The sequence below is a fragment of the Quyinboa sediminis genome (genome assembly GCF_042219855.1).
Taxonomy (GTDB): domain Bacteria; phylum Bacteroidota; class Bacteroidia; order Bacteroidales; family UBA5342; genus JBHJHP01.
The window spans coordinates 57,672-115,342 of record NZ_JBHJHP010000005.1; the positions used below are offsets into that span (position 1 = coordinate 57,672).

Sequence of the window (57,671 nt, forward strand, 5' to 3'; positions counted from 1 at the left end):
TTGAAAATTCATTTTAAAAGCTAATTTATGGTTGCCACTTGTTGGATAAAACCATAAATTTACAATCCTATTCCACTCTTACTTATTTTATCCCACAAGTTACAGCCCTCAGTTCAGCCCTCATGCCATTTGAGAATTCATACAGTGCTATCAGGTAAATGTTTAGCATGACGATGTACAAATTCTCAATAGATTAAGATTAAAAACATAACACCATGAATACTTTAACGGACAAATGGACATCCTGGTCACCTTTTATACTGGGATTATTACGCATTATTGCTGCGATTATGTTTATGATGGCAGGAGCGATGAAACTTTTTGCTTTTCCGGCGGGTATGCCTCCAAATGGAGAAACTGTAGAATTATTATCGCAAATGGGAATAGGTGGAATTCTTGAATTCTTTGGTGGTTTACTTTTGCTGCTGGGGCTGTATACAAGACCTGTCGCCTTTATTCTTGCTGGGGAAATGGCTGTGGCCTATTTCCAGTTTCATGCACCTCAGGGCTTCTGGCCGGTTATGAACAATGGACAGACGGCCATTTTGTACTGTTTTATCTGGCTGTATATTTCTGCCGCCGGAGCTGGTTCTTTTAGCATTGATGCATTGAGAAAGAAAACAAGGAACACATAATCTACAACTTCAATATTGTTGATGTAGTCAGGGACCAGAGGTCATCGTATGACTTATTACTGATAATCAAAGAATAAATGATCATACAATATGAGAAAGGTAATTGCGGCAATTAATATGACGATTGACGGATTTTGCGACCATACGGCCGGACTGCCGGATGAAGAGATTCATCAACATTATACAGAATTATTGGATCAGGGAGACGTCATACTTTACGGCAGAACAACATATCAGCTTATGGAATTCTGGCGAACGTTTTTAGAAAATCCTTCAGAAGATGAATCGATGAACGAATTTGCCAGGGCTATTAACAAAATTCAAAAAATTGTTTTCTCCCATACGCTTAAAAATACAGACTGGGAAAGTGCAACCATAGCAAATCCTGGTTTAAAAGAAACGGTTTCAGAACTCAGGCAACAATCAGGAAAAAATATTTTAATTGGCAGTCGCAGTTTAATTATACAACTATTGAAATTTAACCTGATTGATGAATACCAACTTTGCATTCATCCTGTTGTTGAAGGAAAAGGTTTGCCGTTATTTGAGAATATACAGGACAGGAAAATTTTAAAACTGGTGAAAACCAAAACATTTAAAGGTGGTGCCGTAGCGCTTTACTATGAGCCAAAACAATAATAGGAACATGGAAGTGCCTGCAATGACCACTTCAAGACCAAACAGACATGCATAAACCAGATAACGTAAAACGTTACAAAAAATGAAAAGTAACCCCGGCATTGTGTCACCGCTAAGGCGACAGGCGGTAATGCCGGGTTACTGAAGACTGCGTGGAAAAGGGTTTCAACCCTTTATGTAGTCTTTTAACCGGACAACAGTGAAAATAGGTTGTTGTAAATGGTAACTGTGATTTGCATTGATATTCAGAACAATACAAAATATAAATATGGAATTTATGCAAAGTATTTCCAAATTTCAAATCAAGTCCGTTTACTTTTATAATTACCATAATTAACTAATATCATGTTTGTTACAAAACAAAATGAAAATTTTAATAGGACACTAATGGGTTGTTTTATTAAACAATATGAAAAGAAACTGACTGAGATCTAAATCTGCGGGTAAACGGGGTATAACTGACTTTAATGTTCAAATAAAATCCGCCTAAAATTAGGAAGATAAATAATATTTGTCAAGCCATTCCTTTCTAAACAAGCATCTTAACTGTTAATACATGTCTAAACAATGTTTATTTATGTTAAAACCCTGCGCAATTATTTGTTTAATTCTATAGCGCAATGTTTGCACAAAATACATTTTCATACTATTTTTACAAGAAGTGAACTAATTAACGCTTAATTCCACCGGGTATGAACCAAAATATATCGCTGATTTACGATCAGCAGGCTAAGGTATTCATCAATAAAATTGTTGGGAAAGTTGATTTAAACCGAATACTTGATACCTGGCAGAATGCCCTTGAATCACTGGACATACCTGATAATTTTAAAGGCTTTATTATTGACTGTGAATCCGGTCATTTTGATTTCTCTCTGAAACATTTCGAAAAACTGGTCCTGATTTACCGCATGCATGTTTCTAAATTAAGAAACAAAAAAGTGGCCATCATAGCCAATGATCCACACGATGTAGTATTTTCCACCCTCCTTGAATTTGCCAATAAATACAATACCAAAACATTTTCGACCCAGGAAGCAGCACTCTACTGGATGGATGTATAACAGGCCTTAATGTGGTGCTTTGATAAGAATCGCCGGAACTTTCAGGTTTGCTGTGAGTCGTCCTCCTTTGCTGACAAAGGAGGTGGCTTTGTCGAAGACGAAGCCGGAGGATTTTATGGTCAGGCTGTTTCTCCTTCCAGTTTTTCAACCATATTCTGTATATCCAAAGCCACATAATTAAGATTGTAGATTACTTCATTTTCTGAAAATCTTAAAACAGTATAACCTGAATCAGTCAACCACTTCTCTCGCTTATAATCTTCCGGGCCATTTGTTTTATGTGAACTGCCATCCAACTCAATTATCAGATTTAACTTCCGGCAAATAAAATCAACAACATAGTTGCCAACTCTGTACTGACGGTTAAACTGATAACCGTTTAATTGTTTTGCTTTTAATACATCCCGCCATAGAATAGCTTCACCCATGGTACCATGTTTTCGGTTTTCACGGGCATAATTTTTATTGTACTGATTGTAATTTAGTTTCATATGCTTAATAGGATTTATTCAAAGGTATAAATCCCCCACCAATTGTCAAGCCAATTGGTACCCCCTTTTGAAAAAGGGGGACGTCGTGACCGGCAAATGCCATGCGATCTGTGTTTCTTTGGAAAAAGGAGGACGTTGGGACATTCAGGTTCGCTGTGGGCCGTCCTCCTTTGGCCAAAGGAGGTGGGTTTGTCAACGACGAAGCCGGAGGATTTTATGGTCAGGCTGTTTCTCCTTCCAGTTTTTCAACCATATTCTGTATATCCAAAGCCACATAATTAAGATTGTAGATTACTTCATTTTCTGAAAATCTTAAAACAGTATAACCTGAATCAGTCAACCACTTCTCTCGCTTATAATCTTCCGGGCCATTTGTTTTATGTGAACTGCCATCCAACTCAATTATCAGATTTAACTTCCGGCAAATAAAATCAACAACATAGTTGCCAACTCTGTACTGACGGTTAAACTGATAACCGTTTAATTGTTTTGCTTTTAATACATCCCGCCATAGAATAGCTTCACCCATGGTACCATGTTTTCGGTTTTCACGGGCATAATTTTTATTGTACTGATTGTAATTTAGTTTCATATGCTTAATAGGATTTATTCAAAGGTATAAATCCCCCACCAATTGTCAAGCCAATTGGTACCCCCTTTTGAAAAAGGGGGACGTCGTGACCGGCAGATGCCATGCGATCTGTGTTTCTTTGGAAAAAGGAGGACGTTGGGAGGATCAGGTTCGTTTAACCTTTTACCAGGTATCCTGTTACAGGTAACCATACAAAACTTCTTTTGCATAGGCTGATGGTTTATGTCTTATTTCTTTCAGGAGCTTCTTTACAAAACCGCCCAAATCGTATTGATCAATATCTTTCAGATCCACCCATTCGTACTCTTCTGCTTCATCATTCAGCACAACATGCGTAGAATCTGTCCTGCAGGTGTAGTCAATAAAAATAAAGTGCTTTCGTTCATGAAACGACCGGTCATATACCGTTTCGGTAAGGCTTACCAACTCAATATCATATATTTCAAGTCCGGTCTCCTCCAGCACTTCGCGCTTCAGGGCTTCTTCCATGGTCTCTCCCAGCTCAATATGTCCGCCGGGAATGATATACTGATCATTCCACTTGTGTGATTTACACAGCAGTACTTTACCATCGGGATTAAATATGACTGCACCTACAGTCGGTTCCGGATATTCCATTATTCGGTTTTTTATTCGACATCTTAATACTGCAAATAAACAAATTTCCTGAGATTTACAGATGAATGGATATAATCCGGAGGTTCAGACTACCCGGCTCATTTTTCCGAAAAGCCAGAGCAGACAGACATAACAACCACGCCTTTATTCGTTTATCAGGGTTATGCCCGATAAGTCAGCTTTCCCGCTTTTAAGAAATTCAAAGGTCATGCGGTCTGCCCGGCAATCTTTAAACTGAATTCCCTTTAACTTTCTGCCTTTAAAAAAGCTATTAATAAGTACGGCATTCTGAAAACTCACCTTCTTAAAAGAGCAGTTATCAAAAACACAGTCTTCCAGCGTCCCTTCAAAGGTAATATCAGCCAGTTGGCTTGCAATAAACGATGTACGCTTCAACACCGTACTGATTAATGTGTTCTTTGCGAAATCACATCCACTTAGTGTTGCGCCTGTAAAATCAGCTCCGGAGAAGTCGCAACGGCCAATATGATCACCAGAGAACTCTGTTTGTTTCAGGGAGCTGTTTACGAATTTATTATCCACCATGTGAGATCCCTTTATCCGGCTACCGTGTATTTCGGAACCGGAGAAGTCGCAGAGTACCACGTGATTTCCCTTAAGTAAAATACCTGACAAATCAGATCCCACAAATAAACAGTTCTTCATGTTGGAAGAGCTGAACTTATCGTGCAGGTTCTTTAGACCGGAAAAGTCTGCATCCACCCAGTTGCCCCGTGACATATCCCAACTGATTTTATCTGTCTGATCCCTAAACACTTTATCTCCTGACAGTGTACCGGCAGGTATTTCCGTCGCAGCCTCAAGGCTTTCGGATCTGTCATTTTCCGAAAAATAATTGAGCTCCAGATTCAGGATCTCAGCCAAACGATTTATGGTTATAATATCCGGCATGGACTCTCCCCGCTCCCATTTTCCCACCGCCTGTGAACTGATGAACAGCTGCTGTGCCAGCTGAGCCTGTGACATATTCTTCTTCTTACGTGCTTTGGCAATTTTGTTGCCTATGTGTTTTGCATTTAACATCATGGTTGTATTTAATTATTCGACACAGCAAAGTTATGATGCGGGGTTTTCGGAATCAAATAAAATCCGTTACCATTAGTTGTATTTCTGCTACTTTCAGTTGTTTTCAGGCAACATCACGTTGCATTCACCCTATCACAAAAATATGCATTAAATCAAAACACTTTTCAATATCCGGAAAAGCAAGGTTGGTATCAATGTAAAAATGGTTTTAAGCGGATCCGTTTTTAACCTGCATATTGCATATTAATGCAACATAGGTTCCTTATGGTACATAACAGAACGTTAATGGTTCCGAATAAAATCACAGGGGTCAAATTCAGGTTTATTGCCGGTAGATATTCATAAGCAGAGGCTGTCCTTCAAAATCGAAAAACAGCCTCTGTACCATTATGGACCTTAATGTTCCAGTTGCTTATTAATTACCTTGCTCCACTTCTCGATGGATTGAATTTCACCATTAAGTTGTGGGTTCTTATCCGAGTTGTAAAACTCCAGCGTGATAAATGGCTCATTCCTGTCAAGTGGAATTAGCTGCAAATCCAAACGGCCGACAGCACTGGACTCTCCTTCCTTTTTCACTACTGACCTTCGCGTAGTTACAACCTTACAATTCTTTATTTCCTTAAGATTTATATGTTTAACTTCTGTGATGCCATTCGATTCACTTGTATAGTAAAAGAAATGACCGGCTATATCGATTCCCACTGAAAAATCACCATATAATTCATAATCTGTTATTGCGCTATGCTGTTCCTTCGCGAAATCCCGCATCGCCTGTAACATTTTATGTTCCTTTTTACGCCTGGTTCGGTTTAAAATTACAACTGGGATAACCCATATTCCAACCAGTACTACACTTATAATGATTACGCCTGTATTCATAATTATATGTCTAAAATTAAGTATTGGCCATCCGAAAAGATTGATCTGAAAGTGCATTTAAATTTATACAGATAGCTTTTGAGACAACCGGTAAAAACACAAGGCTGAAAGCCTTTTATAAAATGAATACGGATGTTACCAGAAATACTGGAAGGGAAATAACATATCAGCTTTCCTGAAGAGAACCAAAAAGTTTTCAGCGATCTTTGTATATTGAAAATAAGTTGTTCCAATTAAGAAGCCGTTAACTTTTATTATCCCGTCAGGAGAATTAAATGCATGCTTAAAATCGATAAGCTGACAACAGGCTGATTCTGAAACTGAAATTTCAGGTTCTGTAACTCCGATACAAGGTGGAGAAGCAACGAGACTGCAATACCGGATGTGGTTTTGATTGTTTGAGCTACTCTGAAACGGTAACAGATTTCCGGATCCGGGTAAAAGGCCAGAACCTGACAAATAAAATACAGCGAGGATTACCACACTGATCTGTCTTAATCTTTCCCGTCTAAACTCCATTCCCTGTCAGTGATTTACAGTGCAATATTAGTAAATATTACCATTCGTTATATCCATAGAATAGAATTCTTTTTAAGCGTATATTCAGTTCAGACGATGGCGTTATCTTTCAGAAGGAAACAGCACATTCGTGGAAGCAATTTCGTAATTTCAGAATCAGCAATCATTCCTGCATTCACTTTGTAAACGACTGTTTTCTATCTGAAATGTCGTATGTCCGATTCCAAATTCATGGGAAAGATCGTGTTGTAATTCGGAGATAAAATTATCTTCATATCCTTCAGGCATGATCAGGTGAACTGTCAGTGCAATTTGTGTGGTGCTCATGGCCCAAATGTGCAGATCGTGTACGTCACTTACACCGTCTTTATTCAATAAGAAGTCCCTTACCTTTTCCAGGTGAATATGTTTGGGTACCGCATCCAGTGCCAGATCGATGGAATCTGTAAAGAGTTTCCATGTTCCCCACAAAATAACCACGATAATAACACAACTGGTGACCGGGTCAATCCACAACTTACCTGTAAGGTTAATCAGCAGACCGGCAATCACGACTCCCATCGACACACCGGCATCTGCTGCCATGTGCAAAAATGCACCTTTGATGTTCAGATCGTCCTTCTGGCCTTTCATAAACAACAGAGCTGTTATGGTGTTAATTACGACGCCGACTCCAGCCACAATCATCACCTCCGTTCCACCCACCGGTTCCGGATTGCTGAATTTGCGGATGGCATCCCAGGCAATCAGGCCAACTGCAACAAACAACAACAGTGCATTTAATATGGATACGAGGATGGTTGTCTTGCGTAAGCCATAGGTATATTTTCCCTTGGGTTTCATGGTTGCCAGACGTGCAGCCGCCCAGGCAAAAATCAGGCTCAGCACATCGCTGGTATTATGCCCCGCATCTGCAAGTAGTGCCGATGAATTGGCGATTAAACCATAGATGACTTCGAGTACCACAAAGGCAATATTCAGGCCTATACCAATTGCAAATGCTTTGCCGTAACTCTTTTCTGATGCTTGTGTATGTGAATGTGTATGTTGATGTGCCATAAATTTATCCTTATCTGTCATGCCCGGCCAACCTTCTGCAACATAAACAACTTAAGGTTATCAACTGTTTTCATATTTCTTTTTAAATAAGGGAAACCTCACTTTTTCAGGATTAAAACCCAGTCTGACCGTTGATCTGGTGCCAGAAATTCCATTGGCGGTTCGTTTTCTTTTACCGTAACAGCTGCGAGGTTCAGTTTCTCCCCTGTTTCTGCATTCAGCCACAGGTTATCTGCATACACTCCCGGTTCAAGATGAAGTGCAAATATTACGCCTTCCGGATCAAAGACAAGATATTGATTTCCCGGTTCTGCCAAAGCATAAACCCTTAGGGCAGGATGTCGTGATAAGAGCTCATCGTGGGGCTCCATTCGGTAAAATATTACGTCCTCCGACATGGTCCGGGCAAGGATTGAGATCATTTGTTCTGAATGGTGATAGGAATTATCATCACTGAATGGCAGGCCTTCGGGCCCATGGGCTACCAGTTCATATTCCCCGGCATGTCCGTTCCATGTGAAGGATGCCCCGGCGGTTACACAGGCCCAGGCAGACCTTCTTAAATCATCCTGTGTGGCAGCGGTTCGTTCCTGCCAGAAACGTCGCCATAATGCATTCCCTTCTGTCATGTAGACCGGCTTTCCCTTATACCCAAGCAAACAAGCCATGTGGTGAGTCCAGGGTTCCTTCCACAGATTTCGTTCCATATCCTTCTCCGGTGCAGCAATCTCATGATTTTCCACCGCTGCAAAGGTATATTCGGGCAGGTCGTAGTGGTTCTCACGCGGAAACTCATCTTCATATGTTATCATATGATGAAAGACATCAAATTCCCTGATAAGGCGTGCAAATCCCAGCTCTTCCCCTTCCCTGTCACCTGGGACTTCCCACACATAGTTCCAGCCGGCAATATTGGCAAACGGAGCCAGACGCGCCACCATATATTTAGCTAAAAACCGTTTCTCATCGGGTGAAAGGTTTTTCCAGGCCGGTCCGTCATTTTTACTGCCGTCCACACCCAGAAACATATGCACACCTATATCGTTCCGGTTAAACCAATCCAGATGTTGCTCCATCAGGTGCCAGACCTTAAGGTTCATTGAGGTATAAAGTTCACCTTCGCGGTACAGTGTCAGATCATGGATCTCCGGTTCCGGTCCATCGTGATAGTACTGTCCAAAGCAACACAAGGACAACAACCAGTTCACCTGCACATGATTATATCCGTTATCCTTCAGCCGTTGATAGACGTTTTCTGTGATCCAGTCAAAATTCTGCCCTATCGATCCATGGCCGGTTTCATAATACGATTTGAGCCAGACCGGATCGGTTCCGTTATAGGCTAACCAATGGGGATTATCTTTATACGCCTGTAATATGCCCTTCCCGGCCTTATCTGCGATGCATTCAAACTGCCCCGTTCCACCTTTTGTACTGTCGGACCAGCTGTATTCATAGTTCCATATACCTGTTTCACCGGGCATGAACCGGATCTTCCAGACCATTCCGTTCTGAAAGGTTCCGTCTCCCTTACCATCTCCGTCATAGTATCCCCAAAATGCCGTTTTAATTCCGGAAGGTGAAGTAAAGACTACATCGAGTTCCACGTCGGTGAACTTATTATCATATTTTGTCCTGTTTTTTACCGTTGTTTCGAACATACGGTACTGGCTGACTTTTTCAGAAGCAAAAACTGAAAGCGTGAAAATAACTGACAGGAGTGCAGAAAGAATCCGTTTCATATATTTTATTGAATTTACCTGGGAAAGGCCCCGTTATTGATGTCAATACAGTGGCCGTTTACATATTCCGGACTTTCGGTTCCCAGCCAGAAAATAACCTTTGCCACTTCTTCAGGCTGAGCAAAACGGCCTGAATATACATTGCCCAGAAATGCCTTCTGACGGCTTTCAGGAATACAGTTTTTCATCTCTGTCTCAACAATGGCCGGTGCGACGGAATTAATCAGGATGCCATATTTCCCAAGCTCTTTTGCATAACTTTTTGTTGCATTAATAAGGCCGGCTTTGGAAATGCCGTACCATATATCAGGATGACCAATGTGCCCGGCAATGGAAGCTACATTAACAATACGTCCTCCACCATTGACTTTCATCCCCTCCGCCACACAGTTCATTAACTCAACCGGCGCCTCCAGGTTCACCTTTAACAGATCGTTTTTCAGATTATCGGGATAGGTATCATACCCTACCGTATTCATCATACCGGCATTGTTAACCAAAATGTTAACCGGGGCCATTCCGGATATGAGTGTCCTGATCTTACCGGTTTGCCGTAAATCAAACACGATATGTTCACAATTGTCCTGAACCTTTACTCCTGAAAAGTCTCTTGCGACTATCGAAACCCTGTATCCGGCATGGAGAAACATACGTGTGGTTTCGAGTCCTATTCCCTTATTTCCACCTGTAATTAATACGTGTTGTCCGTACATAAACTAATTTTAATAAATAATAAGCACTAACCATTTTCAACAAACCTAAAGGTCTGCTGAAGCTTAAATTTAATCAAAATACTTATAACTGACTAACCTGACCTGAAGCCTGACTTGAAATACGGTGTGAAATTAATTAGCGGTTTATCCAAAGAATTGCCGCTTCTTCAGTTGAAAAGGGTTTTGATTCATATCCGTCATCCATTGTTTTGATGAGGGTAGGAAAAACCAGGTCGCGGGGATTACTGGTAATAACAGCAATTTTTCTACCCAGAAAATAGTCTATATTATCCTTGTAGAATTCCGGTATCTGGTGATATTCATTGAGCTGAAAATCCAAATGGGCTAAGCGGTAGTCCAGAACAAAACCTTTAACATCTTCGGGTATAAGATTTTTTTTAAACGCATTTTGCCAGGACTCAAATATGTCTTCGAGCGTAATGGAACCGGCATACCGTTTGAAAAATATCTTATTCTTCACATTATATTCAACTGAATATGTTGAATTTTCCTGCATAATAGAGCGCATTATTTGAGCTTATTCAAAGGCCCAAAAGTAATAATTTTATGCGATTCAAAACAGATATTCGAATCTAAATTCTGTTGTTATCAAATTTAAACTACTGTATACCTATATTTTAAAAAGATATTCTTTCAGTTTTTGCTGAATAAGCTTTTTATTTACAGGCTTTGTAATAATATCCCTGCATCCGGCACCGATCGCTTTTTGCCTGTCCGCATCAAAATTATAGGATGTTAATGCGATTACCTGCAGATCAGGATGTTTGGCACAGATTTTTTCTGTTGCCTCAAAACCATCCATCACCGGCATTTTAAGATCCATCAGTACCAGATCCAGATCCTCAACGGAATCTGCAATATCAACGGCCATTTTACCGTTTTCGGCCGTAAATACAGTAGCCGTGGTTTCTGAAATTAGACGGGAAGCCAGCTGCATGCTTGCGGGATCATCCTCCACCAGTAAAATTTTAAAGCCGCTTAAATCCAGTTCCGGTTTATTACCGTTTTTACCAGCACCGTTTACTGCGCTCTCAAGTTTAGCAGGAAAAGTAAATGTAAACACTGCACCTTCACCATAAATCGATTCCACTGTAATAGATCCCTTCATTGCATCTGCGATTTTACGGGATATGGCAAGACCAATACCTACCCCACCAAAATTACGACTATGCGTTTCATCTGCCTGTCTGAAAAAGTCAAAAATCATACTGATTTTATCCGCAGGTATACCAACGCCGGTATCCTTTACATAAAATGCCAGGCTATTTGTATCCGTTTGATAAAACCCAAATTCAATGAATCCTTCCTCTGTAAATTTAACGGCATTCTTAAACAGGTTGACAATGACCTGTTTAACCTTATTCTTATCGCAGTCGACATATGAACCCAATAATCCTGATTCGGGACTGAAATGCAGTTCAATATTCGATTCCTTTCCTGAAGCATTAAGAATTTCCTTTAACTGATCCTTGAGTTCAATATAAATATTCATTAATTTGTAGCTCTCTATCCGCAGGCGGAGCTCACTCTGTTCATATAGTGCCAGGTTAAAAATGTCTTCAATAATTTCCAGTAATCCGTTTCCGCTTGAGTTTATGGTCCGGGCAAATTCTACAATTTCCTCATCGTCCGAAATATCCTGAATCAGCTCACTGAAACCAATGACATGGTTCAATGGCGTCCGTAGTTCATGGCTCATGGTGGCAAGGAATGTTGATTTTAGTTTGTTGCTCTCTTCTGCTTTTTCCTTGGCAACAACCAGATCCTCCCACATTTTTTTCTTTTCTGTTACATCTTCACGTGTGAACACATAATGTGTCATTACACCATCCTCGTTGTAAACCGGTGATACGATGTTATTGAACCACATTTTTTTACCACTTTTGCTTACATCAAGAACCTCACCTCTCCAGCTCTTCCCAATATTCAGGGTATTATAAAGTTCAGCAAAAAAAGCTTCTCTCTGTTCTCCCTTCATACTCAAAAGGAATTCCGCTGTTTTTCCCCTGATCTCATCAGCTGTGTATCCCATTGATTCCGTAAATGCTGTATTGGCATATTCAACTTCTGCCCTGGTGTTGCTAATCATAATACCATTTGGACTCTGCTCAACAGCCGCACTCATCAAACGGATTTTTTCCTGGTATTCTTTTTTATCCGTTATATCCAGGGAGGAGCTGAGAAGCGCATAACCCTTTCCATTTTCATCCTTAAGTACGGTGTCGATAACAATAAATGTACGTATGCCTGTATGCAGGTTAAACGTTTGCTCCTGAACCCTGCTTTCACCTGTTCTTATAAATTCAGCCGTTTCTTTAATCAGTCGTTCGGCCTGTTCTTTCTCCAGGAATTCAGTTACATTTGCGCCTTCAATGTTTTTCCGCGTTCCGTTTGTTATCTCAACTGCTTTCGTATTGGCAAGTATCATATTACCTTTAATATCAATAACCGTAAGTGCTGTACCTGAATTCTCGAAAAGCACCTTATAGAAACGCTCGGAATCTGCCAACTGTTTTGCAGCCTCTTTCTTGTCTGTAATATCAATATTTGTGCCTATAAGTTTTGACAGTCTACCGTCTTTAAACTCGGGCACAATATCATTTTGCATCCAATGATATGAGCCATCTGCAACTTTTAACCTGTAGTCAAATGAAATCTGGGATTTTTCCTTTTCCAGATTTGCGAGGTTTTCCTCAAACAAATGCCTGTCTTCCTCATGTACTAACTTAATGAAATTGTCGAAAGATGGCTCGAAAAGCTCCCTGGTATATCCGGATAGTTCATAAAAGTTATCAGACCAGGTATTCCTGTTTTTTATAAAGTCGTGCTCCCAACTTCCCATTTTTGCAATCTGCTGGGCAAATTTCAGGTTTGCTTCGCTTTTAAGTAAAGCTTTTTCAGCTTTACGCCTTTCGGAGATATCATGAACAATAGCATACAAATACACTTTTGCACCAAAGTGAATCGGACTGGAAAACACTTCAACGTGTTTAATATTGTTATTCTTTAACTTATGCTGATAAAAGAACTGTATTTTGCTATTATTCTGAGAATATGATAATTCTTCCAGTGCTTTCTCTTTGGGCAACATATTCAAATCAAAAATATACTTGCCTGTAAGCTCAGCATAAGTCCATCCGTAAAACTCGCAGGCCGCATTATTGGCATCACTGATTGCACCGGTTTCCGGATCGATCAGTAACATTACGGATTTATTATCCCTGAAAATTGACTTATAACGTTCTTCGCTTTCCTTTAACTCCTGTTCCGATTTTTTCCTATCCTCAATATTTCTGATAATACCAATAATTTTTTCTGTCTCACCCTTTTCACTAAACATCATCCGCGAGGTAATCGCTACAGGTATTTCAGATCCATCCTTATTTTTAAGCAGGATTTCAAAATCAGAAATCCGGTCCGAGTCTTTAAACTTCTGGTACAATTTTTCACGTTGTGCCGGATCTGCGTACATATCCAGAATAGATTTTCCAATCAACTCCTCGCGTTTATACTGTCCACCTGAAAGATGTTCAATTGACGGACTGATTTCCAGAATTTTACCATCTGCCGATGCTTCATAATATGCATCCTGAATGTTTTCGAATATTGATCGGTATTTCTGTTCACTGATCTTCAGGTCTTTCTCAAAATTAACCAGATCAGTAACATCCTTATCAGAGCCTCTGTAACCAATGAATCTACCATATATATCATATACAGGTGAGCCGTTTGTAGTGACCCAGATTACAGATCCGTCTTTTTTGACAATAGCATTATGCAGATCATGAAATTTTTCATGTTTCTCAAAAACGGTAAGAGCAGCATTCTTAAATGCTTCTTTCCCTTCTTCTGGATGAATGTCGTAAAAATGCTTTTTACCGACCAGTTCCTCAGGTTTATAGCCCCATGCATTCAAAGAAAGTGGACTGACAAAGGTATATAAACCAACTTCATCAACCTCCCAGATCACTGTCTGACTTTGTTCAGCAATTTGTTTAAACCGTTTCTCACTGTGTTCAAGTTCCTCCTTACTTTGTTGTCTTTCGGTGATATCTGTAACAAAACCTTCGATGTAAATCAGCTTCTGATCTCTGTATACACCCGCTCCTCTTTCCCATACATATTTCACTTTTCCCTGACGAGAGAGAATTCTGTATTCAATTTCGAATGGTAAATTATTTTCAAGGGCTTTTTTTACAGACTCATTAACACGTGCTCTGTCTTCAGAATGTATTAACTGACCGTAAGATATCAGCCTGCTTTTCAATAATTCTTCCGGCATATAGCCGGTCAGGTCCTTACATCCGGCACTCAGAAACAACATTGTCCAGTTGTTGTCATTCAGACAACGGTAAACCAGACCGGGAAGGTTATTCATTAATGTAGACAGTTGTCGTTCTGACTCTTTAATGATTTTCTCAGACTTTTTGCGTCTGCTGATGTCCTGATGAATGCCTGAAATAACAAGCGGTTTCCCATCCTCTGAATAGGAAGATACCTTGCCGGTTGAATGTATCCATACCAGGCAACCTGTTTTGCATTTCATTCTGAATTCAACAGAATAATTATCGGATTCATGACGAATGTGTTCATTTAAGGCACTATTCACAATTTCCAAATCCTCATGAAAGATATGTTCATACCACACATTGATGGCATCATCCTTTATTTCTTCCAGGGAATATCCGATAAAGCCCGCTGATTTTTCATTTATAACCAATTTGTTCTCCTGTAAATGCAGTTCCCATGTGCCAACATCCGCACTCTTAACAACATCGCTCAACCTTCGTGACAAACCGGAAAGTTGGATGGTACTTTGTTTTAGATCCGTTATATCGTGTAAAAAGACAAAAATCTGCTTAAGATCAGATTCGTACTTACCTGATATCTCAAAATATTTATCTCTCCATTTAACGGCATTTGCTGATAAATTATTTCCCGAAAACAGATGCCTGAACATTTTGGTTAATTGCACTAAAAGCGTACCATCGGCAAATTTCCTGAAAACCTGGATCACATTTTTATCAACAACCTCTTTGGAACATATGCCTGTAATCTCCGAAAATATGCTGTTTACATAGATTATCCTTCCTCTCAAATCCACTGTAATAATCCCCTGATCAATGGAATCCACAATAGTCTGATACTTAATCTCACTGGCTTCAAGTCTGGAACGTGCCTGAACCTCATCATCAATATCATTCATGACAACCATCTGTGCCGCCTGCCCTTCATGATTGATTAAAGAAACGGCTACATCCACATTGATGAAACCTCCTCCCTTTTTCAGGGCTTTACTTCTGTATCGGTCAGGGATTGAAATTCCGGCCAGCCGTTTAAGGTACATTCCCCTTATACGGTTTCGTTCGGATGGATGCACAAATTCAAGAAAACGTTTACCCAGAATATCCTGATCCTCATAGCCCGAAATATCCAATGCTACCTGGTTGACATAAATAATCCGCTTATCCCGGACAATCATTAAACCCGATTGCATGTTATCAACAAGCGCCTTATAAATGTTCTCCTTTTCATGCAAACTGCGCATCTCATTTACCCTCTTCGAAATATCCTTGATAACAATTACCAGTCTGCTATCATTTTTATCTGACCCATTTGGTTTCGGTGTAGCTGAAAAGTTAACCCAGGTAATGCTTCCGTTTTTCTTATGTTGCAAACCAATAATGGCATCCTCAATTGCCAATCCTGTTCTTATTGCTTTTTTATGGGGGAAATCATTTTCGGTAACAGGAGTTAAATCTGGCTCAATAAAATTCCATCCTTCAAAAAAGAGATCTCCTTTAATGGCTTCCTGATCTTTTATGTTAAGAATTCTGTATGCTTTATCATTGAGAAGGATCAATTGCTCTTTGTAATTCAGGCATATAATACCGGCAGGTATAGCATCCAGCAATACACTGTCTTCAGTTTTATCTTCAGTAAAATTCATGCTTCACCCTTAATGTAACCCTAAGCAAAAGTAAGTTTTCGTAATGTTAATTCAAAATTAATCTAATATTAATTATATAAATAAAAATAATTTCAAATAAAAAAAGCCAGCATTAAGCTGACTTTTTTAAATATTTTAGTAAACATGCATTAACTTAAAAATTTCTTGCGCAGATCTTCCACCTGGTCATCATTAATCGGATGCATTTTACCAAGTGGGGCGCCCAGTGTAAGCGACTTGGCGCTGAACTCAGCAACCTCAAGCCGGTCAAAAGTATTCAATAGCTTATCTCCTGTCACCAGTACGGAATCATTTTCAATAATGACTGCAGGCGTTTTACCGGATATCAGGTTCAAAATGGTTTCATTCCCCTTAAAATGTGAACCGAACGGCACACTCGGAACATCCTGTAAAAATATCCAGCTTTCCGGTATGGTACGGACATCAAACTTATTCCCTGTTACACCGAATGCCATCAGATATGGTGACTGCGTAAGAATGATGGAATTAATATTTGGATTGCGTTTATATATCTCCTGGTGCAGCCAGACGGACCTGCTTGGTATCTTGCCAGGTTCCCGCTTCCCGTCTTTTATCTGAACAATATCTTTGCGTTCAATATCCCAACGGTTAACATTGGTTGGTGTAATTAAAAAATCATTGGTTTTCCACCGGACTGAAACGGTTCCATATGTACTGATCATCAAACCCTGCTTACAGGCACGCCTTACAATTCGTACAATTTCATCACGAACAAAGCGTTCATCCGATGGATAACTGACGTGATCCAGTTCAGGCAAAAGTACCGGGATTTGTGAATCAAATGCCTCTATATCTTTATCCGTGAGATATCTTGGCTCACCGATGGACGTTGCATTGATCAATGTTCTGGAACAAAACTCCATGGCTTCGAACCGTTCAAACGCATCAACAAGATTAGTACCGCCAACCACAACACCATGGTTTTCCATAATTACAGAGTTATGCCCTTTGGCAAATACATCTGCGATGCTGTCTCCCAACGCTTCACTACCCGGCAGGGCATAAGGTGCAAAACCGATAGGTCCACACACATGCTTGGCCTGTGGAATAACATTGGTATTCGGAATCTGCCGGACAATACTGAATGAAACCAATCCGGGAGGATGTGCATGCACAACGGATTTTATGTCCTGTCTGATTTCATAAATGGCCTTATGAAACGGATATTCTGAAGATGGCTTATGTTTACCAATGATTTCGCCATCTTTTTTCACACAAATGATATCTGAGGGGCGCAATGATCCTTTATCAATAGCAGAAGGGGTAACCCACATATCTCCGTTATCATCCATAATGGATATGTTTCCGCCTGATGTAGTTGTCATACCACGGTTATAAATACGACTGATCACCAGGATAATCTGATCTCTGGGATGCATGAACCGGGTTTCAAGTGCTTCCATATTATACAAAATTTAATTGGTTGTATGAATCTGATTAAAATACGCTGCAGCACCGATTGCCAAACGTATAAATTGCGATTACAAATTTAAGTAAGTTTTCGAAAGTCTACCTGCCTTATAAACTCAAAACTGGTTTACGTTTCCTGTGCTGTTTACCGGGTGGTTATCGCAAACCCTTTCCATTTTCTCAGCCCCAGATCCAATCCGGGCAGTTTATCAGATATTGCACTCCACACAACAAGAGCAGCACCAAGTGCTGATGCATTATCTATTTCGGATGTGTAAACTGTTTTATCAGGATAGGCTGTTGCCATCTGTCTGACATAGATTTCATTCCGGGCAAATCCTCCAGAGATGTAAATGCTTTTAACGTCATCTGTCATAATGAGATTCAAAGATTCACATTCCACATCAGTCAGATCAAGCATTAATTTGTGATATGCCTCTTCAAAATCTGCAAATACACTCAGATCCGCGGTCTCATCTACATAATTGCCGGGTACTCCATTGCTAAAGAAATGCCTTTTATGTCCATATTTATGTTCAAGGTGATCCAGAATTTCATGCGTACATGACACGGTTTTGTAGCGGTCCGGATCAACTTCAAAATATGCATTTAACCGCTCAGTATTTACATCGTGAATATGCCCCATAAACAAACGGGACGATTTAACCGGCTGTCTGTTGATGCTCATGAAACTCAGGCAGTCGTGTTCCAGCTGTACCATGGTCAGTGGTTCAAAATTATATGGGTTCATGTTGATACACCAGGTACCGGTTGAGATAAGAACAAACTTTTCTTCCGAAGCCAGAATATAAGGTGCCAAAGAGGCAGAACTGTCGTGAATACCAATACCACACTTAAATGATGTGCCATTCAGTTCGGTATCTACAAGCGTTTCGTTAGCGACAGGCTCCGGTAATTTCAATCCTTCATCGCTGCACCACCGGTGATATTTCATATTGTCGTAATCCCAAAGTGCAGTATGACATCCTATTGAGGTAAACTCAGAATAAACCCCGTTGGTAAGCAGATGACACAGATACTGTGGAAAATGCAGGATGTGAGCCACCTTTTCAAATACCTCCGGTTTTGTTTTTTTGAGCCATAAAGCCTGCAGTCCGGAATTCAGCATATCAAGTGCCGGTGAAGCTGTTTTTCTGCTGAACTCCGCAACTCCGCCATGAGCTTTGTACAAGGGTCCCACAATGCCTTCAGGCATGGGCTTCAGATAGTTATACGCCGGCGTCAGGTGTTTTCCACTTTTATCAAGGTACATGAGTGTAGCCCCGTACGTTGAAAAATTGACTGCTTTTACTACGTATTTTGTGTTAAGGTCGGTTAATGTGTCTTTAATCCAGGATTCAATTTTATCAATATCATCGCATTCAAACCCATCTTCATCGCTTATGGTGCTGAATTTCTGTTCCTGTTGAAAAACCAGTTTCAGGGTTTTATCAAAAAGCAAAACTTTCTTATTGGTTTTTCCGATATCAAATACAACAATTACCTCCATACTTATCTGCAGTTATTTAAATGTAAAATCCCCCGGTAAACCAGGGGATTTTTTTATTATCGTTTACTTAAAACTTCTTTTTCGTATTTCTGTATTTCACCAATATAATCCATTCCGGTTGGAACACCTTCCTTCAGACAATAAAAATCCCAAACAGCAGCGAAAGGCATAGTTTTTAATTCTTCCAACATAGCCAGACGTTCGAAGTTTTTGCCTGCTTCTTCTAGCGCCACCAAATCTTTTGTAGGTTCCAACATGGCAATTAAGAATGCTTTTTGTGCAGCACGTGTTCCGGTTACATAAGCACCAATACGGTTGATCGATGCATCGAAGAAATCGAGACCTACATTTACACGACTCATAAAACCATTACGCACAATTTCTGATGCAATTAACTGAATCTCTTCATTAAGTGTTACAACGTGGTCAGAATCCCAACGCACAGGACGGGTTACATGAAGCAACAATTCGTCAACATACTGAAGAACAGCCGAAATTTTGTCACCTGCAATTTCTGTTGGATGATAGTGACCATTATCAATACACATCAAAATGTTATTCTTTACAGCATAGCCAACATAGAACTCATTAGAACCAACAGTCATTGATTCAAGGCCGATACCAAAAGTTTTACTTTCCACGGCATCTTTCATGTGTTCTTTCGGATATTTTGTAGCCATACCTTCATCCAATGACTTTTGTAGCAACGTACGATATCCGTTTCTGTCAATCGGTGTATCTTTTGATCCGTCCGGCACCCAGGTATTATGAACACAAGGAGTTCCCAATTGCTTTCCGGCTTCTGCCGAAATTGCACGGCAACGTTTTAGGTGTTCAACCCAAAACTGACGGATTTCTTCATTTTTACTGGATAGGGTAAATCCTTCAGCAGCTTTGGGATGCGCAAAGAAAGTTCCGTTAAAATCCATTCCAATTCCTTGCTCTTTACACCAGTCGATCCAGCCTTGAAAGTGCTTTAATTCAATCTGATCACGGTCAACAACTTCGCCCTGAAACTCACCATAAATTGCATGTAGATTTACACGCTGTATCCCTGGAAGTAATGACATTACCTTTTCAAGGTCCTGACGAACATCAGCAACCGATTTTGCTTTACCAGGATAGTTACCTGTAGTTTGGATACCACCACCAGACAATGTTGCATCAGGAGTTTCAAAACCACCTACATCGTCGGTTTGCCAGCAGTGGAGACTTATAGCTAACTTGTCCATATCTTTTAATACCTGCTCGGTATCGACGCCAATTTCGGCATATTTCTCCTTTGCTATTTGATAAGCTTCATCAATTTGTTTGGCTTTTTTCATAATATTATTACTTTAAATAAAAAACTTCACGAAGCGGCACTGAAACCGGTGAATTATCTTCATTAACCTCCATGAGGTCCTTATTATAATCCCACCATTTTTTCACTATCGGATTTAAACCCAAATCCTGTGAGTTACTGTCGCCGCTGAGCAACTGATACGCAAAAAGTGTAAGTGTTTCTTCGTCCAGAAAAATAGAGTACTCTGAAATTCCGGCATCCTTAAGCAGCTTTTCCAACTCCGGCCACAACTCATCATGACGGCGTTTATACTCCTCAACGTTACCGGGCTTCAGGAACATTTTAAATGCTACACGTTTCATTATCCCAATGCGTTTAATTCCGGATACAGCCACTTGGCTACTCCGATTACAATAATAGACAACAGAATGGCCCCAATACCAAACAGTATGGTGTTACTTGTTTTATTGGTTACGCCCTTCCATTCCTTACGATAAAATCCCCACATGTTGGCCGTAAGAATTATGGTTGCCATATGCAGTGTCCATGAGCTTGCTCCGTTACCAATCTTGGTTTCACCCATTCCATAGAAAAAGAACTGCAGGAACCAGGTTGTACCGGCAAGGGCGCAAAGCAGATAATTGCTTGTAAGTGGTGCCTTTTTATCGACAAAATCACCTCCGGTTTTATTCTTAATAATCAACGCAACCGACCAGAGCAGATTGGTTGTCAGACCACCCCAGAGAATTACGAAGAAAATAATATTGTTTTCAAAAAGATATTTTAAGCCACCGTCGGCCTCAGAAAGAAACGGATAATTAGCCTGAACTGCAAGTTCTCTAACGGCCTCTCCCATCTGTTTTCCGGTGTCGATACCAAAGCTGAAAAATGCACTTAAAACACCGGATACAATAGCAATCATAAGCCCTTTTCCCAGCTTAAATTCACGATTTACCCCTTCTTTTGAACTGCCCAGATCTTTATCTTTCATGATCCCGGCTCTTCCACTAAGAATGATACCAACAAGCAGAATTAAAATACCCAGCAGTACAATTCTACCACCACCACTGTTAAAAAGGTCTGTGAATGCCAGTCCTGAAGGTAAAATTTCCGCGAGTCCGGGTACATTTCTTAATATAGGTAATCCCAGAGACCCAACCACAGATGTAATACCCAGCAAAACAGAATTTCCGAGCGACATACCCAGATATCGAATGGCCAGACCATAAGTTAGACCGCCAACACCCCATAACAGACCCATAATATAGGTATTACGAAGCACGCTCCATTCAGCAGACATCAGCACATCCTGCCAGTGAGGAACAGTTAAAACAACAGCCAGAAACGGCATAATCAACCAGGAGAACAGTCCGCCTGTAATCCAGTAGATTTCCCAGCGCCACTTTTTAACCCAGTTAAAAGGCATGTACCAACTCCCGGAAGATGCGCCCCCCAGTGAGTGAAAAATAATACCCAATAAAGCATTCATAGTTATTGATAAGTATTAGTTGTGTTATGAGATTTTACAATTTTCAAAATTAGAATGAAAAATAAAAGCAGACAATGAATATAATGGCTTTAGTTTTGCACTTTTTGATCCTCATTAAACATTTTTTTATATTTTTTATTATGCATATTACGCTGTTATGTTGATAATTAAATACTTTTACACTTGACCAGCAGGTGTTTTTGTTTACATTTTTGATTTTTAATTTATAGTTTTACTGACGAAAAAAATTTGGTCCATGACGGATGTAAATGAATATTATAAATATCTGACCATTAGCGATGAAGACAGAAACTGGGGAGTACATATTAATGTAACCGGTTTTGCCATGATTAATCCAGGTATTGTATATCCGCCAACCGGCCATCCTTCCGGGTATTTCTTTACCTGGGAACGTGGCAGGGTAATGGATGAATACCAGATAAATTACATCACCGAAGGATCGGGAATAATAGAAACACGTCATGGCACCTTTCCGGTTATACCGGGAACCATTATTGTAATCAGACCCGGTGAATGGCATCGTTACCGTCCGTCGAAAGATACAGGCTGGAAAGAACATTACGTTGGTTTTCAGGGCGAATATGCTGATCATATCTTTGCGAACGGTTTCTTCCACGACTCCAAACCGGTCGTCCATATCGGTTTTCAGGATCAGATATTGAAATCGTTTTACAACATTTTTGATGTGGTCCGCGATGAAAAAGCAGGCTATCAACAGGTTGCATCCGGGATATTAATTCAACTTCTGGGGAGCATTATTTCCTGTGTAAAGAATAAAGATTTTGAAGGGAAGGATATTGAACGAAAGATCAGAAAAGCCAGACTTTATTTCCGGGATAACCTGGACAAAAATATTGATGTGGAACAGCTGGCAGCAGAACTGAATATCGGCTACTCTTACTTCAGAAGAATGTTTAAAAAATTTACCGGAATCTCACCGGTTCAGTACCATCTGATGTTACGATTGCAACGGGCTAAAGATCTTTTGGTTTCAACCGATATGAGTGTAAAGGAAATTGCTCTTGGCCTGGGTTTTCAGTCAATCTTTTATTTTACCCGTATCTTTAAGAAAAAAATGGGGGTTCCACCAACGGATTTAAGAAAAAAACTTTAACCGGCAACAGGTATCTGAACACAAATATCAAGGTATTTAACTGAATATATTACAACTCCATTTTTCTCAGGTCTGTGCACAATCGGGATCACAGATGACAGCAGAAGTCCCGGGGCGCGGGTTTTAAGTCTTGTATCTTGCGTCTGAAAAGAATATTTTTGTACTTTGGCTAGCGTAAACACACGAATTATGAAAAACGTATTATTCTTATTAATTGCAGCATTTATGGTATCATGTGGCAGTAATGAAAGTAAAGAAGGAGCTCACGGCTCATACAACAATCTTGATTTTAAAGTGCCCGACGGCAGATTAACTCCTGAAACCCTGTGGGCATTCGGGCGTGTCGGCAATGTATCTGTCTCACCGGATAAAACAAAGGTTCTTTATACTGTTTCATGGTACAGTGTTGAACAAAATAAAAGCTTCAGCGATATTTACGTGAAAGATATCGCAATAGGCGACACCAGACAGCTAACATTTACCAACGATGTAAAAGAGAGCAATGTCATCTGGAGACCTGACGGCAAAAAGATTGGATTTATTTCCGGTAAAAGCGGACGCGCACAAATATGGGAGATGGATCCTGACGGTAATAATGAACGCATTATTACAGATATCCCCGGAAATGTTGACGGTTTTATTTATGCACCTGATCAGAAACATATTGCTTTTGCAAAAAAGGTAAAAACAGAACCCAATGTACACGACCTCTATCCTGATCTGGATAAAGCCAATGCCAGACTGATTGACGATCTGATGTACAGGCACTGGGACGAGTGGGTAAACGGAGAATTCTCACATATTTTTATTACCGAATACAATTTCAGCGATAAAAGTCTGATAGGAGAAGGTAAGGATATCATGAAAGATGAACCGTGGGAATCACCAATGCGCCCTTTTGGTGGCATGGAACAACTCAGCTGGAGTCCTGACGGAAAAAAACTGGCCTACACGGCAAGAAAAAAGAAAGGTATTGAATATGCAACGTCTACCAATTCAGATATCTATTTATATGATCTTGCTTCCGGTACTACAACAAACCTGAGTGAACCGAATAAAGGTTACGACAAAAACCCGGTTTTTTCGGGCAGTGGAAATATGATTGCCTGGGAAAGCATGGAACGTGATGGATACGAAGCTGATGTTAACCGCCTGGTGATTCATGACTTTGTTGCTGAAACAGATTTCATATATGATAACGATGATCTGAATGTTTCGTCCCTGACCTGGGATGCAAATGATGAAGGAATTTATTTTATTTCTGACTGGCATGCCAGGGATCATATTTACAGATTCGATCTGTTAAATAAGGATACAATGCAACTTACCAGGGGTGATTACGATTACACTTCCATTCACGTGGCAGAAAATAATCTCGTGGCGACCCGAATGTCGATCTCTCATCCTGTTGATATTTACCTGGTTAATAAGGAGACCGGTAAAGCCAAAAACTTTTCAAACATCAACAAGCCGATCATGGATCAGCTGACCATGGGTAAAGTGGAGGAACGATGGATCAAAACAACCGACAATAAGGACATGCTTGTCTGGGTGATCTATCCACCGAAGTTTGATCCCAATAAAAAGTATCCTACACTGCTTTACTGCCAGGGTGGTCCGCAGGGAACCGTCAGTCAGTTCTGGAGTTACCGCTGGAATTTTCAGATAATGGCTGCAAACGACTATATCATTGTTGCTCCGAACCGGAGAGGATTACCCGGTTTCGGCAAGCAGTGGAATGAACAGATCTCCGGTGATTATGGAGGTCAGAATATAAAAGACTATCTGTCTGCAATTGATGCGGTAGCCAAAGAAAAGTATGTGGATAGTGACAAACTCGGGGCTGTTGGCGCAAGCTATGGTGGTTATTCCGTGCTTTATCTGGCTGGTCATCACGATGGCAGGTTCAAAGCTTTTATTGATCATGACGGCATGTTCAATTTCGAATCAATGTACCTGGAAACAGAAGAACTGTGGTTTCCGAATTTTGATATAGGCGGCCCGTTCTGGGAAAAGAACAATTACAGGGCACAACGTTCTTACAGATTCTCACCCCATAACTTCGTGGATAACTGGGATACTCCAATTCTGGTTATTCAGGGAGGAAAAGACTTCCGTGTACCTGAAAGCCAGGGTTTTATGGCTTTCTCTGCTGCAAAAATCAAGGGAATACCTGCAGAGTTGCTGTATTTCCCCGATGAGAACCATTGGGTACTATCCCCTCAAAATGGCATTTTGTGGCAACGCACATTCTTTAACTGGCTGGACAAATGGCTTAAATAAAACCTCTTAAGCCAATTTACAATATCATATTATGCCGGCTGTGCAGGGTAATAAGTTGTCTTCTTTAGATTTATCCTTAATTACAGAAAAAAATCTTTAATTAATGATACTCTCTTCAAAAAAGCATTAATTTTGCACCCGCTAAACAAGGAAATATATTAAATAACTTATAATTATGGCTGATAATAAAACAAAGTTGTTTAGTGACTTTCCGCCCGTATCCACGCAGGAGTGGATGGACAAAATTGTGGCCGACCTCAAAGGTGCCGATTTTGATAAAAAACTGGTGTGGCGCTCAAAAGAAAATGTTGTGGCGCGCCCCTTTTACCGGGATGAAGATCTGGATAATTTACAACATCTGGATGTCCTACCCGGCGAATTTCCATTTGTACGTGGCGTTAAAGCACAGAATAACAGCTGGTATGTCCGTCAGGATATCAGTGTAAAAGATGTAAAAGAAGCCAATGCCAAAGCGTTGGAAGTTTTAATGAAAGGAGTTGATTCTATTGGTTTTTGCTTTGACAACAAAAGCCTTATTACAGAAAAAAATCTTTCATTGTTGCTTAATGACATTGATCTTGAAGCAGCAGAAGTTAACTTCAGTTCTCCTGAAGGTGGTTATAAAAACATCGCTGAACTTTTTGCATCTTATGTAAAATCATCTGATTTCAATTCCTCCTCGGTATCCGGATCAATTAATTATGACCCGTATGGGCGTTTGCTCTGCAGCGGTAAATTGTGCGGAAATGATGATGATATTGATGCCGGCTATGTAAAAGCGCTTATCGATGCCACATCGGATTTACCCGACTTCAGGGTGATCACGGTAAATGCAAAACATTTAAGCAATGCAGGATCATACATTACACAGGAACTGGGTTACGGACTTGGTATTGGCAGTGAGTATCTTGCCAAACTTACAGACGCCGGTTTAAGTGCTGACTCAGTCGCATCAAACATCCGGTTTAATTTTGGCATTGGATCCAATTATTTTATGGAGATTGCCAAATTCCGTGCAGCCCGCTATTTATGGGCTCAGATTGCTAAACAGTATGGAGCTGCTGAAGCCAATTGTAAAATGATTGTACATGCGGAAACTTCAAAATGGAACATGACCCTTTACGATGCTCATGTAAATATGCTGAGAACTCAGACTGAAGCGATGTCAGCTTCAATAGCCGGAGTACATTCCATGACCGTATTGCCGTTTGACAAACCATACAAACCGTCCGATAAATTCTCAGAACGAATTGCTCGCAATCAGCAGTTGCTGCTGAAGGAAGAATCTCATTTTGAGAAAATCGTGGATGCTTCTGCCGGTTCATATTATATAGAAAACCTGACAGACAGTCTAGCGAAAGAATCATGGAAACTATTCCTGGATGTCGAGGATCAAGGGGGTTACCTGGTAGCTGTAAAGGCTGGATCGATTCAGAAAGCCGTGAAAGAAGCCGCTGATGACCGCCATAAATTTCTGGCCCAGCGTCGCGATGTTTTACTGGGGACTAACCAGTATCCGAACTTCAACGAAAGTGCGGCAAAAAAAATAGAAGTTAAAAACGGCTCATCCTGTTGCTGTAATGCTGATGACAAGCTGGTTGAAACACTCGACTTCGGCAGAGGTTCAGAGGAATTTGAAGCCCTCAGACTTGCAACTGAAAGCGCAGCGAAACGCCCGAAAGTGTTTATGCTGAAACTTGGTAACCTTGCCATGCGTCAGGCACGCGGACAGTTTTCCGGTAACTTCTTTGCATGTGCCGGGTATGAAATAATTGACAATCTGGGTTATAAATCAGTGGATGACGGCATAAAAGCTGCGCTGGACATTAACGCTGATATTGTTGTAATCTGTAGTTCTGATGATGAATATGCAGAATTTGCACCTCTGGCATTCGAAGGCCTGAAAGACGATGTCATCTTTGTGGTGGCCGGTGCACCTGCATGCATGGACGAATTAAAAGCCAAGGGCATTGAGAACTTTATTCATATGCGTTCCAATGTACTTGATGAGCTTTGTAATTACAACAAACTGTTAGGAATTTAAATTCGATTAGGAATTAGGAATTAAGAATTAGGAATTTTTCTATAGAATTTAAAAATCCTGATACTCGTGTCCTGATACCTGATACTAAAAAGTAGATCATGAGACCAGATTTCAAACAAACAGATATAAAAACAGTTAAGGCCAAAGCAGTAACTGCGGAATGGCTGGAGGCAAACGGAATAAAAAAAGATTGGCTAACGCCGGAACAAATCCCGGTAAAACCTGTCTATACCAAGGAGGATCTCGAAGGAATGGAACACCTGAATTATGCAGCAGGTCTTCCTCCATTTCTACGCGGACCCTATTCAGGCATGTATGCTATGCGTCCATGGACAGTCAGGCAATATGCCGGATTTTCAACAGCCGAAGAATCTAATGCGTTTTACCGTCGTAACCTGGCGGCCGGTCAGAAAGGGCTTTCAGTAGCCTTCGATCTGGCTACACATCGTGGGTATGACTCCGATCATGAACGAGTGGTCGGTGACGTTGGGAAAGCAGGTGTGGCGATTGACTCCGTGGAAGATATGAAAATTCTCTTTGATGAGATACCACTGGATAAAATGTCCGTTTCAATGACCATGAACGGTGCAGTATTACCTGTTCTGGCATTTTATATTGTTGCGGGTCTGGAACAGGGTGCAAGCCTTGAACAGCTCTCCGGAACAATTCAGAACGATATACTGAAGGAATTCATGGTAAGGAACACCTATATCTATCCGCCGGAATTCTCGATGAAGATCATTGCTGATATTTTTGAGTTCACTTCGCAGAAAATGCCAAAGTTCAACTCTATCTCTATTTCAGGATATCACATGCAGGAGGCCGGTGCAACTGCGGATATTGAAATGGCTTATACACTGGCTGACGGTCTGGACTATATTCGTACGGGTATCAAAGCCGGATTAAATGTAGATGCCTTTGCGCCACGTCTTTCTTTCTTCTGGGCTATAGGGATGAACCATTTTATGGAGATCGCTAAAATGCGAGCTGCACGTATGCTCTGGGCTAAAATTGTGAAACAGTTTGAGCCTAAGAATCCAAAATCCATGGCCCTGCGTACCCATTCACAGACATCGGGATGGTCGCTGACAGAACAGGATCCATTCAATAATGTTGGCCGTACCGTAATTGAAGCCATGGGTGCAGCCCTGGGCCATACCCAGTCGTTGCACACCAATGCACTGGATGAGGCCATCGCTCTGCCAACAGACTTTTCAGCACGTATAGCCCGAAATACACAGATCTATATTCAGGAAGAGACCAATATATGTAAAGCAGTTGATCCCTGGGCAGGTTCTTATTATGTGGAATCCTTAACCAGGGAACTGGCGGATAAAGCATGGGCTCTGATTCAGGAAGTTGAAGAACTGGGTGGTATGGCCAAAGCCATAGAAACCGGCATCCCCAAGATGCGTATTGAAGAGGCTGCGGCGCGTACACAGGCTAAAATTGACAGCGGTGCACAAACCATTGTGGGAACCAACAAATATCGTCTGGAAAAGGAAGACCCGATAGACATCCTGGAAATTGACAACACGGCAGTCCGCCTGACGCAGATAGAACGCATCAACAGAGTGAAAGCCACCAGGGACAATGCAGCTGTGGAAGCTGCACTTGCGGCTATCACAAAATGCGTGGAAACCGGTAAAGGCAACCTGCTTGAACTGGCTGTTGAAGCAGCACGGTTAAGAGCTACTCTGGGTGAAATATCGTACGCCTGCGAAAAAATTGTGGGACGTTACAAAGCAGTAATCAGAACTATTTCAGGCGTGTATTCATCAGAAACAAAGAATGATTCAACCTTTCAACAGGCGAAGGAGCTGGTTGAGAAATTTGCAGAGAAAGAAGGTCGTCAGCCCCGTATTATGATTGCAAAAATGGGTCAGGACGGACACGACCGTGGTGCTAAGGTTGTAGCCACCGGTTATGCAGACTGCGGATTTGATGTGGATATGGGACCTTTGTTCCAGACACCTGCAGAATCGGCTAAACAGGCAGTTGAAAACGATGTCCATGTTTTAGGTGTATCTTCACTTGCAGCAGGTCATAAAACCCTGGTTCCTTCGGTAATTGAAGAACTGAAGAAACTGGGCCGTGAGGATATCATCGTTATTGCAGGTGGTGTTATTCCGGCACAGGATTACGACTATCTTTACAATGCAGGCGTTGCAGCGATTTTTGGCCCGGGAACTTCTGTGGCCAAAGCAGCATGTCAGATCATGGAAATACTTCTGGATGAAGAAGAATAATTTTTAGTGGGAGTGCGACTTTCTGTCGCGCTCCCACTCATATTTGATTACCATTCCAAGCCAAATGTATTCACTACTTTTTTATTAACCATCTTTCAACCTGAATACCCATATAATTCCCGTACGAAGAAAAAGCCCAATCTTCAGGTTTATCAACTAAACCGGACTCCACAGGATTGTAATGAATATAATTAAAACAAAGTTGCACATAATCCCTTTCCTGAAAATCAATATTTAAACAGGTACAAAATGCGGAAGAAAAGTAAGCAGGATAAATACCTTTTACATCTGCAAGACACCTTGCTACAGATTCTTTTCGATGCAAATATTCACTTCTATTTTCCTGATTATTAACATCCTGACATATGACCGTAGCATAATGCCAACAGAATCATTTAATGTATGCCTATAACATTCCTAACCAAGTTTCTCTAAATTTCATAACTTTATTAGTCAATCTGAATTCAGACTGATGACATAATAAATTTATAACCATGATTAAGAAAATAATTGGTATTTATTCTGTATTTCTGGGAGTTTCAATTATCGCCATGTGGACTATGATTCTTAGTACTGACGGTACGACTGAAGGGAATACCGAAATTACATTTCATCTGGCTTCCGAATTTACAATGGCCTTGTTATGTGTAATAGGTGGTATCATGCTCTTAAAAAGTATGAGGCATTCAAAAGAAATCAGTATTCTTGGCCATGGAATGGTATTATATTCAGTAATCAATGCCGCCGGGTATTACGGGGAACGTGGAGACTTGCATATTAATGTCATGTTTTTAACTATTCTGAGTTTATCAACTGTAACGCTTTTTATTTCCATTAAAAAATCAATATAAATGGAATTCTCAGTTACATATTTTTAAGTCCTGCATTGTATCCACAGGAATATTAAAAATTAGTCTATATTTGAACTTTTTAATAGCGGAAACAAAATACAGGTTTTACACATCCATTTGCTGCATGGAACAATATATTGATATCAGGAAAGAGATCAGGAACAGTGAGTCTGCTTTTCTGAAACGTCTTCCTGGTTTTATCATTACCCTTATCACCAAAATAATAAGGCAAAATGAAATGAACGACCTTCTGAACAGGTTCGGCCATTTAAAAACCTACGACTTTCTGGATGCCATGCTTAAGGAAATGCAGATTAAGATTGATGTGAAAGGTCTGGAAAACCTACCGGATAAAAGCAAATGCTTCTTTGTGGCCAATCATCCGTTTGGCGTAGCTGACGGGCTGATTCTGACCTACATTGTATCAGGAAAATACGGAGAGTTCAGATCAATCGGCAACAATGTATTTTTGCTTATTCCTCCCTTACGCCCAATTATTGCGGCCATTAACGTATTTGGCACTAACGGCCGTGAATATTTTAAAGAACTGGATAAAGTGTATCATTCTGAGCTGCCCATTACCCATTTTCCTGCCGGTATAGTCTCCAGAGTTGTAAATGGTAAAGTGATGGATGATTCCTGGCACAAGAGTATGATAACCAAATCTGTCAGCTGCCAGCGCAATATTGTTCCTCTATTCTTCGATGGCAAAAACTCCCGCTTATTTTATGCTATCTACAGAGTCCGTAAATTTTTCGGAATCAAACTAAATATTGAACTCATGCTGTTGCCTAACGAATTCTTCAATAAAAAGGGCAGAACCATAAGTGTGCATATCGGTCATATGATTCCCTATGCAACATTTGATAAATCCAAAAGCCAGATTGAATGGGCCCAGTGGCTGAAAGATAAAACCTACAGTCTGAAATCCTCCATTTAATGGTATTGCTTCTGCATTTAATTTTTCCCCATTAAAACGGTTATATTCTTTATTTTTTATACTTTTAGCAGCAATACGTTTGTAGTATTACCTGTTATCAACGTATTGTAAAATATTAACAACTTTCAAGTTACCTGTTATGAAGAAAAGTATCCTGTTATTCATTTTTCCTTTTATGCTTAGTCTATTGTGCCTTGAAGGCCAAACTATTCATCGTTTATCCCTTGATGAATGTGTGGAACTTGCCGCCGAACAGAATTTCCAGATGCGTAAAAGTAAATCAGCATATGATATTGCGAAATATCAATACCTTATTCAATTAAGCAGACTAAAAACAAATATAGGCTTCTCTGTTGATCCTTCTTTCAGTAAATGGTATAATCCCCAAACAGATATTTCAGACAGTAATGGTAATAATCTTCATACGTCAAACCGTAACTTTTCAACCTCAACTTATCTCAGGGTTCACCAGCCACTTGCTACAGGAGGATATATTGACTTCTCTCCAGGATTCATATTAGAAAGAACAGATTATTATGCAACAAATCTTGACAATCAATCCATTATCAGTCAATCAAATAAAACACTTTCTTTCAGACCTTCCTTAAACCTGGTCCAACCCCTTAGCACATTTTATGCTTATAACAGTTACAAACACTTCCAGGAAAATACAGAACTAAGCTTCGAAAAATCTGAATTATCCTACAGACAGGCTAAATTTCTAAACCAATATCAGATTGGTAACATATATATCGAATTACAACATATTCTCCAGGGGATTGCGGTACAGAAGAAACTATTATCCACTAAAAAAATGGCTTATAATAAAGCCTCAGAGAAAAATGCTGAAAATAGTTCTGAATTACTGAAGCTAAAAATTGAGATTGAAAGGACAGAAACGGCTCTCAATGATTTATTTCATGATTACGCCGGTAAAGCCAATAACTTAAAAGAACAACTTGCATTGCCGGCACGGGATAGTATTATTGTTACCGGTAATACGGATATAAAGGAATATATATTAAACATGGACGAGCTGGTAGACATTGCTACTGAACGCCATCTGCAATTAAAAAAATATAATATAGACATCAAACTTGATGAGATTTCATATAAAGAGACGAAGTCACAGTCCCTGCCACGGGCCGATCTTTCCGTTAATTTCAATCCCGGTGCTGCTGTTTCAGGTTCAGCAGATCTGTCATATCTGGATTTAATGTCTGATGCATGGGATCGATCCAAACGTAAGACAGAGACTCTTAATGATTTGACCATAGGATTAAGTATCAGCCTGCCGGTATACGAAGCAAAACGGATAAAAAATGCCAGAATAATAGCTGAGGAAAAAATCAGACTTGATAAAATCAACGTGGAAGAACAGGAACAACTTATCCAAAGTAACATTTATACCCTGGTAGCACAGATAGAATATACTCTGGAAAACTTAAAAATTCTGGAAGGGACAAAAACATCAACTCAACAGAATATTGAAGACGATATTCAGAAGTTTTATAATAATAAAGCGGACAGCTACCATTTAGCATATGACTTTATGCTTTGGGAAGAAGCCCGGTTGAACTACAATACAGCGATAATGAATTACAACCTTCTTTTAAACAGACTGGAATATGAAATTCTGGATCACATGGAAAACCTGTAGTAATCCTTCTGAATTCCTAAAATTCGACCGGCTTTTTTCGAAGTGATCTGAAGCTCATTATCAACCCTGCAGACATTAATATTGTAGCCAGTATAGTAAATGCAATATTAACCATGGATAATAGGTATATAATACCGATCATTGCTCCCATCAATCCCATATAAACCATCATTCGTAAAGTCATACCCCCTTTACGCTGCATATCCCTGGCTTGTGTAAACGGTAACGGGTTCTTCATAAATATTTCGCCCAGCACGGCATAAAGGGCTGTGCCCACAGCGCCAAGCAAAAGATAAATGAGCACGTTAACCGGCCAGATCAGGGAAACGATAATGAAGAACATGAGATAAACAGGGATATAAAATTTATAGAGCATGGCTTTTATTGCGCCGGTTTGTAGATGTTTTTTGTCCGACGCGGGTAATGCCTGATAAATCCAACCGGCACCTGCATGATCGGTATAGGGCAACTGATAAATCGTGCTCACACCGAAAAAGCCCATAAATATAAATATCAGATAACGGGATGTTCCGCCAAGATTCTGAAGAGAACCGAAAAAATCTTTAAAATCAGGCTTCAGAAAAACAATGGACATGATCAGAATATAACCAAATGCAGGATAAACAGACTGCTTAAATTTCCGGTCTCTTTTGGTTACCGACATAGTCATTTGCCAACCAGCCTTTTCCATTTCAGTTACACAGAGGATGTTCCGTGCTGCATTTCTTAATCTGTATTTTACTCCCGGCCTGATTCTATCCGTGTCCGGTTTTTTCTTTTTCTCACTTTTATCATCCGTATTCAAAAGGGTACTGAACCCTGTCGACATAAACCGAACAACCAGTACAGAACCCAACACGGTAAACAGTATGGTTATGCCCGCCATTATCAAATCGTACATTGATGTGAATGTAGCAAATAAGCGGGTGAAACCTGCCAGCCATATTGTAGGCACCAGGTAGGTCCACCAACTATCGGACATGATAGCCTGATCCGGAGAGATAACTTCAAACATCCGCGGCAACAGCTGATATCCACCCATAATTAAAATGGCAATTCCAATCTGCAGGTAATTGAGTGTATCTTTAAACCGTTCTCCTGATATAAATTTCGACAGGACCTGAAATAACAGCATACAAAAAAGCAATGCCATCCATGATGCAATCACAACGGATATAATCATCCCAAGTACCATCAGACCGCCCTGCGTAAGGATAATAATAATTAATCCGGGAACAGACATTGCACCGCCAATAAGCCCCATATAGGTTTGCACATGAGCCAGCCTCGTCAGCAACAGGGTCCTTGAACTTACAGGTCTGGGCAAATAGATATCGTTCTCGTCTTCATCAAAGATAACACTGGAGAATTCGGTTAAAAGAATGGTCGTCAACATTACAATCAGGATGGAATAGTAAATGGTAAATCCAAATATTACATCCTTCGTCTGTATAAATATCATTCCCGTGAAAATACCGAACAATCCGTAAAACAGAAGTTGCTTCCCAAATGTCATTTTTCGTTTTTGTGAAGTATTCAGTGAGCTGGGTTGTTTGCGAAAATCAACGTTCAGTTTGGCATGCATGATGGCTTCAAACTGAGTAACATCAGCTCCAAGCATGCGGACAAAAGGTCGCATTAAGCGGATTAACTTCATCAGTAGTTCAACCATTCTATTCGCCTTTAAGAGAGTTCAGTAATTCGGCTGTATCCGTTGTTGACATGCCATTCCCCGTCAGTTTGGCAAATAACTGTTCCAGAGAAATAGCTTCATCGGCTTTCAGTTCTTCAAATGTTCCATCTGCCACCACATTCCCGTTGTTGATCAGGATGATACGATTTGATATTTTTTCAACCACATCCATTAAGTGGGAACTGTAAAATATGGTCTTTCCCTGTTCTGCCATGGAAGTCAACAGTTCTTTAACCTGTATAACCGAATTGGCATCTAGTCCGTTTAATGGTTCATCGAGAAACAGAATATCCGGATTATTCAATACACCTGCGGTAATCAGAATCTTTTGTTTCATCCCTTTTGAAAAGGTATCCATGCGCTGATCAATATTTTTCTCAAGGCCGAAGTATTTTAAAAAATGCTGAATACGATCTTCAGTCACTTCAGGCTTCATGCTATACAATGTCCCGATAAGCGACAGGTACTCCTTAGGGGTGAGCATTTCGTAAAGTGCTCCGTTTTCAGGTACGTATCCGATATGCTTTTTTATCTCCATATCGTCTTTTTTCAGTTTATGCCCTAAAACCTCAATATCACCTTTAAAATCCGAAATCATGCCGCAGAGTATCTTGACTGTTGTACTTTTACCTGCCCCGTTCGGCCCGATATAACCAATAATCTGTCCTTTTGATATATCCAGATTTATGCCTTTCAGTACTTCATTGGCAGACTCTCCCTTGCCGTATGTTTTATATAAATTACGGATAGTAATAATGCGATCGCTGTTCATTTAAAATGCTTTAAAGAGATTGATTGTAAAAGTATTAAAATTGCAGATAAATCAATAATTAATTCATTAAATACAACCCCTGCCAACAGAACATTCAGATGCATCACTGGAATTATTCCATGTTTAATACTGAATCAAAAGATTATTATGCAAATGCCGTAGATACTAAATAATTCATTAGTTTTGATCTTTATTTTTAAACCATGAAAAAGAAATATTATCTGTTTTTATCATTCATTATTGTCTTTACTAATTGTTGGGCACAGTTTGACTTCCGTGACGGGTATATAATTAAACTTAACCGGGACACCATTTGGGGAAAAGTTAAATACAACATCACGAGTGAAAAATATGAATCCTGCAGTTTTAAAACCGATGCCGGAGTGAAGAACTTTAAACCGGATAACTTATTGGGATACGGCTTTAAAGAAGGAAACTTTTATATATCCGGTATAGTAGATAGTACATTTTCAGAAGTACTGGTAACCGGACCTTTAAGTCTGTATAAAAATGACGGCACATTTTACGTTAAAAAAAGAGACCAGGAGGGCATCATGCTGGAAAAAAAAGACGAACTGGTAGATATTGACGGGATATCTTATAACAGGGAAGATAACCGATGGAAGGGTATCTTAAGAGCTTTGACCAGTGATAGTCCAAAAAGATTAGATTATTACATAGATGATCTTAATTATGATTCAAAAGATCTGACCTGGATTGTTGTTAAATATAATAAGAACACAGATAAATCGTATGTTGAGTATAGCGCAGGTAAAAAATGGGCCAGAATAACCTGGGGAGCTACAACCGGTATTAAGCAGAGTACCATTCGTTTCTTTAATTACGGAAGTTTTGATTTTCTTGAAGAAGAAACCATTTATTATGATCCGACTTTCGGATTGGTATTTCACGTCAACTCTCCACGTCTGAATGATAATATAGCTTTTCAGGCTGAACTTTTTTACACACCTTCCAGATTTACTTCGGGGAAAAATATAAGTTACAATTATTATGAAGAGCAACACAGGACAGATTTTAAAATGAACGTCCTTACATTACCTTTATCAATGAAATACAGTTACCCGGTCAATAGAAATTTTGTGTTTATACAGGGAGGCTTTAATTATGATATTCAGCTCAACAGCACTTCTGCCCACTCTGCTATGCGATACTGGGAAAATGGAAATGTTTATCCTGCAGTTGAACCTTTACAGGTAAAAATTGATGAAACACAATTCGGGTACTGGGCATCCGCAGGTTATGAATATTCATTCGATGGATTTTCAGCAAGTCTTCAATTACGGTTTAACAGAATGTCGAATATGGTAAAGAATGCATATCTGATTGGTAAAACAAATTCTGTTTCACTATTATTAATTGTATATACAAATTAGTACTTTTTCACTTCCATTTTAAGAAATTCACCGAAAACACAAAATTATCTTCAGCTACAAAAAAATACTCACCGGATGTAATCCAGTCATCCGATGAGTATTGTGCATATGAATTTAGTTGTCAGTATTTATCGTAAAAATTTTTCCCGCTTCTGCAGGTTAAGAAGACCAAACAAGATAAAGATTACAGAAGCAGATAACATGAAAATTCGGTTATACAGGACGGTTTCATTCCAAAGCAGAGCTGCTGTTCCATCCAGTTGTCGGAAAGGGTTTAGAAATATATTCCACATAGAGTCCCTTAAACTGTCTGACATTATAAAATAGAACAGCCCGATAAGCACAACGACCACTGCAGTTGCATTACCGTTTTTAATCCATGTTGACAGAAAAAATCCGAGATTTCCCACAAATAAAACCACGACCATAAGCTGCAGGATCATAGCCATAAAATCAAAATCTATTAAAAGGATCCTTGCCAGGTAAGCCAATGGAAACAAAAGTGCAAATACAATCACGAATATCATAATCAGCCGGACAAACCACACTTTATACCGGTAATCCGGTATGCCGAAAATAATTTCCAGCGTTCTCATATCTGCATCATTCTGAATACCAAATACTGTGGGATAAAAGACCAGCAGCAATGAAGGCAGCATCAGTAATCCGTATACTTCATCCTGTGTAAAATAGTCACTGTTGAATGCGCTGATGGTACCAAATACAAGGAAGAAAATAAGTGCGGAAAGAATAAATAACCAAAACTTGCCACCAAAGACGATTTTAAGGTTATATGCCACCAGTTTTGACAGACGTACTGCACTATTTTTTAATGAAAACTTCATCTTCTTTCAGTTTAACGGGTAGATTTAATCAGCCACAAATATGCATCCTCCAGCAGCGGTGTTTCATTTACTGCCCCTTCATAAGGCTGCTCTGCAGACAGACACCTGACCCTGATATTTTTTCCTTCTCTCATGTGATGTACCACAATAAGGTCCCTCGTCACTTCCTCGAATTTCTCTACCGGCACACTAAACCGCCAGACTTTACCCTCTGCCTCATCGGCCATGGCCCTCGGTGTTCCTTTGTACACCACGTTACCTCTGTTGATTACGGCCATATAGTTACAGGAACTTGAAATGTCCTCTATTATATGCGTAGAGAAAATAACCACCCGCTCACGGCTTAGCTCAACCAGAAGGTTACGGAAGCGGATTCTTTCCCTCGGATCGAGTCCGGCAGTTGGTTCATCCACAACCAGTATCCGTGGTAAATGCAATAATATCTGTGCAATACCGATACGCTGTTTCATACCACCGGAAAATGACCCGATATGCTTGTCCTTGTTTTCAACCATATGTACAGCTTCAAGCACGTACATGATGCGTTCTTTTCGTAAGGTTCTGTCCGTAATTCCCTTTAATATAGCCTGATAATCCAGATAAGCGTAAGCCGACATATTTTCATACATGCCAAACTCCTGTGGAAGATAACCAATCAAGCCCTGCAGTTCTTCCCGGTTATATTCTGTATCATGTCCGTTAATCCATATTTTACCGTAACTCTGATCCAGAATTCCGCAGATGTTCCGCATCATGGTTGATTTTCCTGCACCATTCGGTCCAAGCAGACCAAACATTCCTGTTGTAATTTCCAGGCTCACACCTTTAAGCGCTTTAAATGGTTCCTTCTGGTATCCGATACCCGGAATTTTTAACACCAGTTTTACGTACCAACGGAACAGCTTCGGATAGTTATCGGGTTTTCTTCGCCCTGATAAGAGAGATGGCGAGATAGCCATAGCAGCAATAACCAGGTACCATAAGGCCGAAATAATTATTACCATCGCCAGGTTATGCCAGCGCATATAGAACAGAACGCCGTAAATAGCCGGTATTCCAAAAAAGAGAATGGTTTTCAGTTTATTCAAAAATCTGTACGCTTTGACCTGTGCACGGATAAAGACGCCCATCAGGCCAAGGAACATGATATAAATAATGACCGCAACAATAAAGGAATAGATATCTTCAGTCATGTGAAACCACCCCAGGTATATGAGGAAACCGAAAAGTGGAAGCTGCCAGATGAGTCCCTGCCAAAGCTCCCGCCTGCTCTTGCTGTCGTCAACTTCCACACCTGACATGGCCATCGACGAACTCCATTCACGGCCAAACAGAGATGGCCGGCCGTATATTTTTACCAGGTTCTGAATGGTAATAATGATTGGCTCATTATCACCAATAAGTTTTGTACTTGCCCGTTTCAAACTGCTCAGTACAAAGTATACCATGGCCGGAATGGCGGTGATGACTAAAAATCCCACAATTAACTGCCAGGTGAATGTGTTGATTTCCATAATGGTAAGGACCAGTCCGGCTACTACCAACACTCCCATTGGTATAGATACACTCAGCTTCAGATTTTTAATCCATTTAACGGTATTCTCAAGTCCAAGATAAAGTGTCGGAATAAACACCAGGGTCATGATAGTGCTTACAGACAGACCACCAATTACTGTGATGGCAAAGGGAACACCGATAAGCGAAACATATTCTGCATCTCCCATAGCCAGAGGTATCATCGCCACAATGGTGGTTATGGCCGTAATCAGAATCGGCCTTACCCTGGACAAGCCTGCTGTAATCAGTGCACGTGAAGTCCTGTTACCCTGTTTTCGCAGGATATTGGTAAAGTCTATAAGTATAATTCCGTTATTGACAACAATACCCAAAAGAATAAGGAAACCGGTCAGTGTATTTGCATTATACAACGAGTTACCCGAAAGGATTAGAAACAGGAATGAACCGATAGCTGCCAGCGGAACAGAGAACAGAAGTACAATCGGAGTTATGAAGGATTCAAAAACGGCAGCCAGTATCATGTAAATCAACAGAAAGGCTATCCCGAATAAGGTATAAAACTCATTCAGATCGGATTCCTCATGCACCATTTCAACTGCAATTCCCTGCGGAATATTATAGGCTTCAACTACCTGTTCTACCTCCATCTGAGCCGCTTCAAGCAGCGCTTTTGACTCGTAAATCTCGTTATTAAACTGGTATATCACCTCAAGATGCTTGGTCTGATTCAAGCGTGTTATCTCGCGAATGCCTCTATCGGTATATACATTGGCAAAAGCCCCAAGCTCATGACCGGTACCATTTGGATCTGATGAACTGGACACCTGCAATTCCCTGAGATCCTCGAAGGTCTTATCCACGTTTGTATCAGCCGTATCGGTATCATAGGTAATCATGATCTCATACTCTTCGTTTCCCTGCTTAAAATTCACATTTGAAGATACCTGCCGGCTGAATGCGTTCAGTTCTGTAGACACATCCTGCAACGAAAGATTATAATCCGACATGAGGTGACGATCGAAATTTATCCGGGCTTCCGGCTGGTTTTCACGGGCTGTCTCCCAGGCTCGACTTACATTATCCAGTTCTTCAAGATAATACTCAAGGTCGTCAGCGATGGTGATCATCAGGTCAAAATCCTGCCCCTTAATCACGATATAATCCTGCTCCTCGCCTATTCCCATCATTCTCAGAAATCCCGTATTACCCCTGTTTCCGGAACCTCTTCCCGAACTTCCACCTCCGGTACCAAGGCCACCGGATGATGCCGTACCGGAAATACTTATATCGGCGGGTTCCATCTCGCCAATCTTACGCTGAATGGCTTCAGAAAGATCAGCAAAGGACAGATCGTTTATTTTTTCAAATTTATCTTTCAGTTTCAGTGTTAAAATGGCATCCTCTTCCTGAATACTGGATATCACATCCTGTATTTCTTCCACATCTTTCAGTTTGTCCTCAATTTGTGTCACGAGTTTATCCGTTGCTTCCAGCGTTGAACCTGAAGGCATGGTCACAGAAACACGCAAATCGTTGGTTTGCACTTCCTGGCTCGTATTTATACTCACAAGATTGGCTCCCACGATGGTTACAAAAAAGATGACGACACCGGTTAAAATAGTAGCGACCGGATTTCTGAAGGCCATCTTCAAAAACAACAGATAAAACCTGACCGAACGGTTGCGGATAGAGACTGACTTGAAAGAGTTAATTTTACCTGCCTGCTGTTTTTTTATAACGACATGCACGGCCATAGGAATCAGCAACATCGATACAATTAAGGATACGATAAGTGTGCTGATAATGGATACCCCGATATGTTTACCAAATAATTCAATCAGATAATTTGACGAAAACAGAAAGGGTAAAAACACCGTGATTGTGGTTAAGGTAGCAGCCACAATGGACCGCCAGACCTCACGCGTTCCCTTTATGACCGAATCGGCGGGACTGTAACCGGCCGATCGGAGCCGGTAAATATTTTCGAGTACAACAATACTGTTATCCAGCAACATACCAACAGCAAGCGCAAGACCGACAAGGGTCAGACTGTTGATGGTTAAATCGTATGCATAGAAAAAATTGAAGGCAGAATATACCGATACAGGAATAGCCAGCGCAACAATAGTGACCAGGCTTATATTTCTTAGAAAAACCCATAAAATAAAGATGGCAAGCAGACCTCCGGTAAGGGCGAGATTAATGATCTGGTCGATATTATTTTCCATCACTTCAGCCAGATTCTGCTGAACAACAACCTCCACATCCAGGTAAGCATATTTTTCATTCTGCTCTGCAATCACATTCTTAACCGCGTGTGACACATCGATGATATTTGCCTGGGCATCATTCAATACAACAATGCTCACAGCGTCTTTCCCATTTACACGGCTTATGCTCGTTTCATCCTTTTCACCATAAAACACCGTTGCCACATCCTTTAGACGGATATTATCCTGGATCACCAGATCCTCAATATCAGAGACTTTCTGATACTCCCCTTCCACATATACAAAGAAGCGTTTACCCCTTTCCGTTATTTTTCCTGCATAACTTCTGTCCTGCAGACTGGCGGATAACATCCTTCGAACCGAAGCGGGGGTGATATGATGGGCTTCGCACGCTTCACGGTTCAGAATAACCTCTACCGATTTCTCACGGCCTCCATAAATGGTAATGCCGGCAACACCGTCAATATTCTCCAGTTCGGGCCCGATTTTTTCATCCACCACATTGCGCAACCTGTCGGTTCCTCCGCCACCCCGTACCTGAAGTTCCATGAGAACGGTATTCATGCTCTGCATCTGATCATCGGCCTTGGCCACATTCAGCTGGAATTCATTCGGCAGTGATCCCCTGACACTGTTTATGCGTTCTTCAAGCTTGAGATACGCATATTTAAAGTCCACATCATCCTGGTAGGTAATATGTATCGATCCGCTTCTGGTTCCTGCAGTAGACTCTATTTCATCTATTCCCTCCAGACTGCCGATTACCCCTTCAAGAGGGATTACCGCTTTTTCCTCCATATACTCAGGACTCACTTCAAGCGAAGAAGAAATCTGAACATATACATCCGGAAGCTCTGCACTCGGGAAAAGCTCTATCTTCAGTTGTTTATAGGAGATTACACCCAGCATTGTTACTGCCAGGAAAAGCATTGATATCAGTACCTTCCTGTTGACCACAAACCGCATTACTTATTCTCCTTTTTTAATCCTAACCTGATTAGTCCTGTTTCAATCACATAGTAAAAACACGGGATAACAACCAATGTCAGTAACGTGGATGTTATCAAACCTCCAATTACAGCCCATGCCATGGGTGACCTCAATGAAGCACTTTCACCGAATCCGAAAGTCAGAGGCAAAAGTGCCAGAATGGTAGTCAGTGTTGTCATTAATATCGGGCGTATCCTTCGTTGTCCTGCTTCTACTATTGCATCCTTAAGCTTATATCCTTCGCGTTGCAGTTGCAGTATGGCATCCACCAGGATAATGGAGTCGTTCACCGCAATACCGGCCAGCATAATAATACCGATGTAAGCCATAATGTTTAAGGCAGCACCCTGAATAAAGAAAATTCCGACCGCTCCTACAACTGCCAGAGGAACCGTTAAAATAATGGTAAACGGATGCACAAGGCTTTCAAACTGAGAAGCCAGCACCATATAAACCAGAATAAGGGAAAGAATTAAAGCAAAGGTCAGGTTGTCCATCGACTCCTTACGTTGTGCTTCCTCTCCTGTTATCTGATATCTGTATTCATTAGGGAACGCTATTTCACTTAACTGCTGTGTAATCTCAGTAGAGACTTTATCCAGCGGAATATCTCCGACGATATCAGCTGTGATTTTAACAATACGGTTCTGGTTGTTATGCAATATCTCGCGTGGTGCTGAAGCTGTTTTAATGGTAGCTACATCCCTTATAGGAATCTCTACTTCTCCGGCTGTAACCCTTAAATCAGAAAGTTGTGACAGCGATGTGCGGTCCATCTTAATGGTTATATCGCTGAGCTCTCCGGAGATATCCATCTGCCCTGCTGATGTTCCTTCAAGCCGCTGTGTAATTACATTGACAACATCAGACACACTGACATTCAGCAGTCCTGCCCTGTAACGGTCAATCACCACCTCCACCTCAGGCGCACCTCCCTCAACAGAGGATGCCAGGTTAGCCAGGTTCTGATTCTGCTTCAGTAAATTCATAACCTGAACAGATAAATCTTCAAGTTCATCCTGATCTTCACCGGATATCTCAACCACAACGGGCTGACTTTCATTTCCGAGTATGGATTGCAATGCCGTCTGTTCCTGTCGTGTTACAACATCAATGTCGTCAGATGAAGGATAATACTTGTTGATTTGCTCCATAAATACATGCGCCGGTATCGTACTGTCCGGTTCAAGCACTACCTTTATGGTCGCCATATTCTGATCTTCAAAATCACCGTTCTCTTCCGATGTCAGCCCGGATGAAGGTCCGGTCTGGCTGTAAATCATATACAGATCATCACCGGTAATATCCCGGATCACCCGTTCAACCGACTGCACAGCACCGTAAGTTCGTTCAAGCTGGGTGCCTTCCGGCATTTTAATATCCACATAAAAATCCCTCGATTCGGTTTGTGGCATAAACTCACTTCCCAGATCCCTCATCATCCAGTATCCTCCTCCCATAATTAAGAAAGCAAGCAGAATGATTAATCCTCTGTGATTCAGAAAACCGGTTAGCATTTCGCCATACCACGTTAGTTTTACCGATCTGTTGGATGCTTTAACAATGGTTTTTTTCTTTTTGTACATCCAGTAATAAAACATCGGTATCATAAAGATGGCTGCAACCAAAGAACACAAAAGAGAATAGGTAACAGTCAGTGCCTGATCCTTGAATAATTCTCCGGATGCCCCATGCAGATAAACAATAGGAAGAAATACGACTATAGTTGTGAGTGTTGATGCAATGATGGCTCCACCAACCTGTGATGTACCATTAATTGCTGCATCTTTGGTATTTTCTCCACTCTCATGCAACCTGAAAATATTTTCGATGACCACAATGGCGTTGTCAACCAGCATTCCGGCTCCAAGAGCCAAACCTCCCAGCGTCATGATGTTCATGGTAAGGTTATCGAAGTACATCAGTACAAATGTGGCAATTATGGATATCGGGATCGCAAAGGAAACAATAAGTGTAGGTCCTATTCTTCTCAGAAATAACAACAGAACGAAAACGGCCAGTATAATTCCGTAAATAGCACTGTCTCTAACTTCGTTGATTGCAGATGAAATAAAATCACCCTGATCCTGCACCACCTTCAGTGTATATCCGGGCAGTGCTTTCTGAAGGGTTTTGAGGGCTTCCTTAAGATCATCAACAGCCTGCACCGTATTGTACTTGGTTTCCTTATAAACCGATAATCCAAGGGCCTGAACACCATTTATGGTTACCAGGTTTTCACGGTCCTTGGGTTTATAGTAAACTTTAGCCACTTCCTTTAACAACACAGGTGTAGCCTGAACCGACTGTGTTGTTTGTTGTGTTGTTGCTGTCTCACTGGTTGGGCGGGCCATCTTAACAATCACATTCTCGAGATCGCTCAGACTGTTCAGTTCACTCATCCCTTTCACCACATAACGGCGTCCCATTTCAACAACTGATCCACCTGATACATTCTGGTTGAAGCTGTTTATCCTACTTACCAGTTCACTCGTGGTAATACCATAAGCTTTTAACAGATAATCGTTCGTTTCAATAACGACTTCCAGCTCTTCTCCTCCGTCAATCTCCACATCGGCAATACCTTCCAGTCGGATCAGCTCATTCCGGATATAGTTTTCTGCCACTTTCCTCAGATCATCCATATCCTGATCCATCTTACTCTGAAAGGCAATCAGCATCACCGGTTCAGCATTCGGATCGTACTGTGTGATATTCAGTTCATCCACCTCTTCGCTTTGTCCGATAACGGCCAGCGCCTTGGAGAGATCAAGGAACGCTTCGTCCATATCTTTTCCCCAGGAGTATTCCACTTCTACCCTCGCCTGACCAACCCTTGAAACGGATGACACATCAGTTACACCGGCCTGACGAATGGCTAACGCTTCCACACGGTCCACAAACATTTCTTCAATCTCCTCCGGCGGTCTCTCCCCGGATTTGATTTCCACAAATAAACGTGGATTATTAAGATCAGGGAACAAGTCGATGCCTAATCTCTGGAAGGAGATGTAGCCCAGTAACAATATTCCGGTTATCACCATGGTAACCGTTACCGGATAGTTGACAGAAAACCCTGTTATTTTTTTCAGCATTACACTTCGGTTTTAAAATTTACTCTACAATTTTCAGTTTCGATCTGTTGCGCAGGGTTTCATAGCCCCGGGTGATCAGCTTGTCGCCCACACTTAATCCTTCGGTCACTTCCACATAGTCGTTATTTTCAATTCCTGTTGTAATCCGTCGTTCTGCTGAATAGCCTGATTCAGCAATAAAAACAGACTGCACACGGCCTCTACCCCTGATTATGTCTTTGGGAATGACGATCGTATTTTCGCTTCTTTTAGCAACCAGGTCAGCCTTCACAAACATTCCGGGCAGCAACAGACCTTTGCCGTTGTCGATGGTAATAAATGTTTTAAATGTTCTGGCGTCAGGATCAATAGCCGGTGCAATCTGGTTTATCACACCGTGTAAAGTATCGTCAGGCACATTATAATTTGTAATGTATACATTCATATTCTCCTTCACTTCAGGAAAATACTTTTCCGGCAGGTTGGCCTCAAGGTACAACTCTTTGTTATTGGTAATCCGGAGTACTTCTGTACCACTGGCCACCCTCGTGCCCGGTGTAAAATACGGCAGGTTTACAATGGTTCCGTCAAAAGGTGCAGTCACGGTCATTTTTGCGAGACTCAACTGCGCATTCTCCATTTCATATTCTGTATTTATTTCCTGAATTTCAGCATCTTTTAATTCGCGCATCGTCACACCACCTTTTTCGTAGAGGCTCTTCTGCTTTTCCAGTTCCTGTTTTGAGATCTCAAGGTCGAGTTGAATGGATTTTATACGGATACCGTTTTCATACTCCTTGTCCTCAATTTTAATGATATCCTCACCGGTTTTTACCTTATCACCCAGAGCATAAGGTTTACCTGTAGCAGGATTTTTCTGAAGGCGGTATCTGCCTGCAATTTCCGTATTCAGGGTAGCATCTTTTAAGGCATAAACTGAACCGGTGGTATTGATGAATGACTCAATCGTTGAGGGTACAATTTCCTTTACTGACACAGGAACTTCCAGTTCTGCAGAATAACTCTGAACAGAGCGTTTACAGTTTGTCAGCAAAAGCAAGGCAAAAGCGAATAATGTAAGTTTAAAAATTGCTGATTTCATGGTTCTATTTTTTTTCGTTATTTACTATTTCCGGTATTACAGGTTCATTTTTCTCAAAATCATATAAGGTCTGAATTTTCAGATTCAGCAGTTCCAGATTGTAGGCAATGATGGCATTGGTCAGAGAGTTTTTCTGACCCGTTAACTGATTCTGAAACAGGCGCAGATCCATACTGGTCAGATCTCCGTTTTTGTAGCGTTCCAGGTTAATATCGTAGGTTAACTGTGCATTCTTAAGGCTCTGTCTGGCAATTTCCACCTGGTTATAAAGATTCGTCAGGCTCCGGATAATTTCCCGTACACCCAAAACTATTTCTGATTGTTGAAACTCCATATTCATATTGCTATTTTCCAAAGCCAGCTGAGCTGCTTCTATCGTTGCTTTTCTGTATCCCCAGTCAAACAGTGGAATATCGAAACTTAAACCAACATTTGGTTGGATACTCGTATTTTTACTATTCCACATTGAGCTAAAGTTCTCACCACTGTTATACACTCCCAGCTGCGCATTAAGACTACCGGAAAATTCATTGGTTGCCTTTGCCTGAATTAAAGAAAATGTCGAATTCTGTATTTCTATCTCACGCTGACGTAGCTCCATCCGGTTTTTCAGGGCCAACTCAACTGCCTTTTTGGGATCTACTTCAACTTTATTCACAGTAATGTCGGTAATAACCATGATATCCTTGTCAATATCATCACCTATCTGATAAAGAAAGTTGTCTTTTGTATTCTGTAGCTGAACCTGCTGATTATAAAGATCCGATTTTGATGTGGCAACGTTCAGTTCTGCCTGATAGAGTTCTTCAAGAGCGGAAAGACCTCCATCCACCTTATTTTTTATTATCTCATAACTTTCTTCGTTATTCTTCAATTCTTCCTGTGCTATCAGGAGGCTTTGCTGTTGCTGATAAACATTATAAAAAAGCTGACGAACCTGCTTCTCAAGATTTAGCTTGGTTATAGCATATTGAATAGCCGAGTTTTCATAGCTTAACTTAAGCTCTTCATACTGCATTTTCAAAGTGTTGTATGTAAAAAGCGGCTGACTAAATGAGAGACTTAAATTATTGGAATAGTTATTCTTATCCTGCCAGCTACCATCCTCAGTAAGGTTATTCTTGTTATACCCGTAAGCTAACCTGTTCGATAATGTTAATCGTCCTCCGGTAGCAACAAGCGGTTGCATAATGTTCAGGTTCATGTTCGATCCTATATCCTGATTGTCGTAATACGTATTGTAATTAGCATTGTACGAATTGGCATACGATATACTCAGGGGTGTTGTATTTAATGAAAACTGTGATTTCTGACTTGCTTCCTGCGCCTTTAGTCTTTGAAGGCTTCGGTTCATGGAGTTTTCCACCTGCCTGATGTCAGGACTGTTTTGCATGGCAACATCTAACGTCTGTTCTATGGTTAACATCTCCTGAGCACTCAGGAGCGATACCATACATAATGTGATTGTGAATAGTGATAAGCGTTTCATATTTTAATTTCGTTTTACCCATTTTACTGCATCGGCAAATACCCTGCGGGCATCTGTTTTATTTGTCAGTACAATTTTTGCTGTACCTTCCGGGAAAAAGAATGATCCCAGTTTATTCCATCCGTTTTCGGTGCTGTTGTTCATCTGAAATTCCACTTCTTCCTTATCCTGTCCGGCATACACAAAGTACTGGTACTCTTTTCCTGCTTCCTCAAATTGCGGACCTCCGCCACCACCCGGACCACCGCCCCGTCTTCCACGCCCTCGTCCAAGCATGGCATCACGCGGTATATAAACATATACATCATATACACCATCTGAAGGCAAGTCCTTTTGCCAGGTTACCGTTCGTTCACCGTTTCCTTCGTGTGTATAATAAGCAGATTTTATGATGGAGCCATTAAAGGCGGTATGTGCTATGCTTCGCCATACGTGCGGGATACGCCAGGGATCAATGGATCCGTATTTCGGTTCCTCCTCATTTTTCAGTTTATCAAAATACTGTTTGATCCGGGTATCCGTGTTTTGCTGCTCCATAGAAAAACCGGAATCCTCGTTATCCACCACGAATTCATTATCGTTATACAGCGAAACAGGATCAGAAACCGTATGCGCATATTCTTCTGGAATAATTTTGTAATTCGTTTCGGGCGACCGCATAAACTCGTTATAGGATGCCGGTATATTTTGTGATAATACAGTGTTGACCATCATTAACCGCGGCATATCAAATAACATAATCTGTATTTCCTTGGTTTCATCAGGTTTAAAAAGGTATATCCGTTCCTCACTCTGATCTCCGCCACCGCCGAAACCTCCGCCACCCATCCTGAAGTCAATATCCAGAATTCCATCCACCGCAGAGATGTTGGTCACCTTGAATTTAACCAGGTAGACCGGTCCAATATCATCCCTTGTCTCAATATAAAAGGTTTTACCAAATTCAAATGCAGGAATGTCTCCTTTATCTCCCAGCTGCGCCAGAAAAGGCGATATATCTTCTCCGAATTTCCGCTGAAATGCCGCTTTTAATGAATCGGTTTCAATAATGTTGAACCTGTTGTCCATAAGAAAATCATACAGAAAATTGTCAAACCCGGTTATACCGGCACTGTATTTTAATCCGTCCAGTAAAAACGAACCTTTCTGTCGGATGACAACCGGTATAATGCTTTTCTTATCCGGATCGGCTATGATTTCAGAAACAGATTTGTTTTGCAGTAATAGATTTGCTTCTTCTTCCTCTCCCATTCCACCACGCATGGCACCACGAAAATCAAAGTTATCGGATGATCGCAGGTAACTTTCAAGTATGGTTCCCATTAAAGGATACTCTTTTGAATCCACGCCTTCAACAAGACTGAAATAGTATGGGAAGAAGGAGAAAGGGTTCAAAGTGTACTGAACGCCATTGTAAGAAACCGGGCTGTTACTGAACCGTCGGTTTTCAGTGTTAATATCCAATCCTGCATTGGAAAAGAAAGTGCTTCCAATAAACCTTCTGAATACATTGACTTCAGCATCAACAGGTCGTACTGTCTGCCCCCTGTTCCGGAAACTTTCATATTTTTTAAACCTCCTGAAATCTGCCATCTGCATGCCGATACCCCGTTCCGGATAAAGAAAGATCTCAGGTTGCGTTGTTTCAAATGAATTATCCAAAAGTCGTTGGAAAAACATAAAATGAGCCGGCACCTCAACAAAATTTACGTTCTGATACGGAAAGTTATTAATGAAGTTGCTGTTGTCATATCTTGATTTTTCATTCTGAATGATATAACCGATGGTATCTTTTAAATTGGATAAATGATAGCTGAAAAAATCATCACCTGGTTTATAGAACAGGTTATAGTCAACAGAATCCACTGTGATTCCAATGCTGTCAAACTTACCAATTACAAGTGTTAGGCCTTTAGCCGGATATACGGGTTTAAAAGTGTAACCGTTTCCATCAGAACTCATCTCTCCCTGTGAAACAGGTTTCATTCGCTTGGATGTTTTTACATGGAGATTGTAATCTGAGAAGTAGCCTGTTCTCGTTTTCAGTGTGGTACTGTTAAAACCAACTCCGGGAATAGGATACCAGAATGTTTCAGGTGTAAGCAAAACGAATTCACTGCCAACATATGAAAACTTATTATCCAGTTTTACCGGCCCCACATTGCGGTTTTTAAGAAACTCCTCCTCCGGAATATCGAGATAACAAAATGCATCGTCCACTGAACCGGAATAGCTGAAGTTGTACTGAACCGTATCATTAAGCCTCCCGTTATCCACAGGCAACTTTATAATTTGTTTTTCACGCACATACTGTACCGGTTCCCCTGAACGGCCTGTAATACTTTTTAGTTTCAATCCGGGATTTAAAGAAAAGATCAGTGTATCATTATTTTTTATTTCCGGCATTAAACCTTTAATCTGTGCATTTACTGAGATGGAATTTCCTTTATGCTGCAGGTCGATATCATTTGAAGTTATATTCAGATAGCTGCTCTTAGCATACCTGTTGTTAAGCGCAAGATATGCCGTTCGTTCTTTAAAAACGGAAGACGAATTCACAAGATACCATCCGCCTGCTGCACCCCCAATACCAAGCAGAATCAGGAAAAGAACAAAATAGAACGATTTTCCATACACACGGTTCGGAAGCCTGTTAAAACTTGTTATGGTTGCAGCAATAAAGGCCATACCCAAAACAAAATAAAACAGACGATGTGCCAGAAGCATAGGCCAGTCTGCAAATCCTGTTATACCCGAAAAGGTCATCGGGGTATAAAACGCCATGTAATCGAATATACTGTAAAATTTATTTTCGAAATAGAACAGGGTCAGTGCGACATAGCCAATCAGAATTAAAAAAGTTACGGACTGGTTTTTGATAAGAATCATCAAAACATATGCAAAACCCAATATAAAAACAAGGGTAGGAAGTGTGATGACCAGCGGATAGTAGAGATATGCCAACCAGTCAACAGGAGTATCCGGAATAATAAGATTATAAACCAGTGTGATGACCAGGAAAAACACGGTCATTCCGAAAAAAACAGAAAGTGTTCCCCATGTTTTCCCGATAACGTATTCATTATTTGAAATAGACCGCGTATAAATGACCTCCGCCGTATCCATTTTTTTATCCCGCTTAAGAAAATCTGATGCAAGAAAAATAGCGATAACGGCCTGTGCCACATTAAGCAGAAGGATATTGATTAAAGGTAAATTTGCCGGTACTGCCCTGAAATCCCACTGAGCAGCTGCCGGAATAATAAAGAATGCCAGGTCGAGAAAAACGATAACCAGTAATGCTATAATAAAGAATATCCTGAAAAACCAGCTTCGAAGCAAAGTCTTCCGTTCGTAATGTGCTACATTTAATATATTAGGTATAGAAATCACAGCGACCAGTTGTTTAATTTGTACTCCATAAAATAGACATAGGCATGTTCCAGGTTTGGATATACCGGTTGAGGATCATAAGCCTCCACATTGTCACCAACCAACTGCAGCTCCCAGCCTGAACCGGAAGGAATTGTTGAGATCACCGGGTATTTTACTTTTAATTCATCGTACTGCTCCTGGGTAGCTTCTATTTGCCACACATGTCCTTTCGTCATTTCTATCAGCTGCTCCGGAGAACCGGTAAAAGCCAGTTCACCTTTATTTAATAGTGCCATCTGGTTACATGTACTTGAAATATCACCAACAATATGTGTTGATAATATAATAATGGTATCGCCCTGTCCGATATTGGATAAAAGATTTCGAAACCTGATCCGTTCTTCCGGATCCAAACCAGTGGTCGGTTCATCCACAATAATTATTTTGGGTTCACCGATCAGGGCCTGGGCAATTCCCAAACGCCTTTTCATACCCCCGGATAATTTGTTGGCCATACGATTCCTGAATTCATATAAACCTACACTACCCAGCATTTCGTCAACCCTTGCCATTCTTTCTTTCCGGCTTCTCATGCCTGCCAGACGGGCTGAATAGTCCAGAAATTCCCAGGTTTTCATCTTGGCGAAAAACCGGAAATCCTGTGGCAGATAACCCAGCATTTCACGTACTTCCTTGCGCTGTTTGACAAGATCTTTCCCGTTTAGCAGCACCTCACCCTCTGACGGATTCATTAAGGTAACCAGAATACGCATCAGCGTTGATTTACCTGCTCCGTTGGGTCCTAAAAGTCCAAACATACCTTCACTGATGGTAAGATTGACACCCTTAAGTGCTTCGTATCCTCCGGGATATACTTTTTTCAGATTGTTTATTTTGATTTCCACAAAAGCTTTCTCAATTTTCATTTAGACATCATCCAATTTAGGTTTATTCCAGCAAGTTTAAAAAATTTAAAATTTTAACAGATTTAACATAAATATATGCAACTATGTCCTCTTATAATTTATACACTTACTCTCTTTACGTATTTTTCATATATTTGGTAAGCCTTATCATATCAGGGCTCCGTAACTAATTTTTAATCAGTTTAAATACATATTTATATATATCTAATTATTTATATTAATGATTTTTTTAGTTAATTAAAATTGCAGTACCTTAGCGCTTTGTTTCAGAAAATATTTGAAATAAGTTTAAATAACAGCGGAATTTTTTAAAACAATTTAACAGTATTACATCGTATGTTTAAACCTGTAATTACAGTCATATTAACAGTAGTTGCCTTGCTGGTTTTACTCAACCTGATTCAAAGCAATGAATATTACAACCTGAAGCTCGAAAAGCTGAAACAGGAATATGCCATTAAGCCGGTCTCCTCCATTGATCACAGTAAATTACCTGAACTCAACCGGGAGTTTAAAACGCCCCAGGAGGTCACAGAGGCCTGTAACAGTTGCCATACAGAACGTCATAAAGAGGTGATGAATTCGTCGCACTGGAACTGGGAGCGTATATCGTATGTTGAAGGCAGAGGAATTACAGCTACAGGTAAACGGAATGTACTGAACAACTTCTGTATCGGATCACAAACCAATCAGCAGGCATGTGCCAAGTGTCATATCGGATTTGGGATGTCTGACGATCATTTTGATTTTAACAATGCAAGAAATGTGGATTGCATGGTATGTCACGACAACAGCGAGGACTATCACAAAGGTGCTGCCCTTGCCGGATATCCTGACCGGACCGTAAATCTTAAGGAAGTGGCACAAAGCGTCGGCAATCCAAAGAAAATGAACTGCGGCAGCTGTCATTTCTACAGTGGCGGCGGAAACAACGTTAAACATGGTGATCTGGAAGAGGCGCTATTGGCCTGTACCCGGGATGTTGATGTACACATGGCAGCCAATGGCATGGATATGAATTGCGTAGCCTGTCATACCGCAAAAAACCACCAGATTCGTGGTCGGTTATATTCTGTTTCATCAACCAATACACAACGGGCAACCTGTGAACAGTGCCATACGTCCACCCCGCATTTTGATGACCTGTTGAACCGTCACAATGCGAAGGTAGCCTGCCAGACCTGTCATATTCCTGAATACGCCAAAGTTAACGCCACAAAAATGGCATGGCACTGGTCCTCAGCAGGTAAATTAAAAGATGGTGAGCCTTATTCGGAAGAAGATTCACTGGGGAATCACACCTACCTGTCCATTAAAGGAGATTTTAAATGGGAACGGAACGTAAAACCCGATTATATGTGGTTTAACGGAACGGCCGATCATTATGTACTTGGTGATACCATTAAATCCATTCCCGTTCAGATGAATACGCTGTTCGGATCACACGATGACCCGGATTCCAAAATTGTACCGGTTAAGATTCACAAGGGAGATCAGATTTACGATAAAAAATACAAAATGTTAATTCAACCAAAACTTTACGGCCCTGAAAAAGGTGACAGTGCGTTCTGGATGGATTTTAACTGGGATGAAGCCGCAAGAGCCGGTATGGAAGGTGTAGGATTACCGTATAGCGGAGACTATGGATTTGTCAATACGGAAATGTACTGGCCTATAAATCATATGGTAGCGCCAAAAGAGGAAGCCCTTTCCTGTTCAGAATGTCATACCCGCGACAATAACGGACGTCTGGCAAAACTGAATGACTTTTATCTGCCGGGCAGGGATTATAACAAACCACTTGAATCAGGTGCGCACTTCCTTTTGGGTGCCGCATTACTGGGTGTTTTAATTCATGCTCTGATCCGGATAATTGTGGCTATCCGCAAAAACAGATATAAAACAGAGAACATAAATTACGAAGAAGATAACCAATAAAATTTAAGACATTGAAACGCGTATATATTTATAAAGGTTTTGAACGCTTCTGGCACTGGACACAGGCATCATTAATAATTTTTCTTGCTGTCACGGGCTTTGAAGTCCACGGATCTTTCACCGTATTCGGCTTTGAACATGCCGCGTTATTTCATCGTGTGGCATCGTACATGCTGATTGTACTCATTATATTTGCCATTTTCTGGCACGTTGTAACGGGTGAATGGAAGCAGTATATTCCAACGACCAAAAAGCTGAAAGCACAGATCATGTATTATTCAGTTGGCATGTTTAAAGGTGAAAAACATCCAACAAAAAAGAGTGAGTTAAGCAAAATGAATCCGTTGCAAAGACTTACCTACCTGGGATTTAAATTATTTCTGATCCCTGTGACAGTAGTGTCAGGTATAATTTACATGACCCAGAAAACTTTGGATAAAAACAATATCGTGGTGATCAAGGATTTCTCGCTTGAATCGATCGCATTCTGGCACACCCTTGGCGCTTTTCTGTTGATTGTTTTCCTTATTGTACATGTTTACATGACCACAACAGGTCATACCCCGACCTCTAATATTCAGGCCATGATAACCGGATATGAGGATCTGGACGATGACGAAGATGAAGCAGCAGAAACAATAACAGATAAAAATGTTGAACCTGTAAAAGAAACAAAAGCATGAAAGAGAAACCTTATATGAATCCTTATCTGGCAGGATTCCTCCTCGGATTAATATTACTGGCCACCATATATATTTCCGGACGTGGTTTAGGAGCCAGTGGAGCACTGAAAAGTGTAGTGGTTGAAACTGTAAATGACATTGCACCGGCCCATGCGGAAAAAGCGTTGTTTTTTAAAGAATACAATGAGGCCCATACCAACGGCCCGATGCATGACTGGCTGGTTTTTGAAATGGTAGGCGTGGTAATCGGAGCCTTCTTTTCAGGAGTCATGTCCAACAGAGTAGGATTAAAACTTGAAAAAGGCCCGAAAGCAACAAAAACCATCCGTATTGTCGGAGCAATAGTCGGTGGTGCACTGTTTGGGTATGGCTCACAGCTTGGCCGGGGATGTACCAGCGGTTCAGCCCTCAGTGGTATGGCGGTTTTATCGTTTGGAGGAATAGTAACCATGATGGCAATATTCGGAATGGCCTATGGTGTAGCATATTTTTTTAGAAAACTGTGGTTAAAATAAGATATTATGGGACCTTTAGTACCTTTTGTATTTAGTACGGAATTCGGATTATTTCTGGCCGTTATCATCGGTATCGGCTTTGGATTTATTCTGGAACAGGCCGGTTTTTCATCGACAAAAAAACTGGTAGGATTATTTTACGGTTACGACTTTACCGTGCTCAGAGTGTTTTTTACCGCAGGTGTAACAGCAATGATCGGTGTTTTACTTCTGGGTCATTACGGCATTTTAAATACTGACCTTATTTATGTTAACCCCACATTTCTGCGTTCAGCCATCGTAGGTGGTTTAATTATGGGAATAGGATTTGTTGTCGGAGGTTTCTGCCCCGGAACAAGTGTGTGTGCTGCATCAATCGGCAAACTTGATGCCATGGCATTTATCCTTGGTTCTTTCCTTGGAATATATGCCTTTGCAGAGACTTACCCGATGATTAAGGATTTTTATCTGGCTGATCAGATGGGGCAACTGAAAATTAACGATTTCTTTGGCATATCGCAGTCCTTATTTGCCTTTATTCTAACCCTGGTTGCAATTGTTGCATTTTATTTTACCTGGAAAATTGAAAACAAAGTCAACAACAGGAGCAACTATATCGATCCGAAAACAAAACTGCGCTACCAGATCAGCATGGTGGTGCCATTCTTATTTATCGCTGTCATTGCTTTTATGCCCGGTAAATATGATATCATTCAGAACAGAATAGCTAAAGCTAAGGAACAACGGAAGTGTGTATTCCATGAAATAGCCCCGGACAAACTGGCCGACGAAATTGCCAACCACTATTACGAATACAATATCATTGATGTCCGCTCTCCTGAAGAATTTGAACAATACCATCTTCCCCTCGCTATCAATATACCTTTTGATAATATACTGAACAGGGAATGGGAACAGATTTTCAAACAGAAACTTAAAAAAAATGTATTCTATGCTGATAATGATACATTGGTTAAAATGTCCTGTTTGAAAGCCAAGTACATTGGGAATTCAACCAATATGATACTGAATGTAAGTTCACAACACTTTAAAGAGATGTTCTTTGAACTCAATCCCCCACCGGTTAATGCCACAAAAGAGGAACAGCAGACTTATGTGTACAGGTCGCAGACTGCCCTTAAGATGAATAACCTCATCGAAGCACTGCAGAATATCGGAAAACCTGTTAAACGTGAAATTAAAGCTGTTAAAGGTGGTTGTTCTTAAAAACGAAAATGGTAACGACATAAAAAAAGGTGGAGCGATCCACCTTTTTTTATGCCTTTATATCAGATCGTATCAATCAAATAATTCTCTGCTCAATGCCTGAAGGGCCTGCTTTTTATATTTGGCCTCAACCAGCAATGACATGTTGTAACTGCTTCCACCATAAGAGATCATCCTTAGCGGAACATCCTTAAGGGCCTTAGTTATTTTAGCTGCATAGCCGCTTTGTTCGGCCGACAAATCACCGGCGACACAAATGATAACCTGATCACTGTTGACAAACACTGATCCAAACTCCTGAAGTTCTTCAACGATCTTTGCAAGATTTTTATCCTGGTCAATGGTCAGCGATACACCAACCTCCGAAGTTGTAATCATGTCGATTGGCGTTTTATACTTTTCAAATATCTCAAACACCTTTCTCAGGAAGCCATAGGCGAGTAACATCCTGCCGCTTTTAATTTTAATGGCTGTAATACCATCCTTTGCTGCGACAGCTTTAATCTTGTTGGCTTCACTGTAATCGCTAATCAAGGTACCGTACGCTTCAGGATTCATGGTATTCAGCAAGCGAACCGGAATATTAGCCTTCCGTGCCGGAACAACACTGGTAGGATGCAATATTTTAGCCCCGAAATACGCAAGCTCGGCAGCTTCTTCAAAAGAGAGGTTTTTAATGGGTTTTGTATTCTCCACGATTCGCGGATCGTTGTTATGCATCCCGTCAATATCGGTCCATATCTCAATCTCTTCGGCATTTATAGCTGCCCCGACCAGCGAAGCTGAATAGTCACTGCCTCCCCGTTGCAGATTATCCACCTCTCCTTCAATATTCAGACATATATAGCCCTGGGTAATCAATAATTTTTCGGTGCTGTATTTCTCAAGCTGCAGTGCGATCTTTTCTTTAATATATGCGGCATCCGGCTCTTTATCGGCGTCAATCCGCATGTATTCCAATGCCGGCAGCAAAGCCGAACTGCGTCCGGTTTCTAGCAGGTAATAGTGCATCAGTTCAGTGGAAATCAACTCTCCCTGGGCATGGATAAT

41 protein-coding genes (1 of these 41 only partly in view) are annotated in these 57,671 nt (G+C 40.8%); 15 read left to right on the plus strand and 26 right to left on the minus strand.

The genetic code is table 11. From position 1 onward, the window contains the following. Window positions 1–215 precede the first annotated feature (215 nt). The 3 genes from ACE1EF_RS12880 (at window position 216) to ACE1EF_RS12890 (ending at window position 2,338) form a co-directional block, all read left to right on the plus strand. The gene (locus ACE1EF_RS12880) at window positions 216–635 is read left to right on the plus strand and encodes a DoxX family protein (RefSeq protein ID WP_375721084.1); all 420 of its coding nucleotides are present in this window, start codon (window positions 216–218) and stop codon (window positions 633–635) included. Between the two features lie 90 nt (window positions 636–725). After that, a complete protein-coding gene (locus ACE1EF_RS12885; RefSeq protein ID WP_375721085.1) occupies window positions 726–1,274 on the plus strand; it encodes a dihydrofolate reductase family protein in 549 nt (182 codons plus the stop codon). Window positions 1,275–1,966: 692 nt separating this feature from the next. Continuing rightward, a complete protein-coding gene (locus ACE1EF_RS12890; RefSeq protein WP_375721086.1) occupies window positions 1,967–2,338 on the plus strand; it encodes a hypothetical protein in 372 nt (123 codons plus the stop codon). A gap of 119 nt (window positions 2,339–2,457) precedes the next feature. Here ACE1EF_RS12890 and ACE1EF_RS12895 read toward each other — a convergent pair whose 3' ends face one another. The 16 genes from ACE1EF_RS12895 to ACE1EF_RS12970 all read right to left on the minus strand — a co-directional run bounded on the left by ACE1EF_RS12895 (window position 2,458) and on the right by ACE1EF_RS12970 (window position 21,708). Further along, window positions 2,458–2,829: an endonuclease domain-containing protein gene (locus tag ACE1EF_RS12895; RefSeq protein WP_375721087.1), complete on the minus strand. Its 372-nt coding sequence runs from the start codon at window positions 2,827–2,829 to the stop codon at window positions 2,458–2,460. Window positions 2,830–3,049: 220 nt separating this feature from the next. Then, window positions 3,050–3,421, minus strand: a complete 372-nt coding sequence (locus tag ACE1EF_RS12900; protein ID WP_375721087.1) for an endonuclease domain-containing protein — start codon at window positions 3,419–3,421, stop codon at window positions 3,050–3,052. A gap of 177 nt (window positions 3,422–3,598) precedes the next feature. Next, complete coding sequence (locus ACE1EF_RS12905) at window positions 3,599–4,039, minus strand: NUDIX domain-containing protein (RefSeq protein WP_375721088.1); 441 nt, start codon at window positions 4,037–4,039, stop codon at window positions 3,599–3,601. 144 nt (window positions 4,040–4,183) lie between these two features. Next, window positions 4,184–5,086: a pentapeptide repeat-containing protein gene (locus tag ACE1EF_RS12910; protein WP_375721089.1), complete on the minus strand. Its 903-nt coding sequence runs from the start codon at window positions 5,084–5,086 to the stop codon at window positions 4,184–4,186. A gap of 396 nt (window positions 5,087–5,482) precedes the next feature. Further along, window positions 5,483–5,968 carry a hypothetical protein gene (locus ACE1EF_RS12915; RefSeq protein WP_375721090.1) on the minus strand — a complete coding sequence of 162 codons (486 nt, stop codon included), beginning with the start codon at window positions 5,966–5,968 and terminating at the stop codon, window positions 5,483–5,485. A 135-nt stretch (window positions 5,969–6,103) separates the two neighbouring features. Further along, entirely contained in the window at window positions 6,104–6,487 is a 384-nt protein-coding gene (locus ACE1EF_RS12920) for a hypothetical protein (protein ID WP_375721091.1), read from the minus strand. A 156-nt stretch (window positions 6,488–6,643) separates the two neighbouring features. Further along, window positions 6,644–7,546, minus strand: a complete 903-nt coding sequence (locus ACE1EF_RS12925) for a cation diffusion facilitator family transporter (RefSeq protein ID WP_375721092.1) — start codon at window positions 7,544–7,546, stop codon at window positions 6,644–6,646. Window positions 7,547–7,644: 98 nt separating this feature from the next. After that, window positions 7,645–9,288 carry a DUF5060 domain-containing protein gene (locus tag ACE1EF_RS12930; protein ID WP_375721093.1) on the minus strand — a complete coding sequence of 548 codons (1,644 nt, stop codon included), beginning with the start codon at window positions 9,286–9,288 and terminating at the stop codon, window positions 7,645–7,647. A 14-nt stretch (window positions 9,289–9,302) separates the two neighbouring features. Then, window positions 9,303–10,001, minus strand: a complete 699-nt coding sequence (locus ACE1EF_RS12935) for an SDR family NAD(P)-dependent oxidoreductase (protein ID WP_375721094.1) — start codon at window positions 9,999–10,001, stop codon at window positions 9,303–9,305. Between the two features lie 136 nt (window positions 10,002–10,137). Then, window positions 10,138–10,530 (minus strand): hypothetical protein, encoded by a 393-nt coding sequence (locus tag ACE1EF_RS12940; protein ID WP_375721095.1) that lies wholly within the window; start codon window positions 10,528–10,530, stop codon window positions 10,138–10,140. A 102-nt stretch (window positions 10,531–10,632) separates the two neighbouring features. Then, window positions 10,633–15,972, minus strand: a complete 5,340-nt coding sequence (locus tag ACE1EF_RS12945) for a PAS domain S-box protein (RefSeq protein WP_375721096.1) — start codon at window positions 15,970–15,972, stop codon at window positions 10,633–10,635. A gap of 149 nt (window positions 15,973–16,121) precedes the next feature. Then, entirely contained in the window at window positions 16,122–17,417 is a 1,296-nt protein-coding gene (locus tag ACE1EF_RS12950) for a class II aldolase/adducin family protein (RefSeq protein ID WP_375721097.1), read from the minus strand. Between the two features lie 152 nt (window positions 17,418–17,569). Further along, a complete protein-coding gene (locus ACE1EF_RS12955; RefSeq protein ID WP_375721098.1) occupies window positions 17,570–18,934 on the minus strand; it encodes an FGGY-family carbohydrate kinase in 1,365 nt (454 codons plus the stop codon). A 56-nt stretch (window positions 18,935–18,990) separates the two neighbouring features. Continuing rightward, window positions 18,991–20,259 carry an L-rhamnose isomerase gene (locus ACE1EF_RS12960; protein WP_375721099.1) on the minus strand — a complete coding sequence of 423 codons (1,269 nt, stop codon included), beginning with the start codon at window positions 20,257–20,259 and terminating at the stop codon, window positions 18,991–18,993. A 7-nt stretch (window positions 20,260–20,266) separates the two neighbouring features. Further along, the gene (rhaM, locus tag ACE1EF_RS12965) at window positions 20,267–20,581 is read right to left on the minus strand and encodes an L-rhamnose mutarotase (protein WP_375721100.1); all 315 of its coding nucleotides are present in this window, start codon (window positions 20,579–20,581) and stop codon (window positions 20,267–20,269) included. Beyond that, window positions 20,581–21,708, minus strand: coding sequence for an L-rhamnose/proton symporter RhaT (locus ACE1EF_RS12970; RefSeq protein WP_375721101.1), 1,128 nt, complete (start codon window positions 21,706–21,708; stop codon window positions 20,581–20,583). The genes rhaM and ACE1EF_RS12970 overlap by 1 nt, the downstream gene beginning before the upstream one ends. 256 nt (window positions 21,709–21,964) lie before the next feature. On the opposite strand from ACE1EF_RS12970, the gene ACE1EF_RS12975 reads away from it, so the two are divergent. The 7 genes from ACE1EF_RS12975 to ACE1EF_RS13005 all read left to right on the plus strand — a co-directional run bounded on the left by ACE1EF_RS12975 (window position 21,965) and on the right by ACE1EF_RS13005 (window position 32,870). Beyond that, window positions 21,965–22,843 carry a helix-turn-helix domain-containing protein gene (locus tag ACE1EF_RS12975; RefSeq protein WP_375721102.1) on the plus strand — a complete coding sequence of 293 codons (879 nt, stop codon included), beginning with the start codon at window positions 21,965–21,967 and terminating at the stop codon, window positions 22,841–22,843. Window positions 22,844–23,032: 189 nt separating this feature from the next. Then, the gene (gene dpp5 / locus ACE1EF_RS12980) at window positions 23,033–25,126 is read left to right on the plus strand and encodes a dipeptidyl-peptidase Dpp5 (protein WP_375721103.1); all 2,094 of its coding nucleotides are present in this window, start codon (window positions 23,033–23,035) and stop codon (window positions 25,124–25,126) included. A 175-nt stretch (window positions 25,127–25,301) separates the two neighbouring features. Beyond that, window positions 25,302–27,170 carry a methylmalonyl-CoA mutase small subunit gene (gene mutA, locus ACE1EF_RS12985; RefSeq protein WP_375721104.1) on the plus strand — a complete coding sequence of 623 codons (1,869 nt, stop codon included), beginning with the start codon at window positions 25,302–25,304 and terminating at the stop codon, window positions 27,168–27,170. A gap of 98 nt (window positions 27,171–27,268) precedes the next feature. Then, a complete protein-coding gene (gene scpA, locus ACE1EF_RS12990) occupies window positions 27,269–29,419 on the plus strand; it encodes a methylmalonyl-CoA mutase (RefSeq protein ID WP_375721105.1) in 2,151 nt (716 codons plus the stop codon). Window positions 29,420–29,913: 494 nt separating this feature from the next. Continuing rightward, window positions 29,914–30,270, plus strand: coding sequence for a DUF8058 family membrane protein (locus tag ACE1EF_RS12995; protein ID WP_375721106.1), 357 nt, complete (start codon window positions 29,914–29,916; stop codon window positions 30,268–30,270). Window positions 30,271–30,394: 124 nt separating this feature from the next. Then, a complete protein-coding gene (locus ACE1EF_RS13000) occupies window positions 30,395–31,210 on the plus strand; it encodes a 1-acyl-sn-glycerol-3-phosphate acyltransferase (protein ID WP_375721107.1) in 816 nt (271 codons plus the stop codon). A gap of 139 nt (window positions 31,211–31,349) precedes the next feature. Continuing rightward, window positions 31,350–32,870, plus strand: coding sequence for a TolC family protein (locus tag ACE1EF_RS13005; protein WP_375721108.1), 1,521 nt, complete (start codon window positions 31,350–31,352; stop codon window positions 32,868–32,870). 16 nt (window positions 32,871–32,886) lie between these two features. Here ACE1EF_RS13005 and ACE1EF_RS13010 read toward each other — a convergent pair whose 3' ends face one another. Both ACE1EF_RS13010 and ACE1EF_RS13015 read right to left on the minus strand, forming a co-directional pair. After that, the gene (locus tag ACE1EF_RS13010; protein ID WP_375721109.1) at window positions 32,887–34,542 is read right to left on the minus strand and encodes a hypothetical protein; all 1,656 of its coding nucleotides are present in this window, start codon (window positions 34,540–34,542) and stop codon (window positions 32,887–32,889) included. Window position 34,543: 1 nt separating this feature from the next. Continuing rightward, window positions 34,544–35,335 carry an ABC transporter ATP-binding protein gene (locus ACE1EF_RS13015; RefSeq protein WP_375721110.1) on the minus strand — a complete coding sequence of 264 codons (792 nt, stop codon included), beginning with the start codon at window positions 35,333–35,335 and terminating at the stop codon, window positions 34,544–34,546. Window positions 35,336–35,538: 203 nt separating this feature from the next. Between ACE1EF_RS13015 and ACE1EF_RS13020 the strand changes: the two genes are divergently transcribed. After that, window positions 35,539–36,729: a porin family protein gene (locus ACE1EF_RS13020; protein ID WP_375721111.1), complete on the plus strand. Its 1,191-nt coding sequence runs from the start codon at window positions 35,539–35,541 to the stop codon at window positions 36,727–36,729. Between the two features lie 128 nt (window positions 36,730–36,857). On the opposite strand, the gene ACE1EF_RS13025 is transcribed toward ACE1EF_RS13020, so the two are convergent. Genes ACE1EF_RS13025 through ACE1EF_RS13055 form a run of 7 tightly spaced genes read right to left on the minus strand, consistent with a single transcriptional unit; the run spans window position 36,858 to window position 52,279 of the window. Then, window positions 36,858–37,574, minus strand: coding sequence for a hypothetical protein (locus tag ACE1EF_RS13025; RefSeq protein ID WP_375721112.1), 717 nt, complete (start codon window positions 37,572–37,574; stop codon window positions 36,858–36,860). A gap of 11 nt (window positions 37,575–37,585) precedes the next feature. Next, window positions 37,586–42,289: an efflux RND transporter permease subunit gene (locus tag ACE1EF_RS13030; RefSeq protein ID WP_375721113.1), complete on the minus strand. Its 4,704-nt coding sequence runs from the start codon at window positions 42,287–42,289 to the stop codon at window positions 37,586–37,588. Then, window positions 42,289–45,408 (minus strand): efflux RND transporter permease subunit, encoded by a 3,120-nt coding sequence (locus ACE1EF_RS13035; RefSeq protein ID WP_375721114.1) that lies wholly within the window; start codon window positions 45,406–45,408, stop codon window positions 42,289–42,291. The genes ACE1EF_RS13030 and ACE1EF_RS13035 overlap by 1 nt, the downstream gene beginning before the upstream one ends. A gap of 19 nt (window positions 45,409–45,427) precedes the next feature. Next, window positions 45,428–46,489, minus strand: a complete 1,062-nt coding sequence (locus ACE1EF_RS13040) for an efflux RND transporter periplasmic adaptor subunit (protein WP_375721115.1) — start codon at window positions 46,487–46,489, stop codon at window positions 45,428–45,430. A gap of 4 nt (window positions 46,490–46,493) precedes the next feature. After that, window positions 46,494–47,978: a TolC family protein gene (locus ACE1EF_RS13045; RefSeq protein ID WP_375721116.1), complete on the minus strand. Its 1,485-nt coding sequence runs from the start codon at window positions 47,976–47,978 to the stop codon at window positions 46,494–46,496. 3 nt (window positions 47,979–47,981) lie between these two features. Then, window positions 47,982–51,371 carry a hypothetical protein gene (locus tag ACE1EF_RS13050; RefSeq protein ID WP_375721117.1) on the minus strand — a complete coding sequence of 1,130 codons (3,390 nt, stop codon included), beginning with the start codon at window positions 51,369–51,371 and terminating at the stop codon, window positions 47,982–47,984. Continuing rightward, on the minus strand, window positions 51,368–52,279 hold the full coding sequence (locus ACE1EF_RS13055; protein ID WP_375721118.1) for an ABC transporter ATP-binding protein: 912 nt from the start codon (window positions 52,277–52,279) through the stop codon (window positions 51,368–51,370). Before ACE1EF_RS13055 ends, ACE1EF_RS13050 begins: the two co-directional genes overlap by 4 nt. Before the next feature lie 336 nt (window positions 52,280–52,615). On the opposite strand from ACE1EF_RS13055, the gene ACE1EF_RS13060 reads away from it, so the two are divergent. From ACE1EF_RS13060 to ACE1EF_RS13075, 4 genes are read left to right on the plus strand one after another with little or no spacing between them, the layout of a single operon-like run. Beyond that, a complete protein-coding gene (locus ACE1EF_RS13060; RefSeq protein ID WP_375721119.1) occupies window positions 52,616–54,217 on the plus strand; it encodes a tetrathionate reductase family octaheme c-type cytochrome in 1,602 nt (533 codons plus the stop codon). An 11-nt stretch (window positions 54,218–54,228) separates the two neighbouring features. After that, window positions 54,229–54,900, plus strand: a complete 672-nt coding sequence (locus ACE1EF_RS13065) for a cytochrome b/b6 domain-containing protein (protein WP_375721120.1) — start codon at window positions 54,229–54,231, stop codon at window positions 54,898–54,900. After that, entirely contained in the window at window positions 54,897–55,415 is a 519-nt protein-coding gene (locus ACE1EF_RS13070; protein WP_375721121.1) for a YeeE/YedE thiosulfate transporter family protein, read from the plus strand. Before ACE1EF_RS13065 ends, ACE1EF_RS13070 begins: the two co-directional genes overlap by 4 nt. A 6-nt stretch (window positions 55,416–55,421) precedes the next feature. Then, on the plus strand, window positions 55,422–56,621 hold the full coding sequence (locus ACE1EF_RS13075) for a YeeE/YedE thiosulfate transporter family protein (RefSeq protein ID WP_375721122.1): 1,200 nt from the start codon (window positions 55,422–55,424) through the stop codon (window positions 56,619–56,621). Window positions 56,622–56,693: 72 nt separating this feature from the next. On the opposite strand, the gene ACE1EF_RS13080 is transcribed toward ACE1EF_RS13075, so the two are convergent. Next, on the minus strand, window positions 56,694–57,671 hold the 3' portion of the coding sequence (locus ACE1EF_RS13080) for an aspartate kinase (RefSeq protein ID WP_375721123.1). Its footprint extends 336 nt past the window's final position; 978 of the gene's 1,314 nt are visible here — the last part of the coding sequence; its start codon lies beyond the right edge, outside the window — the gene reads right to left on this strand; it ends in the stop codon at window positions 56,694–56,696.

What these genes read in the sequence shown, in the direction of transcription:
- ACE1EF_RS13060 (WP_375721119.1), top strand. Translation starts at nt 52,616, where the DNA reads ATGTTTAAACCTGTAATTACAGTCATATTAACAGTAGTTGCCTTGCTG.
- ACE1EF_RS13030 (WP_375721113.1), bottom strand. Translation starts at nt 42,289, where the DNA reads ATGCGGTTTGTGGTCAACAGGAAGGTACTGATATCAATGCTTTTCCTG.
- ACE1EF_RS13025 (WP_375721112.1), bottom strand. Translation starts at nt 37,574, where the DNA reads ATGAAGTTTTCATTAAAAAATAGTGCAGTACGTCTGTCAAAACTGGTG.
- ACE1EF_RS12920 (WP_375721091.1), bottom strand. Translation starts at nt 6,487, where the DNA reads ATGGAGTTTAGACGGGAAAGATTAAGACAGATCAGTGTGGTAATCCTC.
- rhaM (WP_375721100.1), bottom strand. Translation starts at nt 20,581, where the DNA reads ATGAAACGTGTAGCATTTAAAATGTTCCTGAAGCCCGGTAACGTTGAG.
- ACE1EF_RS13035 (WP_375721114.1), bottom strand. Translation starts at nt 45,408, where the DNA reads ATGCTGAAAAAAATAACAGGGTTTTCTGTCAACTATCCGGTAACGGTT.
- ACE1EF_RS12895 (WP_375721087.1), bottom strand. Translation starts at nt 2,829, where the DNA reads ATGAAACTAAATTACAATCAGTACAATAAAAATTATGCCCGTGAAAAC.
- ACE1EF_RS12915 (WP_375721090.1), bottom strand. Translation starts at nt 5,968, where the DNA reads ATGAATACAGGCGTAATCATTATAAGTGTAGTACTGGTTGGAATATGG.
- ACE1EF_RS13005 (WP_375721108.1), top strand. Translation starts at nt 31,350, where the DNA reads ATGAAGAAAAGTATCCTGTTATTCATTTTTCCTTTTATGCTTAGTCTA.
- ACE1EF_RS12880 (WP_375721084.1), top strand. Translation starts at nt 216, where the DNA reads ATGAATACTTTAACGGACAAATGGACATCCTGGTCACCTTTTATACTG.
- ACE1EF_RS12970 (WP_375721101.1), bottom strand. Translation starts at nt 21,708, where the DNA reads ATGAATGCTTTATTGGGTATTATTTTTCACTCACTGGGGGGCGCATCT.
- ACE1EF_RS13070 (WP_375721121.1), top strand. Translation starts at nt 54,897, where the DNA reads ATGAAAGAGAAACCTTATATGAATCCTTATCTGGCAGGATTCCTCCTC.
- ACE1EF_RS13015 (WP_375721110.1), bottom strand. Translation starts at nt 35,335, where the DNA reads ATGAACAGCGATCGCATTATTACTATCCGTAATTTATATAAAACATAC.
- ACE1EF_RS12940 (WP_375721095.1), bottom strand. Translation starts at nt 10,530, where the DNA reads ATGCGCTCTATTATGCAGGAAAATTCAACATATTCAGTTGAATATAAT.
- ACE1EF_RS12945 (WP_375721096.1), bottom strand. Translation starts at nt 15,972, where the DNA reads ATGAATTTTACTGAAGATAAAACTGAAGACAGTGTATTGCTGGATGCT.
- dpp5 (WP_375721103.1), top strand. Translation starts at nt 23,033, where the DNA reads ATGAAAAACGTATTATTCTTATTAATTGCAGCATTTATGGTATCATGT.
- ACE1EF_RS12890 (WP_375721086.1), top strand. Translation starts at nt 1,967, where the DNA reads ATGAACCAAAATATATCGCTGATTTACGATCAGCAGGCTAAGGTATTC.
- ACE1EF_RS13055 (WP_375721118.1), bottom strand. Translation starts at nt 52,279, where the DNA reads ATGAAAATTGAGAAAGCTTTTGTGGAAATCAAAATAAACAATCTGAAA.
- ACE1EF_RS13000 (WP_375721107.1), top strand. Translation starts at nt 30,395, where the DNA reads ATGGAACAATATATTGATATCAGGAAAGAGATCAGGAACAGTGAGTCT.
- ACE1EF_RS12935 (WP_375721094.1), bottom strand. Translation starts at nt 10,001, where the DNA reads ATGTACGGACAACACGTATTAATTACAGGTGGAAATAAGGGAATAGGA.
- ACE1EF_RS12995 (WP_375721106.1), top strand. Translation starts at nt 29,914, where the DNA reads ATGATTAAGAAAATAATTGGTATTTATTCTGTATTTCTGGGAGTTTCA.
- ACE1EF_RS12930 (WP_375721093.1), bottom strand. Translation starts at nt 9,288, where the DNA reads ATGAAACGGATTCTTTCTGCACTCCTGTCAGTTATTTTCACGCTTTCA.
- ACE1EF_RS12925 (WP_375721092.1), bottom strand. Translation starts at nt 7,546, where the DNA reads ATGGCACATCAACATACACATTCACATACACAAGCATCAGAAAAGAGT.
- ACE1EF_RS12900 (WP_375721087.1), bottom strand. Translation starts at nt 3,421, where the DNA reads ATGAAACTAAATTACAATCAGTACAATAAAAATTATGCCCGTGAAAAC.
- ACE1EF_RS13010 (WP_375721109.1), bottom strand. Translation starts at nt 34,542, where the DNA reads ATGGTTGAACTACTGATGAAGTTAATCCGCTTAATGCGACCTTTTGTC.
- ACE1EF_RS12950 (WP_375721097.1), bottom strand. Translation starts at nt 17,417, where the DNA reads ATGGAAGCACTTGAAACCCGGTTCATGCATCCCAGAGATCAGATTATC.
- ACE1EF_RS13075 (WP_375721122.1), top strand. Translation starts at nt 55,422, where the DNA reads ATGGGACCTTTAGTACCTTTTGTATTTAGTACGGAATTCGGATTATTT.
- ACE1EF_RS13020 (WP_375721111.1), top strand. Translation starts at nt 35,539, where the DNA reads ATGAAAAAGAAATATTATCTGTTTTTATCATTCATTATTGTCTTTACT.
- scpA (WP_375721105.1), top strand. Translation starts at nt 27,269, where the DNA reads ATGAGACCAGATTTCAAACAAACAGATATAAAAACAGTTAAGGCCAAA.
- ACE1EF_RS12960 (WP_375721099.1), bottom strand. Translation starts at nt 20,259, where the DNA reads ATGAAAAAAGCCAAACAAATTGATGAAGCTTATCAAATAGCAAAGGAG.
- ACE1EF_RS13045 (WP_375721116.1), bottom strand. Translation starts at nt 47,978, where the DNA reads ATGAAACGCTTATCACTATTCACAATCACATTATGTATGGTATCGCTC.
- ACE1EF_RS12885 (WP_375721085.1), top strand. Translation starts at nt 726, where the DNA reads ATGAGAAAGGTAATTGCGGCAATTAATATGACGATTGACGGATTTTGC.
- ACE1EF_RS12975 (WP_375721102.1), top strand. Translation starts at nt 21,965, where the DNA reads ATGACGGATGTAAATGAATATTATAAATATCTGACCATTAGCGATGAA.
- ACE1EF_RS12910 (WP_375721089.1), bottom strand. Translation starts at nt 5,086, where the DNA reads ATGATGTTAAATGCAAAACACATAGGCAACAAAATTGCCAAAGCACGT.
- mutA (WP_375721104.1), top strand. Translation starts at nt 25,302, where the DNA reads ATGGCTGATAATAAAACAAAGTTGTTTAGTGACTTTCCGCCCGTATCC.
- ACE1EF_RS12905 (WP_375721088.1), bottom strand. Translation starts at nt 4,039, where the DNA reads ATGGAATATCCGGAACCGACTGTAGGTGCAGTCATATTTAATCCCGAT.
- ACE1EF_RS12955 (WP_375721098.1), bottom strand. Translation starts at nt 18,934, where the DNA reads ATGGAGGTAATTGTTGTATTTGATATCGGAAAAACCAATAAGAAAGTT.
- ACE1EF_RS13040 (WP_375721115.1), bottom strand. Translation starts at nt 46,489, where the DNA reads ATGAAATCAGCAATTTTTAAACTTACATTATTCGCTTTTGCCTTGCTT.